47 protein-coding genes (1 of these 47 only partly in view) are annotated in these 51142 nt (G+C 61.5%); 19 read left to right on the plus strand and 28 right to left on the minus strand.

The genetic code is table 11. From position 1 onward, the window contains the following. Both HJB91_RS12445 and HJB91_RS12450 read right to left on the minus strand, forming a co-directional pair. Nucleotides 1-18 carry the 5' portion of a nitroreductase family protein gene (locus tag HJB91_RS12445; protein WP_210632804.1) on the minus strand. The gene continues 582 nt to the left of window position 1, outside the view, so the window shows 18 of its 600 coding nt (coding positions 1-18); it begins with the start codon at nt 16-18; its stop codon lies beyond the left edge, outside the window. Between the two features lie 36 nt (nt 19-54). Continuing rightward, nucleotides 55-339 (minus strand): DUF2218 domain-containing protein, encoded by a 285-nt coding sequence (locus HJB91_RS12450; protein WP_210632805.1) that lies wholly within the window; start codon nt 337-339, stop codon nt 55-57. Nucleotides 340-616: 277 nt separating this feature from the next. Here HJB91_RS12450 and HJB91_RS12455 point away from each other — a divergent pair, with 277 nt between their 5' ends. The 10 genes from HJB91_RS12455 to HJB91_RS12500 all read left to right on the plus strand — a co-directional run bounded on the left by HJB91_RS12455 (nt 617) and on the right by HJB91_RS12500 (nt 10673). Further along, complete coding sequence (locus HJB91_RS12455) at nt 617-1570, plus strand: glutathione S-transferase family protein (RefSeq protein ID WP_221154862.1); 954 nt, start codon at nt 617-619, stop codon at nt 1568-1570. A gap of 95 nt (nt 1571-1665) precedes the next feature. After that, nucleotides 1666-2508, plus strand: coding sequence for a fumarylacetoacetate hydrolase family protein (locus HJB91_RS12460; RefSeq protein WP_210632807.1), 843 nt, complete (start codon nt 1666-1668; stop codon nt 2506-2508). Between the two features lie 203 nt (nt 2509-2711). Beyond that, complete coding sequence (locus HJB91_RS12465; protein WP_210632808.1) at nt 2712-3989, plus strand: polyhydroxyalkanoate depolymerase; 1278 nt, start codon at nt 2712-2714, stop codon at nt 3987-3989. A 144-nt stretch (nt 3990-4133) separates the two neighbouring features. Beyond that, on the plus strand, nt 4134-4568 hold the full coding sequence (locus HJB91_RS12470) for a DUF2852 domain-containing protein (protein WP_064800136.1): 435 nt from the start codon (nt 4134-4136) through the stop codon (nt 4566-4568). 211 nt (nt 4569-4779) lie between these two features. After that, nucleotides 4780-5538 (plus strand): M48 family metallopeptidase, encoded by a 759-nt coding sequence (locus tag HJB91_RS12475; protein ID WP_221154864.1) that lies wholly within the window; start codon nt 4780-4782, stop codon nt 5536-5538. Nucleotides 5539-5613: 75 nt separating this feature from the next. Further along, the gene (locus tag HJB91_RS12480) at nt 5614-6282 is read left to right on the plus strand and encodes a phosphoribosylanthranilate isomerase (RefSeq protein ID WP_210632810.1); all 669 of its coding nucleotides are present in this window, start codon (nt 5614-5616) and stop codon (nt 6280-6282) included. Nucleotides 6283-6284: 2 nt separating this feature from the next. Beyond that, nucleotides 6285-7505 carry a tryptophan synthase subunit beta gene (gene trpB, locus HJB91_RS12485; protein ID WP_210632811.1) on the plus strand — a complete coding sequence of 407 codons (1221 nt, stop codon included), beginning with the start codon at nt 6285-6287 and terminating at the stop codon, nt 7503-7505. Between the two features lie 3 nt (nt 7506-7508). Continuing rightward, entirely contained in the window at nt 7509-8348 is an 840-nt protein-coding gene (gene trpA / locus HJB91_RS12490) for a tryptophan synthase subunit alpha (RefSeq protein ID WP_221122882.1), read from the plus strand. 39 nt (nt 8349-8387) lie between these two features. Next, complete coding sequence (accD, locus tag HJB91_RS12495) at nt 8388-9293, plus strand: acetyl-CoA carboxylase, carboxyltransferase subunit beta (protein WP_210632813.1); 906 nt, start codon at nt 8388-8390, stop codon at nt 9291-9293. Nucleotides 9294-9320: 27 nt separating this feature from the next. Beyond that, complete coding sequence (locus HJB91_RS12500) at nt 9321-10673, plus strand: folylpolyglutamate synthase/dihydrofolate synthase family protein (protein ID WP_221122881.1); 1353 nt, start codon at nt 9321-9323, stop codon at nt 10671-10673. Between the two features lie 58 nt (nt 10674-10731). On the opposite strand, the gene trxA is transcribed toward HJB91_RS12500, so the two are convergent. The 12 genes from trxA to HJB91_RS12560 all read right to left on the minus strand — a co-directional run bounded on the left by trxA (nt 10732) and on the right by HJB91_RS12560 (nt 28346). Continuing rightward, nucleotides 10732-11052 (minus strand): thioredoxin, encoded by a 321-nt coding sequence (gene trxA, locus HJB91_RS12505; RefSeq protein WP_004672616.1) that lies wholly within the window; start codon nt 11050-11052, stop codon nt 10732-10734. A 75-nt stretch (nt 11053-11127) separates the two neighbouring features. Then, complete coding sequence (addA, locus tag HJB91_RS12510) at nt 11128-14673, minus strand: double-strand break repair helicase AddA (protein ID WP_221122880.1); 3546 nt, start codon at nt 14671-14673, stop codon at nt 11128-11130. After that, nucleotides 14666-17860, minus strand: coding sequence for a double-strand break repair protein AddB (gene addB, locus HJB91_RS12515; RefSeq protein ID WP_210632816.1), 3195 nt, complete (start codon nt 17858-17860; stop codon nt 14666-14668). The genes addA and addB overlap by 8 nt, the downstream gene beginning before the upstream one ends. A gap of 4 nt (nt 17861-17864) precedes the next feature. Further along, nucleotides 17865-18596 carry a nucleotidyltransferase family protein gene (locus HJB91_RS12520; RefSeq protein WP_210632817.1) on the minus strand — a complete coding sequence of 244 codons (732 nt, stop codon included), beginning with the start codon at nt 18594-18596 and terminating at the stop codon, nt 17865-17867. Between the two features lie 13 nt (nt 18597-18609). After that, nucleotides 18610-20124: a tRNA (adenosine(37)-N6)-threonylcarbamoyltransferase complex ATPase subunit type 1 TsaE gene (gene tsaE, locus HJB91_RS12525; protein ID WP_210632818.1), complete on the minus strand. Its 1515-nt coding sequence runs from the start codon at nt 20122-20124 to the stop codon at nt 18610-18612. Continuing rightward, nucleotides 20121-22706 (minus strand): PAS domain-containing sensor histidine kinase, encoded by a 2586-nt coding sequence (locus HJB91_RS12530; protein ID WP_210632819.1) that lies wholly within the window; start codon nt 22704-22706, stop codon nt 20121-20123. Before HJB91_RS12530 ends, tsaE begins: the two co-directional genes overlap by 4 nt. A 203-nt stretch (nt 22707-22909) precedes the next feature. Further along, nucleotides 22910-24310 (minus strand): adenosylhomocysteinase, encoded by a 1401-nt coding sequence (gene ahcY, locus HJB91_RS12535; protein ID WP_088391285.1) that lies wholly within the window; start codon nt 24308-24310, stop codon nt 22910-22912. Between the two features lie 144 nt (nt 24311-24454). Then, the gene (locus tag HJB91_RS12540; protein ID WP_011423436.1) at nt 24455-24730 is read right to left on the minus strand and encodes an HPr family phosphocarrier protein; all 276 of its coding nucleotides are present in this window, start codon (nt 24728-24730) and stop codon (nt 24455-24457) included. Nucleotides 24731-24739: 9 nt separating this feature from the next. Beyond that, nucleotides 24740-25141 (minus strand): PTS sugar transporter subunit IIA, encoded by a 402-nt coding sequence (locus tag HJB91_RS12545; protein WP_011423437.1) that lies wholly within the window; start codon nt 25139-25141, stop codon nt 24740-24742. 151 nt (nt 25142-25292) lie between these two features. Beyond that, on the minus strand, nt 25293-25745 hold the full coding sequence (locus HJB91_RS12550) for an HPr kinase/phosphorylase (protein ID WP_221122879.1): 453 nt from the start codon (nt 25743-25745) through the stop codon (nt 25293-25295). Beyond that, the gene (locus tag HJB91_RS12555; RefSeq protein WP_210632821.1) at nt 25742-27532 is read right to left on the minus strand and encodes a sensor histidine kinase; all 1791 of its coding nucleotides are present in this window, start codon (nt 27530-27532) and stop codon (nt 25742-25744) included. Before HJB91_RS12555 ends, HJB91_RS12550 begins: the two co-directional genes overlap by 4 nt. Before the next feature lie 76 nt (nt 27533-27608). Then, a complete protein-coding gene (locus HJB91_RS12560; protein WP_210633055.1) occupies nt 27609-28346 on the minus strand; it encodes a response regulator transcription factor in 738 nt (245 codons plus the stop codon). 338 nt (nt 28347-28684) lie between these two features. On the opposite strand from HJB91_RS12560, the gene HJB91_RS12565 reads away from it, so the two are divergent. The 3 genes from HJB91_RS12565 (at nt 28685) to HJB91_RS12575 (ending at nt 31506) form a co-directional block, all read left to right on the plus strand. Further along, the gene (locus HJB91_RS12565) at nt 28685-30295 is read left to right on the plus strand and encodes a phosphoenolpyruvate carboxykinase (RefSeq protein WP_210632822.1); all 1611 of its coding nucleotides are present in this window, start codon (nt 28685-28687) and stop codon (nt 30293-30295) included. Between the two features lie 160 nt (nt 30296-30455). Beyond that, the gene (arfB, locus tag HJB91_RS12570) at nt 30456-30893 is read left to right on the plus strand and encodes an alternative ribosome rescue aminoacyl-tRNA hydrolase ArfB (RefSeq protein WP_210632823.1); all 438 of its coding nucleotides are present in this window, start codon (nt 30456-30458) and stop codon (nt 30891-30893) included. A gap of 1 nt (nt 30894) precedes the next feature. Then, nucleotides 30895-31506 carry an alpha-ketoglutarate-dependent dioxygenase AlkB gene (locus HJB91_RS12575; RefSeq protein ID WP_210632824.1) on the plus strand — a complete coding sequence of 204 codons (612 nt, stop codon included), beginning with the start codon at nt 30895-30897 and terminating at the stop codon, nt 31504-31506. Nucleotides 31507-31520: 14 nt separating this feature from the next. Here HJB91_RS12575 and coaA read toward each other — a convergent pair whose 3' ends face one another. From coaA to hisB, 9 genes are read right to left on the minus strand one after another with little or no spacing between them, the layout of a single operon-like run. After that, nucleotides 31521-32516, minus strand: coding sequence for a type I pantothenate kinase (gene coaA / locus HJB91_RS12580; RefSeq protein WP_210632825.1), 996 nt, complete (start codon nt 32514-32516; stop codon nt 31521-31523). Beyond that, the gene (locus tag HJB91_RS12585) at nt 32513-32836 is read right to left on the minus strand and encodes a phosphoribosyl-ATP diphosphatase (RefSeq protein WP_085776452.1); all 324 of its coding nucleotides are present in this window, start codon (nt 32834-32836) and stop codon (nt 32513-32515) included. Before HJB91_RS12585 ends, coaA begins: the two co-directional genes overlap by 4 nt. A 16-nt stretch (nt 32837-32852) precedes the next feature. Further along, entirely contained in the window at nt 32853-33641 is a 789-nt protein-coding gene (gene hisF, locus HJB91_RS12590; protein WP_184454375.1) for an imidazole glycerol phosphate synthase subunit HisF, read from the minus strand. After that, a complete protein-coding gene (gene hisA, locus HJB91_RS12595) occupies nt 33642-34388 on the minus strand; it encodes a 1-(5-phosphoribosyl)-5-[(5-phosphoribosylamino)methylideneamino]imidazole-4-carboxamide isomerase (RefSeq protein ID WP_210632826.1) in 747 nt (248 codons plus the stop codon). A 6-nt stretch (nt 34389-34394) separates the two neighbouring features. Then, the gene (locus HJB91_RS12600) at nt 34395-34952 is read right to left on the minus strand and encodes a hypothetical protein (protein WP_210632827.1); all 558 of its coding nucleotides are present in this window, start codon (nt 34950-34952) and stop codon (nt 34395-34397) included. Further along, nucleotides 34949-35131: a hypothetical protein gene (locus HJB91_RS12605; RefSeq protein ID WP_210632828.1), complete on the minus strand. Its 183-nt coding sequence runs from the start codon at nt 35129-35131 to the stop codon at nt 34949-34951. The genes HJB91_RS12600 and HJB91_RS12605 overlap by 4 nt, the downstream gene beginning before the upstream one ends. A 52-nt stretch (nt 35132-35183) precedes the next feature. Next, a complete protein-coding gene (gene hisH, locus HJB91_RS12610; protein WP_210632829.1) occupies nt 35184-35834 on the minus strand; it encodes an imidazole glycerol phosphate synthase subunit HisH in 651 nt (216 codons plus the stop codon). A 2-nt stretch (nt 35835-35836) separates the two neighbouring features. Then, a complete protein-coding gene (locus HJB91_RS12615) occupies nt 35837-36322 on the minus strand; it encodes a DUF2628 domain-containing protein (RefSeq protein WP_221122878.1) in 486 nt (161 codons plus the stop codon). 21 nt (nt 36323-36343) lie between these two features. Further along, entirely contained in the window at nt 36344-36952 is a 609-nt protein-coding gene (gene hisB / locus HJB91_RS12620) for an imidazoleglycerol-phosphate dehydratase HisB (RefSeq protein ID WP_210632831.1), read from the minus strand. Between the two features lie 175 nt (nt 36953-37127). Here hisB and hslV point away from each other — a divergent pair, with 175 nt between their 5' ends. The 5 genes from hslV (at nt 37128) to HJB91_RS12645 (ending at nt 43917) form a co-directional block, all read left to right on the plus strand. Next, nucleotides 37128-37655 carry an ATP-dependent protease subunit HslV gene (gene hslV, locus HJB91_RS12625; RefSeq protein WP_210632832.1) on the plus strand — a complete coding sequence of 176 codons (528 nt, stop codon included), beginning with the start codon at nt 37128-37130 and terminating at the stop codon, nt 37653-37655. Nucleotides 37656-37755: 100 nt separating this feature from the next. Then, nucleotides 37756-39063, plus strand: coding sequence for an ATP-dependent protease ATPase subunit HslU (gene hslU, locus HJB91_RS12630; RefSeq protein ID WP_210632833.1), 1308 nt, complete (start codon nt 37756-37758; stop codon nt 39061-39063). Nucleotides 39064-39251: 188 nt separating this feature from the next. After that, nucleotides 39252-40199, plus strand: a complete 948-nt coding sequence (locus HJB91_RS12635) for a DUF1402 family protein (RefSeq protein ID WP_210632834.1) — start codon at nt 39252-39254, stop codon at nt 40197-40199. A gap of 48 nt (nt 40200-40247) precedes the next feature. Continuing rightward, nucleotides 40248-41660 carry a cytochrome P450 gene (locus tag HJB91_RS12640; RefSeq protein ID WP_210632835.1) on the plus strand — a complete coding sequence of 471 codons (1413 nt, stop codon included), beginning with the start codon at nt 40248-40250 and terminating at the stop codon, nt 41658-41660. Nucleotides 41661-41745: 85 nt separating this feature from the next. After that, entirely contained in the window at nt 41746-43917 is a 2172-nt protein-coding gene (locus HJB91_RS12645; RefSeq protein ID WP_221154866.1) for a malate synthase G, read from the plus strand. A gap of 69 nt (nt 43918-43986) precedes the next feature. Here HJB91_RS12645 and HJB91_RS12650 read toward each other — a convergent pair whose 3' ends face one another. After that, nucleotides 43987-44670, minus strand: a complete 684-nt coding sequence (locus tag HJB91_RS12650; RefSeq protein ID WP_221154867.1) for a L,D-transpeptidase — start codon at nt 44668-44670, stop codon at nt 43987-43989. Between the two features lie 179 nt (nt 44671-44849). On the opposite strand from HJB91_RS12650, the gene HJB91_RS12655 reads away from it, so the two are divergent. Then, nucleotides 44850-45344: an MmcB family DNA repair protein gene (locus HJB91_RS12655; protein ID WP_221154868.1), complete on the plus strand. Its 495-nt coding sequence runs from the start codon at nt 44850-44852 to the stop codon at nt 45342-45344. A 12-nt stretch (nt 45345-45356) separates the two neighbouring features. On the opposite strand, the gene HJB91_RS12660 is transcribed toward HJB91_RS12655, so the two are convergent. The 4 genes from HJB91_RS12660 to HJB91_RS12675 all read right to left on the minus strand — a co-directional run bounded on the left by HJB91_RS12660 (nt 45357) and on the right by HJB91_RS12675 (nt 50762). After that, the gene (locus HJB91_RS12660) at nt 45357-45935 is read right to left on the minus strand and encodes an ActR/PrrA/RegA family redox response regulator transcription factor (protein ID WP_210632837.1); all 579 of its coding nucleotides are present in this window, start codon (nt 45933-45935) and stop codon (nt 45357-45359) included. A 67-nt stretch (nt 45936-46002) separates the two neighbouring features. Continuing rightward, the gene (locus tag HJB91_RS12665; protein WP_210632838.1) at nt 46003-47331 is read right to left on the minus strand and encodes an ActS/PrrB/RegB family redox-sensitive histidine kinase; all 1329 of its coding nucleotides are present in this window, start codon (nt 47329-47331) and stop codon (nt 46003-46005) included. Between the two features lie 21 nt (nt 47332-47352). After that, nucleotides 47353-49818: an ATP-dependent helicase HrpB gene (gene hrpB / locus HJB91_RS12670; RefSeq protein ID WP_221154873.1), complete on the minus strand. Its 2466-nt coding sequence runs from the start codon at nt 49816-49818 to the stop codon at nt 47353-47355. Continuing rightward, a complete protein-coding gene (locus tag HJB91_RS12675; RefSeq protein WP_221154875.1) occupies nt 49815-50762 on the minus strand; it encodes an ornithine cyclodeaminase family protein in 948 nt (315 codons plus the stop codon). The genes hrpB and HJB91_RS12675 overlap by 4 nt, the downstream gene beginning before the upstream one ends. Nucleotides 50763-51142 lie beyond the last annotated feature (380 nt).

Raw genomic sequence — 51142 nt, forward strand, 5'->3', positions numbered from 1 at the left:
GTTATTGCTCTGCGTCATGCTTGTTCCAGGGTTGGGACATAAAAATCGTTGAGGTCAATCGGTCCAGACGATGTCGAGTTCCTCGCGGAAGGCGAAACGCTTCAGATGAGCGTCGATCACGCTTTGCATCCCTGCCTGCTGGTCGGGATCGGCAACGGAAAGCGTCATGGTGAGCGCCGCATCGTCGGCGGCGAATATCACCTCGGCGCTATCGCTGAACGGCACCCGGCCCTTATGAGGATCGAAATCGACGCTGAACTTGTGGCTCCAGTGTTTGCAGAGCTGCTGCAGGTACCGGCTCGCATGTTCGGTGCGTACGACGGCCTTGGAGAGGTGCATGTCGAACTCCATCTCGTGTTGGACGACAGCATGTCGCACCAAAATGTGCAGCGGTTTTGCGATAACGACATGCGTAAAACAAGGACCTAAAGCGCGGGCCAAGCGAATCTGAAAGATCGTGACGCGCTTAGAGCCAAGTCATATTTCCTGCTTCGCCGGCTTGGCAAGCGCAGCATCGTCGCAGTTGCGTGGACGGACTGTCTCCATAAAAGCGGCCTTACGCGTGCGCCGAAGCAGGGTAATGGACTGCTTCAATCGATCGGTTGGAGAAGTGCGCATGCTGGTGAACGGAAAATGGACGGAAGACTGGCAGCCCGTTCAGGCGAAGGATGAAAAAGGCGGCTTCGTCAGGCAGGTTTCGAGTTTCCGCAATTGGGTGACGCCGGATGGCAGCGCCGGGCCGACAGGCGAGGGCGGTTTTGAAGCCAGCCTCGGCCGCTACCATCTCTACGTCGCCTATATCTGCCCCTGGGCCTCTCGCACCCTGGTCGGCCGTAAGCTCAAGGGCCTGGAAGAGGTCATTTCCGTCTCTGTCGTCGAACCGGTGCTGACGAAGCAGGGCTGGCGCTTCGGCGACTATCCAGGTGCAACGCCGGATCATGTCAATGGCATGAGCTACATGCATGAAATTTACACGAGGGCAGCGCCCGGGTTCACCGGCCGCGCCACCGTCCCGGTTCTCTGGGACAAGCAGAGGCAGACCATCGTCAACAATGAATCTGCCGATATCCTGCGCATGCTGAACAGCGGCTTCGGTGAACTGGCGAAAATTCCGATCGATCTTTATCCCATCGAAAGGCGCGCCGAGATCGACGCTTTCAACGAACGTATTTATCCCGCCCTCAACAACGGGGTCTATCGCGCCGGTTTTGCCACGACCCAGATCGCCTATGAGGAAGCCTTCGCCGATGTCTTCTCCTGCCTCGATTGGATCGAGCCGAAATTCGAAGGCAGGTCTTTCCTCTTCGCGGATCACCCCACGGAAAGCGATATCCGCCTTTTCGTGACGCTGGTGCGCTTCGACGTCGCCTATCACGGCATCTTCAAATGCAATCTGCGCCGGCTTTCGGACTATGCCAATCTGCGCACCTTCTGCCGGCGCATGCTGGATTGGCCGGGCATTGCCGACACGGTGAATCTCGACCACATCAAGCGCGGGTACTACTCGGTCGAAAGCCTGAACCCGGCGAAAATCGTTCCTGCCGGTCCGGATCTCTCCGAAATTTTCTAGTAACGCCGTACCGCTTCCGGGCAAAGCCGTAATGACACCGATGAATAATTCGTTCATAGGTGGCTGCAAATTCGTTTTCGATGAGGAGGCATTCCATGAAGCTGATGCGTGTTGGCGAAGCAGGTCGGGAAAAACCGGCGCTTCTCGATGCCGATGGCAAGATCCGCGATCTCTCGGCGCATGTCGCCGACATCGGCGGCGAGGCAATCTCGCCGGCCGGCCTTGCAAGGATCGCCGCGCTCGATCCGAAGAGCCTGCCGGAACTTGCCTCCGGCCGGATCGGAGCCTGCGTAGCCGGCACGGGCAAATTCATCTGTATTGGCCTCAATTTCTCCGACCATGCCGCCGAAACCGGCGCCACCGTGCCGCCCGAGCCGGTCATCTTCATGAAGGCGACCTCGGCGATCGTTGGCCCGAACGACACCGTGCTGATCCCGCGCGGTTCCGAAAAGACCGATTGGGAAGTCGAGCTCGGCGTCGTCATCGGCAAAACGGCGAAATATGTCAGTGAAGCCGAGGCGCTCGACTACGTCGCCGGCTACTGTGTGTCCCACGACGTGTCCGAACGCGCCTTCCAGACCGAGCGCGCCGGCCAGTGGACCAAGGGCAAGTCCTGCGACACTTTCGGCCCGATCGGCCCCTGGCTGGTCACCAAGGATGAGATCGCCGATCCCCAGAACCTCGGCATGTGGTTGAAGGTTAACGGCCAGACGATGCAGAACGGTTCGTCCAAGACCATGGTTTATGGCGTCGCCCACGTCGTTTCCTATCTCAGCCAGTTCATGTCGCTGCATCCGGGCGATGTCATCTCGACGGGGACACCGCCCGGCGTCGGCATGGGCATGAAGCCGCCGCGCTTCCTCAGGGACGGCGATGTCGTCGAGCTTGGCATCGAAGGGCTCGGCAGTCAGAAGCAGAGCTTCGTTGCGGATCGTTAACGACGCTACTTCAGCGGAACCTTAAGTTTTCCGTCTACGTGATGCCGGAGATCAACTCTCCGGCATTTCCTGTGCAGCTTCGGGACGTCCATGTTGCTGTGCAACAGAAACCTGTTAGTCTGCGTTACGTGCCAGCGTGCGGAAAGAGCTCGATGTCTATCAACCGACGTCATCTTTTCGATAGATGAAAGGCAGCGCCTTCTATGTTCTATCAGCTTTATGAATTGAATCATGCCGCTATGGCGCCGTTTCGCGCCGCAGCGGACATCATGCGATTTGCCTATGCCAATCCGCTGAATCCGTTCTCTCACACACCCTTCGGCCGGGCGATGGCGGCAAGCCTCGAAATGTTCGAGCGCACGACGCGTCGCTACGGAAAGCCGGAATTCGGGTTGAAGCAGACGACGATCGGCGCGCAGACGGTTTCCGTCCGCGAAGAGGTCGTCTGGTCGAGATCCTTCTGCAATCTCCTGCATTTCGCACGGAACGTTCCGCCCGGCCGGGCCAGCGATCCCCGTATCCTGATCGTCGCGCCGATGTCCGGCCACTATGCGACGCTCTTGCGCGGTACGGTCGAGGCGCTGCTGCCGAGCGCCGATGTCTACATCACAGATTGGATCGACGCCCGCATGGTGCCGATGACGGAAGGCAGGTTCGATTTCGACGATTATGTCGATTACGTCATCGAGATGCTGCATTTCCTCGGTCACGACACCCATGTCATCGCCGTCTGTCAACCCTCCGTTCCGGTGCTCGCTGCAGCGGCGGTAATGGAGGAAGCCAACGATCCGCTCTCGCCGTCCTCGATGACGCTGATGGGCGGCCCGATCGACACGCGCATCAACCCGACGGCGGTGAACAAGCTCGCCCAGGAGCGGTCGCTGCAGTGGTTTTCCGACAATGTCATCATGGACGTTCCTTGGCCGCAGCCGGGCTTCATGCGCCCTGTCTATCCGGGCTTCCTGCAGCTGTCGGGCTTCATGTCGATGAACCTCGATCGCCACCTCGTCGCCCACAAGGAATTCTTCATGCATCTCGTGAAGAACGACGGCGAGCCGGAAAAACATCGCGATTTCTACGACGAATATCTCGCCGTCATGGATCTGACCGCCGAATTCTATCTGCAGACGGTCGAGCAGGTCTTTATGAAGCATTCGCTGCCGAAGGGCGAGTTGATGCATCGCGGCAAGCGCGTCGACCCGGCCGCGATCCGCAACGTCGCGCTGCTGACCGTCGAGGGCGAGAATGACGACATTTCAGGCGTCGGCCAGACCAGGGCGGCCCAGACCATCTGTGTCAACATTCCTGAAGACATGCGCATGCACTATCTTCAGCCGGATGTCGGCCATTACGGCGTTTTCAACGGCTCGCGCTTCCGTCGCGAGATCGCGCCGCGCATCGTCGATTTCGTCCGCCAGCATTCCCGCGCCGCCGTCAAGCCGCGGGTGCCGCGTGTGATCAAGGGCGGACGGACAGCGTGATTCAGCGACGTCTGAATTAGCAACGCCGATTCAAGGCTTTGTCCGATTTCGCCGGCAATCGTCTTGAAGGCGGTTCTTGCGGTTACCACATCGATTTCCAGCGTTCGGCATCTTGCCGGGCGCCGAAAGCGAGGATACCGCACGATGAACCAGTCAGCATTGCTTCGACCGGATTGGACTCCGGCTACCATTGCCCTGATGATTCTCGGCTTCATGGTTTTCTGGCCTCTGGGTCTGGCCATGCTTGCCTATATCATCTTCGGCGATCGTCTGCGCGGCTTCAAGCGCGACGTCAATCAGGCGACCGATGGTTTCTTTGCCTCCTGCCGCCGTTCGCATGGCCGCCACCGCCCGCATTTCTCGACCGGCAATGTCGCCTTCGACGACTGGCGTAAGGCCGAGCTCGACCGGATCGAGGAAGAGCGCCGCAAGCTCGACGAAATGCGCGAGGAATTCGACGAATATCTGCGTGAACTCCGCCGCGCCAAGGACCAGGAAGAGTTCGACCGCTTCATGCGTGACCGCAAGAACGCCAAGCGCGACGACAACGGCCCGGTCGCGGAGTTCCAGACGCCGTGAAGGCCTAAAGCATGTCGCGCAAAAGTGTGAAGCGGTTTTGCGGCAACGACATGCGTAAACGAAGACCTAAAGCGCAAGGAGCGAAGCTGGAAGATCGCGACCACGCTTTAGGCAATGAAATGATGACCGGCATCTCGCGATGCCGGTTTTTCCATGTCCGCCTGCCCCGCAAATCGTTTAGATTCCGCGGCGAATCGTATAGAAAACCCCCATGTTTCCGCTTCTGAAGACACGGCCAAAGGCGCGAAAGCCAGCTCCGCCCGAAACGCGGACGCTCGATGTCGCCGGCCGGCTCATGCCGCTGACCATCAAGCAGCACGATCAGGCAACCCGGATCACGCTTCGCATCGAGCCGGGCGGGCGGGCCTTGAAGATGACGGTGCCGAGAGGTCTGGCGGCGCGTGAGGTGAACGCCTTCCTCGATCGGCACCAGGGATGGTTGCTCACCAAGCTTGCCAAGTTTTCGACCGATACCGGCTTACGCAACGGCGGCAAGATCCTCCTGCGCGGTGTTTCCCATCGCATCGAGCACACGGGCAGCCTGCGCGGCTTGACGGAGGTCGTCTCCGTGGATGGCAGTCCTGTGCTGCGCGTCAGCGGCATGCCCGAGCATGTCGGGCGGCGCATCGCGGCCTTCCTCAAGAAGGAGGCGCGCGCCGATCTTGAGAGGCTGGCGATGATGCATGCCGCGACAATCCGGGCGCCGATCCGCTCGATCTCGATGAAAGATACCCGCAGCCGATGGGGCTCCTGCTCGTCGGAGGGAAACTTGAGTTTCTCCTGGCGTATCGTCATGGCGCCGCCTTCGGTGATCGATTATCTCGCCGCCCATGAAGTCGCTCATCTCAAGGAGATGAATCACGGCCCCCGCTTCTGGGCGCTTTGCAGGACGCTTTGCCCCGGCATGGAGGAAGCGAAATCCTGGCTGAAGCGGCACGGCAGTCAGCTGCACGCCATCGATTTCGATTAGTCGCAAGCCCCGCTAAATACAGCTTTCCATGCAATTTGGCTCGACTCTTGCCGCATTTCGTGTCACTTCGCTGCCATGAAAACCGATATCAAGATCTGTGGCTTGAAGACGCCCGAAGCAATCGATCGTGCGCTGAAACGCGGCGCGACCCATATCGGTTTTATCTTCTTCGAAAAGAGCCCGCGTTATGTCGAGCCCGATGTGGCGGCAAAACTTGCCGAACCGGCGCGCGGCAAGGCGAAGATCGTCGCCGTCGTCGTTGATCCCACAAATGACGATCTCGACGAAATCGTGTCGCTGCTGAAGCCGGACATCCTCCAGCTCCATGGCAACGAGAGTCCCGAACATGTGCTGACCATCAAGGCGCTCTATGGTTTGCCTGTGATGAAAGTCTTTTCCGTGCGCACGGCCGACGATCTCAGGCGCGTCGAAGCCTATATCGGCATCGCCGACCGTTTTCTCTTCGATGCGAAAGCGCCGAAGGGTTCGGAACTGCCTGGCGGCAACGGGATTTCCTTCGACTGGAGCCTTCTCGGCTGGCTCGACGGCAGCATCGACTACATGCTGTCCGGCGGGCTGAACAAGGACAATGTCGCGGATGCGCTTGTGAAGACCAAGGCACGTGGTATCGACGTCTCCTCGGGTGTCGAAACCGAGCCCGGCGTAAAGAGCGTCGCGTTGATCGATGAATTTTTCGATGCGGTCGAAAAGGCGGATACGCCTGTCATGGCCTCAGGGAGTTGATAGTGAACGAAACGCCTAAACCGAATTCCTTCCGTTCCGGGCCAGATGAAGATGGCCGCTTCGGCATCTATGGGGGTCGTTTCGTTGCCGAAACGTTGATGCCTTTGATTCTCGATCTGCAGGACGAGTGGAACAAGGCGAAGAGCGATCCGGCCTTCCAGGCGGAACTGAAGCATCTTGGCGCCCACTATATCGGCCGGCCGAGCCCGCTCTATTTTGCCGAGCGGCTGACTGCCGAACTCGGCGGCGCGAAGATCTATTTCAAGCGCGAGGAACTGAACCACACCGGTTCGCACAAGATCAACAACTGCATCGGCCAGATCCTGCTCGCCAAACGCATGGGCAAGACCCGTATCATCGCCGAAACCGGCGCCGGCCAGCACGGCGTCGCTTCGGCCACCGTTGCCGCCCGCTTCGGGCTTCCCTGCGTCGTCTACATGGGCGCCACCGACGTCGAGCGTCAGGCACCGAACGTTTTCCGCATGAAGCTGCTCGGCGCCGAAGTCAAGCCGGTGACGGCAGGCAGCGGCACGCTGAAGGACGCGATGAACGAGGCGCTCCGCGACTGGGTCACCAATGTCGAGGATACCTATTATCTGATTGGCACGGCGGCCGGCCCGCACCCCTATCCGGAGATGGTCCGGGACTTCCAGTCGGTGATCGGCGCGGAGGCGAAAGAGCAGATGCTGGCCGCCGAAGGCCGCCTGCCGGACCTCGTCGTCGCTGCCGTCGGCGGTGGCTCGAATGCGATCGGCATCTTCCACCCCTTCCTCGATGACCCCTCCGTGAAGATCGTCGGCGTCGAAGCCGGCGGCAAGGGCCTCCAGGGCGACGAACATTGCGCTTCGATCACCGCCGGGTCTCCCGGCGTGCTGCACGGCAACCGCACCTACCTGCTGCAGGATGGCGACGGCCAGATCAAGGAAGGTCATTCGATTTCGGCTGGTCTCGATTATCCCGGCATCGGCCCCGAACATTCCTGGCTGAGCGATATCGGCCGCGTCGACTACGTGCCGATCATGGACCACGAGGCGCTCGAGGCGTTCCAGACCCTGACCCGCCTCGAAGGCATCATCCCGGCGCTCGAGGCGGCGCATGCGATTGCCGAGGTCATCAAGCGCGCACCGACAATGAACAAGGACGAGATCATCCTGATGAACCTCTCCGGCCGCGGCGACAAGGACATATTCACCGTCGGCAAGATTCTGGGAATGGGACTGTAAGACATGACCGCACGCATGGACAAACGCTTTGCCGCGCTCAAGGCCGAGGGCCGTCCGGCGCTTGTGACCTATTTCATGGGCGGTGATCCTGATTACGATACCTCTCTCGGCATCATGAAGGCACTGCCGGAAGCAGGTTCCGACATCATCGAGCTCGGCATGCCCTTTTCCGATCCGATGGCCGACGGCCCGGCCATCCAGCTGGCCGGCCAGCGGGCGCTGAAAGGCGGTCAGACGCTGAAGAAGACGCTGCAGCTGGCGGCAGACTTCCGCAAGAGCAACGACGCGACGCCGATCGTCATGATGGGCTATTACAATCCGATCTACATCTACGGCGTCGAGACGTTCCTGGACGATGCGCTGGCCGCCGGTATCGACGGCCTGATCGTCGTCGACCTGCCGCCGGAGATGGATGACGAACTCTGCATTCCGGCGATCCGCAAGGGGATCAACTTCATCCGCCTGGCGACGCCGACCACCGACGAAAAGCGCTTGCCCACCGTGTTGAAGAACACCTCCGGCTTCGTCTACTACGTCTCGATGAACGGCATCACCGGTTCGGCACTGCCCGATCCGGCGCTGGTTTCCGGCGCCGTCCAGCGTATCAAGCAGCATACGGAGCTGCCCGTCTGCGTCGGTTTTGGCGTCAAGACGGCGGAACATGCGAAGGTCATCGGCGGCTCGGCCGATGGCGTCGTCGTCGGTACCGCCATCGTCAACCAGGTCGCGACGAGCTTGACCAGCGATGGCAAGGCGACGGCGGACACGGTTCAGGCGGTCGCAACGCTGGTGCGCGGCCTTTCCTCGGGAACACGCTCGGCACGCCTTGTTGCTGCCGAATAGTTTTCCCACATTGGCGCTATTCAACCAGGAGAATTCGAGTTGAACTGGATCACCAACTACGTTCGCCCGCGGATCAATTCCATGCTGGGCCGTCGCGAAGTGCCGGAGAATCTCTGGATCAAGTGCCCGGAAACGGGCGAGATGGTCTTCCACAAGGACCTGGAAGGCAATAAGTGGGTGATCCCTGCTTCCGGCTATCACATGAAGATGCCGGCCAAGGCCCGGCTTGCCGACCTTTTCGACAATGGTGAATATGAATCGCTGCCGCAGCCGAAGGTCGCCCAGGACCCGCTGAAATTTCGCGATTCGAAGAAATACAGCGATCGTCTGCGTGACAGCCGCCTGAAGACCGAGCAGGAGGACACGATCCTCGCCGGCCTCGGAAAGGTGCAGGGTGTGAAACTCGTGGCCGTCGTGCACGAATTCAACTTCATCGGCGGTTCGCTCGGCATCGCCGCCGGCGAGGCGATCGTCAAGGCTTTCGAACGTGCGACGTCGGAAAAATGCCCGCTGGTGATGTTCCCGGCTTCCGGCGGTGCGCGCATGCAGGAAGGCATTCTCTCGCTGATGCAGCTGCCGCGCACGACCGTTGCCGTCGACTTGCTCAAGGAATCCGGCCAGCCCTACATTGTCGTGTTGACCAACCCGACAACAGGCGGCGTCACGGCCTCCTATGCCATGCTTGGCGATATTCACCTGGCCGAGCCCGGCGCCGAAATCGGCTTTGCCGGCAAGCGGGTGATCGAGCAGACGCTGCGTGAAAAGCTGCCGGAAGGCTTCCAGACCTCCGAATATCTGCTGGAACATGGTATGGTCGATATGGTTGTCAAACGTCATGACATTCCGGAAACGCTGGCGCGCATCCTGAAGATTCTGACGAAGAAGCCCGTCTCGGCAGCCAACGACGTGACTCGTGGAGCGATCGCCTTGGCGGCGAGCGCCTGATATCAGGCAAGCAGGCGGGATGCCGAATTGATACCCAGAGGCCAAACCGCGGTGAGTGAGGCAGCGCAGGAGATCGAAAAACTCATGGGATTGCATCCTAAGGGCTTCGATCTGTCTCTCGATCGCATCACCCGTCTTCTCGACCAACTCGGCAATCCGCACCGGAAACTGCCGCCGGTCATCCATGTCGCTGGCACCAACGGCAAGGGTTCGGTCACTGCCTTCAGCCGGGCTCTGCTGGAAGCGGGGGGTTACAGCGCCCACGTCCACACCTCGCCGCATCTCGTCAATTGGCACGAGCGCTATCGCATTGGTGTCGCGGGCGGGCGCGGGCAGCTTGTCGATGACGCCGTCTTCGCCGATGCTCTGCGACGGGTGGCCGAGGCCAATGCCGGGCAGCATATCACCGTCTTCGAAATCCTGACGGCGGTCACCTTCATTCTGTTTTCCGAACACCCGGCCGATGCCGCGATCATCGAAGTCGGTCTCGGCGGCCGTTTCGACGCCACCAATGTCATTTCCGATCCGGCTGTGTCCGTCATCATGCCGATCTCGCTGGATCACCAGCCTTATCTCGGCGACAGGGTGGAACTGATCGCGGCTGAAAAGGCTGGCATCATGAAGCCCGGACGGCCCGTCGTCATCGGCCATCAGGAATATGATGCGGCGCTCGACGTGCTGATGTCGACGGCCGAGCGACTGCATTGCCCGAGCGCCGTCTTCGGGCAGGATTTCATGGCGCATGAGGAATATGGACGGCTGGTCTATCAGGACGAGTACGGGCTTGCCGACCTGCCGCTGCCGCGCCTTCCCGGTCGCCATCAATATGCCAATGCCGCCGCCGCCATCCGCGCTGTCAAGGCCGCCGGCTTCCCCGTCACCGAGACGATGATGGAAAAGGCGATGAATTTCGTGGAATGGCCGGGCCGGCTGCAGCGCCTCAGCGAGGGCCGGCTGCTATCGCATGCGCCCGCCGGCGCCGAGATCTGGGTCGATGGCGGGCACAATCCCGGAGCGGGTGAGGTGATCGCCGAAGCCATGGCTAATTTCGAGGAGCGCCAGCCGCGGCCGCTTTTCCTGATCATCGGCATGATCAACACCAAGGACCCGATCGGGTATTTCAAGGCCTTTACAGGCTTGGTCGAGAAGGTGTTCTGCGTGCCGATCCGCGGCAGCGAGGCGATGATCGACCCGGTGATATTGTCGAACGCCGCCTATGATGCCGGTTTGGTCGCCGAACCGATGTCGACGGTCGGCGAGGCGCTGGAAGCGATAAAATCGGCCCTCGACCCGACGGCACTGCCGCCCCGCATCCTCGTCGGCGGCTCTCTCTATCTCGTCGGCGATGTGCTTGCCGACAACGGCACGCCTCCGAAATAAGCAAATGAAAAAGCCCGGTCGAAGCCGGGCTTTTCATGCAATATAAAGACGATATCGATCAGGCGGCGTTCGAAATCCAGTTCGAAAGAGCTGTCTTCGGCTTGGCGCCGACCGAAATATCGGCCACTTCGCCGCCCTTGAAGATGGCGAGCGTCGGAATGGAGCGCACGCCGAATTGGGCGGCGAGTTCCGGGTTTTCATCGATATTGAGTTTGGCGACCTTTACCTTGCCTTCCATCTCGACGGAGATTTCCTCGAGGCTCGGAGCGATCATCTTGCACGGACCGCACCATTCAGCCCAGAAATCGACGACGACGGGTTCTGCGGATTCCAGAACTTCCGACTGGAAGTTATTGATATCGACTTTCACGGTAGCCATAGGCTGCTCCTTTGACCGAAGAAGATGTTGAACCACATGTGATGGTGCGGCGCCAAATTTTCAATGTCCGGTATTTCACTTTGTCTTGAGTCCTGCAAGCGCCAAACCGAGCGCCTTTTCGCTCAGCGTATAAAGCGACGCATTCTCGGTATAGACGAGCATGCAGTCGATGCGTTTGCCGGGATAGAGCGGCGCCAGGATCTCACGATAGATCGCGAGCTGAGCCTTATGTGCGAAAGGGATCGCCTCCTCGGTCGAAGGCGGCACCCGATTGGTCTTGTAATCGAGAATGACAACGCGATCGGCAAGCACGGCGAGCCGGTCGATACGGCCCGAGACCGCATAGCGGCTGTCTTCGAGCGTCAATGTTCCCATGATCGAAACTTCCGGCTGGGCCTCTGCCCCGAGAACCGGCTGCAAAGCCTGTTCGTCCATGAGTTTCAGAACCGAATCGACGAGCCGGCGGCGTTCCGCTTCCGGCCAGAACCGCGCCGCCCGTTCGGCATAACGGCATGCGGCATCGGGTCGTTCTCGAAGCGGAATTTCTGGAAGCGCCTGCAGCATGCGATGGATCAGTCTGCCCTTTTCCAGTGAACGATCGCTGCGCTCCTTCTCCCCGAACAGCGGCGAAGCGACAAACAAGCTGCCCTCGTCTTCGTCGATGATCGTCCCGATACCGGACGGGCTGAGGGGGCGGGGCAGCTCAGCCTGTGGTGGCAATGGCCGCAATAGGCCTTCCGGCAACGCCTGCTGACGGTCGCGCGCCTCGTTGCGTTCGATACGCTCGAAGCGCCGCTCCACCCGCGGCACGCGCCATCGGATACCCGGCCATTCCCCGTCAGGGCCGGAGAAGGTGGCCGCCTCCACATGCGGATGGCCTTCGCTGAGCGCAGTGGAGATCATCGTGTGCCAGGTATCGTTATTGACACGAACGCCACGATAGCCGCAGACGACCAGCCGGTCGGCAGCCCGCGTCATGGCGACATAAAGCAGCCGGCGATACTCCTCTTCCGCCAGCATCTGGATCCGCGTTGCATCGTTTTGCGTCAGCGAATTGGCGAGGTCCGAGACGGGAACCCAGGCCGGCAGCGGCGGCTCGTCGGGGTCGGTTTCGATCAGGCGAAGTTTCGGCAGATGCGTATGCGTGAAGGGCTTGGAGCCGCCGTCGACGAGGAAGACGATTGGTGCTTCAAGACCCTTGGAGGCATGCACGGTCATGATCCTGACCTCGTTGCGCCCCTTGTCCTGCTCACGCTTCACCTCCGGCGCTTCAAGCTCCAGCATTGAGATGAAGGATTGCAGCCCGGGTAGGCCGGAGTTCTCGTGGTCGAGGGTGAAGGTCAGGAATTCGTCGAGAATATCGCTGACCTCGGTGCCGAGACGGGCAAGGAATTGCCGCCGCCCGCCATGGCTGCCCAGCACCCGCGCATAGAAATCATGGACCGACAGATGTCGCGACTGCCGCAGAAACAGCTCCAGCCTTTCGACGGCGGCACGGAAACGTTCGGTGCCGTCGGCCGCAAACCTCTTGAGATGGCTCCAGACGCTCTCGTTGTCGCCCCGCAGGCCGGCGATTGCAAAGATATCGTCCTCGGAAAGATCGAAAAGCGGGCTCTTCAGCACCGCAGCGAGCGAAAGGTCGTCCTCCGGCAGAAGCAGGAAACGGCCGAGCGCCAGCAGATCCTGGACGGCGATATGGCTGGTCAGCGTCAGTCGGTCGGCGCCGGCCACGGGAATGTCGCCGCGGCGCTTCAAGGCGCGGGTCAAGGCATTGACGAAGGCGTCGCGCTTGCGCACCAGAACGAGGATGTCGCCGGCTTCGATGAGCCGCTCCCTGCCTTTGTCGACGATCGTTTCACGGCCGACGAGGGTGCCGATCGCATGGGCGATCCGCCGCGCGAGGATTGCGGCCGGCGCACTTTCCGGCGTCGCATCGAAGGGCGCCGTCCAATCCTCTTCCTTCACCACCGCCTCAGGCGCGACCATCTCCCAGAGGTCGACGGCGCCAGGATGTCCGATCCGGCTGGATCGATGCACGACCGGTTCGCCGACCGCGCTCAGACCCCGCGCATTATCCGATATCCTGAAGATCTGGTCGACGGCCTCGAGTACGTCGGCGGTCGAGCGAAAGGAGAGCGGCAGCCGTACGGAGGAAAAGCTCTGCCCGCTGTCGGAGACCCGCCGCCGCGTCCGGTCGCTCTCTTCGGAAAAACGCTCGGGCCGCGCCCCCTGAAAGGAGTAGATCGACTGCTTCTCGTCGCCGACGGCAAAGAGCGTGCGTACGACTGGCCGGGCGCTCTCGCCGGAAAAGAAATCCTCGGCGAGCGACTGGATGACGCTCCATTGGATCGGGCTGGTATCCTGTGCCTCGTCGACGAGGATATGATCGATACCCCGGTCGAGCTTGTAATGGATCCAGGGACCCACGCCACTCTTTGTCAGCAGGTCGGCGGTGCGGGTGATCAGGTCTTCGAAATCCAGTTGGCTGCGCTGCTTCTTCAACTCCTCGTAGTCATGGTTCAGCCGACCGGCGAGCACCAGCGCGGCCTGCGTGGCGCCGAACATTCGCATCGTTTTCAACCGATCACGGCTTGCCGCGACATGCGCACGGGCGACGGCGATGGCGCGCGTCAGTTGCGGTGCTTCCGCAAGCATGGCCTTGACCAGGAACTGTGAATCCGATTTCGGCTCGCCCTTCGCCGTCAGGAAGATTTTCTCCAGCATTTCGGCGCGCCTGGCGTCATCGCGCTCCCGGCCGGCGAGCCTGAGGCCATAAGCAACCTCCTGCGCCTTGGCGCCGCCTTTCTGGTCGGCAAGCGACAGATAAAGCTCCAGCATGCCGCCCGAAAGCTCCGGCAACGGCCAATATTGCGCCGCGATCCGGCTTTCCGTATCGCCGGCGGCAAGCCCGAGCCTGTTGCGCAGCACCGCCTCCACGCCGCCGCGTCGCTCGGCAGCCGCGGTGAAGCGGCGAATGGCATTGCGGTTGGCGATGATGTCGGCGAGCAGGTTCTCCAGCCCGGATTCGTCGCCGAGATTGAGCACATAGGCGAAAGCCTTGGCAAGGGCGCTGCCTTCTTCCGGCGCGGTCGCCGTCAGCAGCGCCCGGCGTGCATCGGAAAGCAGCGCCGCCGCCGCGCGATCGTCGAGGACCGAAAAATGCCCGGCAACATTGGCCTCCAGCGGGAATTGGTGCAGCAGCGCTTCGCAAAAGGCATGGATCGTCTGGATCTTCAACCCGCCCGGCGTTTCCAGCGCCTTGGCAAACAGCCGGCGCGCCTCGGCGAGCTTCAGCGCATCGGGCGCCGTCCCCTCGATCTGCATGATCCGCCGGCCGAGCTCTTCGTCGTCGAGCACCACCCAGTCCGCCAGCCGTTCGAAGACGCGATTCGACATTTCAGAGGCCGCGGCCTTGGTATAGGTCAGGCAGAGAATGGCGGAAGGCCGCGCGCCGGCAAGCAGCAGACGAATGACGCGCTGGGTCAGGACATGCGTCTTGCCGGAACCGGCATTGGCCGAAACCCATGCCGAGCGCTGGGGGTCGGAGGCGATCGCCTGTTGAATCGTGGTCCAGCCGATCCAGGCGCCGGGATCGTCGTCATTCGGAAGAGCGTCACTCATCGCCGCCGCCTTCCTCAGTCTCAGCCGTGGACCATTCGGAGACGCGGGCGAGATGATCGTAGTCGCCGCCGAAATCAAACTGCTGCGCCGGGATGAGCCGCGAGGTAAAGCCCTTTTCGCCGGACTGCAGCAAACTGACGAACTTGATCAGCTGGTCGATCGATTCTCCGGCAAGGTCCATCGCCGATTTCGCCTTGTCGCTGCGGGCCGCGTTTTCGTTGTTCACCGTATCGACCTGGAAGCGACGTCCCGGTCGCAGGCGAACATAGAGCAGATCCTGCGGCACAAGACTGCCGGCATCGCGGAAGGCGCCGGCGCTCAAAGCCGCCGCTTCCAGGGCGAGCTGCGGATCGAGAAGCGCGCGTGCCTGTGTCGGTGAGGGATTGTAGCCGGTCTTGTAGTCGATGATATCGGCCGCCCCCGGTCCTGTAATATCGATCCGGTCCGCAACGCCGTTCAGCCGGATATTGATCGCCTCCAGCTCCACGCCGCCGCGTACTTCCGTCAGCGTCCTGCGGATGCCGGGACGTCGTCCGGCCTCCCATTCGAGGAAGGCACGGGCCACTTCGCGAAAGCGCGGCCGCCAGACGGCATCGATATGCGGTGGCAGCTTCTCCATGTCGAAAAGCTCGTTAAGGATCCGCTCCATCGCCGCTGCCGCCGCCGGCGTGCCGGCCACATGGGCCCCGCGGACGAACCGGTCGATGATCGTGTGATAGAGCGTTCCGCGTTCGGCCGCTCCCGGGTCGCGGTTGAACGCGTCCACCGGATCGAGCCGCAGGATGCGGCGGGCATAGATCGCATAGGGATCGCGGCGCAGCCGTCCGACCTCGCTGAAGGAATAGGACTTCGGCTGCAGCGCCAGCGGCGGTGTCGGCGAGGGCCGCTGCGCCGGTGCCTGGGCGTCTCCCCGATCGATCAGACCAGCCCATTGCAGGTACCGGTTACCGCGCTCCCTCAATGCCGCTTGAAAGGTCCCTCCGCCGAGCGCCAGCAGCCGCTGCAGCCAGCGTGAGGCGACGGTCGGCGTCGAACCTTGGCGCAGCGCTCTCGAATAGATCAGGTGGCGGGTGCCGTTCGCCATCTCGAAATCATGCGCTAGCTGCCCGATGCGCCGCTCCGGCGGTTCGAGCCCGATCTCCGTCTTCATCATACGTGGAATGAAGGGATTGTTCGCGCTCTGCCCTGGCCAGGAGCCTTCGTTCAACCCGCCGAGAATGAGCGTGTCGACGCTCTGCAGGCGGGCTTCGAGCGTGCCGAAGATGAAGAGGCGGGGATGGCTGAGCGCCCGCGGCTTCACCGCATGGCCGGCGGCAAGTGCTGCCATGATGTCGATCCATTGCGGTCCGTCGGCCTCCATCTGGCCGTCCGTGTCGATGACTTCGCTGAGGAGTGAGGCGAGGGCGTCCCCTGCCTCGTGTGCCCAGAGATCGGCAAGATTGCCGTGCGGATCTGCCGCGACCGCTTCGAGCGAACGGCCGGTCCGCTCCGCCCATTCCGACAGCGTGAAACTTGCTGTCTTGCCGCGCTCCTCCGGCCGGTGCCGGACCAGCGCGGAAGCAAGAGGCTCGGTTGCGCGGGTGACCCGGCGCGCAAGTTCGGATGCGGTCTCGACGGCCTCGGCTGGCAGCGTCTTGCGCCATTGCGGCGCGTGTCGGTCGAGGACCTGTTCGCCGAGCTGCTGGCTCAGGAGCAATTCAAGTGCGTTGATATCCACCTCCGCCACCCCGCCGCGCAGCGCCAGCAGTTCGAGCGCTTCGGTCGCGGAAATCAAGGCGTCGCGTTCGAGGCCGAAGCGGGCCAGCGGATGTTTGAGCAGCGAAACGATCGCCACCGGATCACCCGGCCGAAGCGCCGCCTCCAGCAGCAGCTGTAGCAGCGTGCCCTGCGGGGTCGCCGAAAGCGGTGTGCCGGCCGAATCGTCGGCGAGAATCCCGAAGCGGGAGAGCTCGGCCATCACCCGACGGGCGAGATTGCGGTCTGGCGTAATCAGCGCAGCCCGGCTTTCGCCATCCTGTCCCTGCCTTTCCAGTGCAAGCCTGAGCGCGATGGCAATCGCGGTTGCTTCCTCGCGCTCATTGGCGGCTTCGATCAGCGAAACATCGCCGAAGGCCGAAGTCAGCGCTCCCTCGGGTAGCGAGCTCTTCCAGGCCCCCCAGTCGCTGGTCGCCTCTGCCGGGGCGAGCGCGCGCGACAGGATTTCGGCGCGCCGGTTAAGATCGGCCTCTGGTCTCCCCAGGAGGCTGACGTCGGCTCGTGTCAGCCTCAGCCTTTTCAGCAGCAAGGACAGGCCATATTGCGGATGGCTCCGGCTGGCCGGATTGGCATGCTGGCCTGGCGCCGGTTCCGGCGCCACCATTTGCCAATGCCTGTCGGGCATGGACAGATCGAGGCCGGGAAGGACGATCACGCCTTCGGGCAGATTGGCAACGGCGGCGATGAGATCGGCCGTGGCAGGAACCGAACCCGTCGAACCGGCAATGATAATCGGCCCGGCCGGCTTCGCCGCCGAAATCCTGGCTGCTTCGGCCCGCAGAATTGCGTTCCTGTGCCGCGCCGGCGAGGACTTGCCGAGCTCGGAAAGCCGCTCCGGCCAAAAGGCGCTGGCGATCTGGAGGAACTCCGCCGTCAGCTGCCACCAGGCGGCGTAGTCGCCAGTGTCGAGTTTCGACAGTTCCGACCAGTCAAGATCCTCGGTTTCGATGGAATCGATCAGCTCCGCGAGGTTGCGGGCGAGCCAGATCGCATCTGCCGGGCTGGCCGGCGCAACGAGCGGCGAGTCGGAATGGATATGGCGGACGATCTCCGGCAGCTTGTTTCGCCAGGCAAGGATCAGCCGCGCCAGTTCCAGGAGCCGGGCGGTATTCGACAGCGGCTGGGCGAGATCGATCGTCGCCGGCAGCGCCTCTTCGAAATATCCGCTGTCATCATCGGTTTCGCCGAGAGGACGGATCACCGGCAGGATCGCCGAGCGGCCGCCGAGCAGGTCGACGAATTCTGAGCGCAGCACGCGCACGGCGCGCCGGGTCGGCAGGTAGATCGTCACCCTGGCGAGCGACAGCGGATCATCGGACTCATGCCGAAAGAGCGGCGTCAGGCGTCCGTCGCAAAGCGTCGTCGCCAGCGTTTTCAGGAAGGGCAGGCCCGCCGGGATCGTCAGGATGCGTGGCTGGTGCCGGTCCGCCATGAGCTCACGCGAACGCCCGCAGTCGGCGGATTGTTTCCTCCGCTTCGCCGATCGCCTCTGGCGTTCCCACAGTCAGCCAATGGCCGTCGAGCACGATGCCGAACAGACGTCGGCGCGCGATCGCCTTGTCGAAATAGATATTGAGGTTGAAGGCATCCTTCGGCGCATCATCAAACAGCGTCGGGTTCATGGCGATCGCCCCGGCATAGACGACGGGATTGGACGGATCGTCGCGATACCGCGTCAGCCGGCCATCTGCAGCGAGGCTGAAATCATTCTTGCCGTTGTGACCGGTTGTATCTTCGATCCTGACGCAAAGCAGCGCCATGTCCATTTGCTCTGCATCGAAGAATCCAGCTAAGCGCTGCAGGTTCGTCGGCCGTCCCGGCTGTTCTCCGATCCAGAAGAGATCGGCATTCATGACGAAGATGTCGTCGCGTTCAAGCAGCGTCAGGCCCTTCGCCAGTCCTCCGCCGGAATTCATCAGTCCGTCCCGCTCGTCCGATATGATGATGTCGAGGCCGCGATATTTGCCGAGATGGTCGAGCATCTGCTCGGCATGATGATGAACGTTGACGACGGCCCGCTCGACGCCGGCCGAAACCAGCGCGTCCAGCGAATAGTCGATCATCGGCTTGCCGTCGATCTTCACCAGCGGCTTCGGAATCGTATCGGTGATCGGGCGCATGCGGGTCCCGAGACCCGCGGCCAGAACCATGGCTTGTCTGATGGTCATCTTGATCCGGAACTTATGATTCGCTCTGGCCTATTCCAGCCCTTGTGCACCAATCGCGCAAGGGGGCAAGCGCCTCGTGCTCGAGCGCGACATTCAGATAGGCAAGTGTGCGCGGCATATGTTTGAGATAGCCGGGCTTGCCGTCCCGCTGCAGCAGCCGCACCCAGAGACCGGCAAGCTTGCAATTGCGCTGCGCCGACATGATCGCCCATGCTTTCAGGAATCCGGCTTCGTCGAAGCCGCCCTGTGTGCGGCGAAGCGCCAGATAATCGTCCATCAGCTGCCGGAAAAGCTGCGGTTCGATCGTGACGCGCGCGTCCTGGACGAGCGAGGCAAGATCATAGGCTGTGGGCCCGATCATGGCGTCCTGGAAGTCGATGAGTCCGATCTTTTTGATGCCCGGCTCCTGCGGCCGCCAGATGATGTTCGGCGAGTGGAAATCGCGCAGCAGCAGGTTCTTTTCGGCCGTGGCAAGTTCATCGATCAGGGCGTCCCAGATCGCCAGATATTCCTTGCGTTCGGTATCCGAGGGGGCGGTGCCGCGCTTCCAGGCTATGTGCCAGTCGAGCACAAGCTGCACTTCCATCTTCATCGCCGTGCGATCGAAGTCCGGTATGTGATGCGTGTGCGTGGCGGAAACCGGTATGTCTGGCGGAAATTGCATGGAATGAAGATGGGCAAGACAGGCGACGCTTTGCCGGTAACGCTCGATGATCGGCCGCCCCTCGTCATCGAGCACGCCTTCGGTGCCGAGATCCTCGATCAAGAGGATCCCCTGCTGATAATCGACCTTATAGATCTCCGGCGCCGCAAAACCCCGTTCGCGCAGCGCATCGGCAATCGCAACGAAGGGATAGGCGTTCTGTGCCAGATGCGCGACTTTGGGATAAGGTTTGCCGTCATGGACCGGCGGTCCCTCGGGATGCGGCCGCCAGTCCATCAGGATGATGCGGCGCTCGGCGTTCTCGCGATAGATCGCCTCGTAAGCGCGAAGCGAGGCATCACCGGTCAGGAAGCGGCGTTTGGCATTGGAATAGCCGGCGTCTTCGAGGAAATTGCGGATCGCCAGGACGCGCCGGATGCGCAAAGCCTGTGCGCCGGCGGCGCTAATCGTCGCCCGGCGGCCGTTGCCTTCATGCGTCAGCGTCAACGTGATGCATTCGCCAGGCAACTCGCTCGCGGCCATCTCCGGCCATTCGACGAGACAGATGCCGTTCTGCAGGGCCTCGTCGAAGCCGAGCTCCGTCAATTCGCCGGGGTCACCGAGCCGATAGAGATCGAAGTGCGAAACCGGGATACGCAGATCGTAGGATTGCACCAGTGTGAAGGTGGGGCTCGGAACTTCGAGCCCATCGTCATCGGCAATGGCACGCAGGATCGCACGGGCAAGCGAGGATTTGCCGGCGCCGAGATCGCCCGACAGGGCAAGGCAATCTCCGGCCTTCAGGCCAAGCGCCAGGTCTTCGCCGAGGCGAACCGTGGCCGCTTCGTCTTTCAGGAACAGCGAGATCGTATCATCGGTCGTCATTCGGCGGCGGCGGAATGCGGTATGTTGACCGATGGGATACGGCAGACGACCGTCGTGCCTTTGCCCGGCTCGCTGTCGATCGTCACGTCGCCATGATGAAGGCTGACAAAGCTGTCGACGATCGAGAGACCGAGGCCGGCGCCGCCGCGTTTGCCGCTTTTAGCCCCCGTCGCGAACCGGTCGAACACGGTCGCGATCATGTCGGGCGAAATGCCGGGGCCGCGATCGCGGACGGAGAAGACGAAATCCGTGCCTTCGCGATGGCATTCCAGCGAGATCGACGTGCCCTCGGGCGAGAAATTCGCCGCATTGGCAAGAAGCTTCAGAAGGATCTGCTTCAGCCGCTGCGGATCGGCGACGATCGAGCCGAGATAGGCGGAGGCGGTGATTTCAAGCGCGACGCCGCTTTCGTGCAGCCGGTCGGCGATCTGCATCGAGACGTCGTCGAGCAGGTCGTTGAGATCAATCTCGGCATAGTTGAGCCGCATGATGCCGGCATCGACCGTCGCAAGGTCGAGGATATCGTTGACGAGCGTCAGCAGAACCGAGGACGAGGTCGAAATGTGGTCGACATATTCGGCCTGCCGTTCATTCAGCGGCCCGACGCCCTGCGTGCGCAGCAGATCGGTAAAGCCGATGATATTGGTCAGCGGTGAGCGAAGTTCATAGGAAACATGCTGAACGAAGTCGTTTTTCAATTCGTCGGCTTTGCGCAACGCCTCGTTCTTCTCGGTCAAAGCCCGCTCGGCCCGCACGCTGTCGGTCATGTTGACGAAGGTCAGCATGGTCTGCGCGTTCGGCAGCGGGATGACGGCGTAATCGAGCACGAGGCCGGAGAAGAGTTCCAGCGTCCCCTGGCTCGAGCGGCGTTCGTCATCGAAGCTGGTGATCAGTTCCGCGAAGGTCTTCCAGCCGTCCGGCCGGTCGTAGGACGGCGCGCAGGCCTCGCCCAGCGCGCGGATATGAGTGCCGGGCTTGGCTTCGGTTTCCGTAATGCCCCAGAGCGCCCGGAAGGCCGGATTCGACAGGCGGATACGTCCATCCGGTCCGAATACCGCCACCCCTTCGGAAAGGTGATCGATCGTCTCGCCCTGTACCTTGACCAATGTGTTGTAGCGCGTTTCGAGATCGACCTGCTCGGTCAGATTTTCGAATACCCAGGTGGCGCCGCCCTGCGGATGGGCGGTGGCGAAGACGCGCAGCGTCTGGCCGTTGGGCAGGTGCCAGAGATCCGATTGCGTGTCGAGCGCGCGATAGACGGAAAGGGCCGCTTCCTTCCAGCTTTTCCAGTTGAGCTGGTCCGGCAGCTTCTTGGCCGCGCGCAGCCGCTCGAGCAGCTCGCTATTATCAGGCCGGCTTTCGAGGAAGGCGATATCGAGTTCCCAGAGCGCGACGAAGGCCTGGTTGTAGAATTGCAGCCGGCGCTCGCCGTCGAAGATGGCGACGGGTGTGGCGAGATGGTCAAGTGTTTCGGCGTGGCTCTTCAGCGTCCGTTCCAGCTCGGCGCGCACGGCCTCTATATCAGACACGTCAATCGCAATCCCGGCCGAGCCACCCGGGACCTTGACGTCGACGACGTCGAAGAATGTCCGATTGCCGCGCACAACGGTCGAGATCGTGTCGTGGAAAGGCGATTCCGGCGTCGTAACCGCGCGAATGCGTTCGCGCGCCACGGTCGTCAGCATCTCGCGGCCTTCGTTGATCGCCTGCTGCGGCGAGCGTGCCTCGACCGCGTCGCCATAAGCTTGGTTGACCCAGGTGAGGCGGCCCGCCGGGTCGCGCTGCCAGGCCGGCATGTCGATCGCGTCGAGCATGGTCTGGAAGGCCGAGATCGAGGTCATCAGCCGGTCGCGCTCGATCCTGAGTTCGGCAAGCTCGGCGCGCAGATTGTTGAGCGCCACGAAGCGGACGAAGGCGCGTCCGCCGGAAACCCGGCCCTGCGCCTCGAGGATTTCATCGCGGATGGTTTCGACCACCATATCGAAGCTCTGCGCGCCGTCGCGCAGCCGGTCGATCGCCTTTTCCAGATCGGCGGCCGAATGCGACTTCAGCCAGAGGCCGAAGGCCAGGAATTCGCCGTCCTGCGGCGCGCCGGTCTCGGGCGGAAGCTGGCCGAGAAGCTCGGGGCGCGTATTGCCGTCCCAGATGACGATCCGCCGGTTCTTGTCGGCGATCAGCGCCTGATATTGCGAAATGCGCTGCTGGGCATCGGAAAGCGCCGAGCGGATTTCGCGGCTCTCGTTTTCCAGATTGCCGCGCTGGCGTACGAGCCAGAGCGTTGAAAGCAGGGCCGCCGAGATGACGCCGATGACGACGGAAACGCCGACGACCTGCGAGGAGGTGAAGAGGTGAGCCGAGGCGGCCACCTGCCGCTCGGTCTGTGCCAGAACCGGCCGCGCCAGCGCGGCAAGCGCCGTGCCGGCCGCGCACGTTTTCAGGAGGCGCGCCAATGATCCATGCTCTTGCTTTGCGGCCTCGTGTGCCGTTGCAGATTTATATTCTCGGCCCGCCGAGAGCGGGCGGCGACCGGCGCGAGCGCCGTCATCCGCCTGACCGGGCAGGCTGTTTTTCACTTCCGACATCCGCGGTATGTCTCCGTCCTTCAATGTGCCGCATTACGACAAGACATCCCATTTTCGGAGCGGTCGGACGGGGTCCGGCGTCCCGAATCAAGTCTTAAAACAATACTTCGGAAGGGAATCGGCGGGAAGAGAGCGGCCAAAAAATAAGCCGCGGCATTTGTCAATGCCGCGGCTTCTACATCTTGTGGATATTGATGGTGCCATCAATATCTGTAGTGGTCGGACTTGAACGGACCCTGAGGCTTCACGCCGATATAGGCGGCCTGCTCTTCGCTGAGCTGGGTCAGCTTCACGCCGAGCTTGTCGAGGTGAAGGCGTGCGACCTTCTCATCGAGATGCTTCGGCAGGATGTACACCTTGTTCTCGTACTGGCCGGGCTTTGTGAAGAGCTCGATTTGCGCCAGCGTCTGGTTGGTGAAGGAAGCCGACATCACGAAGGATGGATGGCCGGTCGCATTGCCGAGGTTGAGCAGACGGCCTTCGGAGAGAAGGATGATGCGGTTGCCCTTGGGGAACTCAATTAGGTCGACCTGCGGCTTGACGTTGGTCCACTTGAGGTTACGCAGCGCGGCGACTTCGATTTCGTTGTCGAAATGGCCGATATTGCCGACGATCGCCATGTCCTTCATCTGCCGCATGTGGTCGATGCGGATGACGTCCTTGTTGCCTGTCGTGGTGATGAAGATATCGGCCGACGAAACGACGTCTTCGAGCAGCACGACTTCATAACCGTCCATGGCGGCCTGCAGAGCGCAGATCGGATCGGCTTCCGTAACCTTGACGCGGGCGCCGGCGCCGGAGAGCGACGCAGCGGAACCCTTGCCGACGTCACCGTAACCGCAGACGACGGCAACCTTGCCGGCCATCATCACGTCGGTGCCGCGGCGGATGCCGTCGACCAGCGATTCCTTGCAGCCGTATTTGTTGTCGAACTTCGACTTGGTGACGGAGTCGTTGACGTTGATCGCCGGGAAGGGCAGCAGGCCCTTCTGGCTGAGCTGGTAGAGGCGGTTGACGCCGGTCGTGGTTTCCTCGGTGACGCCCTTGATGGCATCGCGCTGCTTGGTGAACCAGCCCGGGGAAGCGGCAAGGCGCTTTTTGATCTGGGCGAAGAGGATTTCCTCTTCTTCGGAATGCGGGTTGGAGAGCACGTCCTCGCCGGCTTCGGCGCGGGCGCCGAGCAGGATGTACATGGTGGCGTCGCCGCCGTCATCGAGGATCATGTTGGAAAGGCCGCCATCGGCCCACTGGAAGATCTTGTCGGTATAGACCCAATAGTCTTCGAGCGACTCGCCCTTGATGGCGAAAACCGGAACGCCGGCGGCGGCGATCGCGGCTGCGGCATGGTCCTGCGTCGAGAAGATGTTGCACGAGGCCCAGCGGACTTCGGCGCCGAGCGCAACCAGGGTTTCGATCAGCACGGCCGTCTGGATGGTCATGTGCAGCGAACCGGTGATGCGTGCGCCCTTCAGCGGCTTTGCGTCGCCGAACTCGGCGCGGCACGACATCAGCCCCGGCATTTCGGTTTCGGCGATCGTAATTTCCTTGCGGCCGAAATCCGCAAGCCCGATATCGGCGACGACATAATCTTTTTCAGTGCTCATAGAGGTCTCCAGGCTGAAAAACGTCTCAAAAATTGGCGCAGGCGCAAGCAAGCGCACGGCATATCAGCCGTTTAGCAGGCTTCGCCTGGGATGGCAATAAGGATATAAAGAAGTCTTTATATGTTTATATGAACTCGGCCGAGCTCACATTTCTTCGCCGAACTTGTTCTGGATCAGCTGATCCAGGGCCTCCAAGGCTTCCTGAGCCTGGCTGCCGCTTGCCGAGACGACGACGCTGGACCCGGGGCTTGCGGCAAGCATCATGAGGCCCATGATTGAGGTGCCGCCGACCGTCATTCCATCTTTGGAAACGGTGATGGCCGCATCGAAATTCTCGACCATCTGCACGAATTTGGCGGAAGCGCGAGCGTGAAGGCCGCGCTTGTTGATGATAAGGAGTTCCCGGGAAAGCGATGTCATGAAGCGCCGTTATTTTCCGCTGAGCACGCGGCTCGCGACATTGATATATTTCCGCCCGGCTTCGGAAGCCTCCACCAGCGCCTTCTCCATGTTGTTCTCGCCGCGGACGCCGGCGAGCTTGATCAGCATCGGCAAGTTCATGCCGGCAATGACTTCGGTGTGGCCGCTACTCATGACCGAGATGGCGAGGTTAGATGGTGTGCCACCGAACATGTCGGTCAAGATGACGACGCCATGACCGTCATCGGCGCCGGATACGGCTTGCAGAATGTCCTGCCGTCTCTGGTCCATATCGTCTTCGGGGCCAATACAGACCGTCTCGATAAATTTCTGAGGACCGACGACGTGCTCGACAGCATGACGAAACTCTTCAGCCAGCTTGCCATGAGTGACAAGCACAAGTCCGATCATGATATTACTGCTCCCATATACGCAAACGGTGGCTGAGATATCGCAATGCAGCAATTTCGTCCACCGGTGGCGGCACATCTTGGCTATGAAAAGCCGAAGTGCAAGATAAAAATGCAAACATATAAGGCGGATTGATCAATCCGGAAGCCTTTCAGGATCCGATGTCAGGCGCTTTCGCCATCAGGATCGCCAGCGGTGAGGCAACATTTGTGAGCAACCGCAATGCGGGAAGCGAAAAACCAGGGGCAAGACTGACGATTTCGCCCTCCGCAGGGACGCGGTTTTCACCGGAAGCGCTGCCCGGAAGCACGGCATAGTGCATGGTTGCCGGGGACACGTGATCCTGCCGGACGATGCCGGTGCCGCGAAGTTCGATGAGCCCGGCGATCGACGGCGGGCAGGTGGCAATCACCGACCCGGCTTTTTTCGATAGGAGGACCTGGTCGTCGGCGACCAGCGCCGTAAAAAGACCCAGCCGGCGGGCTTCGGTCATGCAGGTGAATGCCAGCATCGACTTTCCCCAGCCGGAGGGCCCGCTGAACAGCAGCCCCGTCCTGCCCACGACAATCGCCGTCGCATGGATGGTGGGAGCCGGCTCGCTCATGCGGCGGCATCGAGCGGAAGGGCGAGGATGAAGCGCGCGCCGAGCACGCGCCCGTTCTCGCCATCGGTGATGTTCTCCGCCCTCAGCGAACCGCCGTGGGCTTCGGCGATCTGGCGGCTGATCGAAAGGCCGAGGCCGGAATTCTGGCCGAAACCTTCCGATTCCGGACGGTCCGTGTAGAAACGCTCGAAGATGCGGTCGATATTTTCCGCCTGAATGCCGGGGCCGTTGTCTTCGATGGTGGTGACGCAGCGTGACCGTGTGCGTACCAGCCGCACGGTGATCTTGCCGCCCTTCTCGGGCACGAAGGAGCGGGCATTCTCGATCAGATTGGTGACGATCTGGCCGATGCGCAGATCGTGGCCGTTGACGACGAAACGGGTTTTGATGTTCGGCTTGCGTTCCACCGTATACTCGATCTCCACCTGCTTCTTGCTTCCCCTGATCTGGCGGGACACGTCGATCAGGTCGCGCAGCAGCACCTCCATGTCGACAGAGCCGGCATCGACGCGTGCGAGTTCGGCATCGAGCCGCGAGGCGTCTGATATATCGCTGATCAGGCGGTCGAGGCGGCGGACATCGTGCTGGATGACATCAAGCAGCCGTTTCTTGGAATCCTCCGACCTGGCGAGCGGCAGTGTTTCAACGGCGCTGCGCAGTGAGGTCAGCGGGTTCTTGAGCTCGTGGCTGACATCGGCGGCAAAGCTCTCGATCGCGTCGATGCGGTCATAGAGCGCCGTCGTCATCTCGCGTAAGGCGATGGAGAGGTTGCCGATTTCGTCCTGGCGGGCGGAAAAGTCCGGAATTTGCTCACGTGTCTTGGCGCCGCGGCGAACGCGGATGGCGGCGGCCGAAAGACGGCGCAGCGGATTGGCGATCGTCGACGAGAGCACCAGCGACAGCAGTACGTTGACGAGCGTCGCCACACCGAAAACCCGCATGATCGCCAGCCGTTCGGCATGAACGATGTTGTCGATGTCGCCGGCTTGCGTCGACAACAGCAGCACGCCGAGCACGGCACGGAAGCGCTGGATCGGAACGGCGACGGAAACGATGAGCTCGCCTTTCTCGGTGGTGCGCACGACTGCGCCGCGCACGCCGGTCAGCGCGTTCATCACCTCGGGATAGATCGAGCCGTCGCCGCCCGGTGCTTCCTTGTAGAGCGGCAGATTGCCCGGCTGCAGCGCCTTGTTGAACAACGTCGCAAACCAATCGCTCCAGGTCTGCTTCTCTTCTTCGACCGGCGGCAGGTCGAAGCGCAGCACCTGGCCGCGCGAATAGAGGTGGCGCGAATCGAGCAGCAGATTGGCGTCGGCATCGAAGATGCGCGCGCGTGTGCGTGTTGGCGAGATCAGTCGGCGCAGGACCGGCGCGACCTTTTCCGGATCAATCGGAAATTCCAGATCCTCGTCGTTCGGCACCGGGGTGATGCTCTGGCCTGCCTGCAGTTCGAGCAGCTTTTGCGGATCGATGGTGATCGAGTTCGTATCGACTGACGCGGAGGCCGAAACGGCGCCGGCAATGATTTCACCCTGCGTCAACAGGCTTTCGGCGCGGGCGTCGATCAAGCCTTCGCGAAACTGGTTGAGATAGAGAATGCCGCCGACGAGCACCACAAGCGCGACGAGGTTGAAGAACAGGATGCGCCGCGTCAGGCTCGAAAACACCGCATTGCCGAAGATGCGGCGGATCAGCGTGAAGGGATGCGACCAACGGCGGCCTCGGACGCGACGGGTGCTCACGCCCTCCGCATCGTCCAAATCCCTTTCCTGCACCAACTGTGCCAATGACAGGCCCTTTCGAAAGGTTGGGCCGGATAAACCGGCCGGCAACCTTCAACATTTCCAGCTGTGCCGCTCGGGCTCAGGCTGCTTCGCGGAAGCGGTATCCCACTCCGTAGAGTGTTTCAATCATATCAAAGTCGGTATCGACCATCTTGAATTTCTTGCGCAGCCGCTTGATGTGGCTGTCGATGGTCCGGTCGTCGACATAGACCTGTTCATCATAGGCTGCATCCATCAGCGCGTCGCGGCTTTTCACGACGCCGGGGCGCTGCGCCAGCGAATGCAGAATCAGGAACTCGGTCACCGTCAGCGTCACGGCCTCACCCTTCCAGGTGCAGGTATGGCGCTCCTGGTCCATGACGAGCTGCCCGCGCTCCAGCGAGCGGGCCTGCTGCACCGCGCCGGCCTTCGGCGCACCGCTGGGGCTCGTGCCGCCGGCGGCTGCGGCTTCGCGGCTCGAGGCCCGACGCAGGACGGCGCGGACGCGTTCCACCAGCAGGCGCTGCGAGAAAGGCTTGGTGATGAAATCGTCCGCCCCCATCTTCAGGCCGAACAGTTCGTCGATCTCCTCATCCTTGGAAGTGAGGAAAATGACCGGAATATCCGATTTCTGCCGCAGGCGGCGCAACAGTTCCATGCCGTCCATGCGCGGCATCTTGATATCGAAGATCGCCAGCTGTGGCGGTCGCGCCAGAAGGCCGTCGAGCGCGGAGGCACCGTCCGTATAAGTCTCGACCTTATATCCTTCGGCCTCCAGTGCGATCGACACCGAGGTGAGGATGTTGCGGTCGTCGTCAACGAGCGCGATTGTCGCCATAGCATTGGTCTCCGTCATCAGTGCGCAATCTCCCGGATTTTGGTCGTCCCCAGGCGGTCTCAATGACCGGATGCGCTTATGGAGGATAAAGGTGGAACAAATTGTGGCAAAGATAAAGGGGAAGATTGTTGTAAAATTCCCCGGCATCTCAAAGTTGTAGGTGGAAATGTTTCAACGCGGCTCTTCAAACGATTTAAAAAGAATGAAACAAATTTAAATCGATTAATTATTTGATATTACTATATTTTCTCAATTTTTGTCTCTTGTCTTTTAAAATTTCTCCCCGTATTTTCCCGCTTGGTTTTAACGGCAACGAGCCTGAGCAAAGGGAACTAGCCATGGAAAAGTTCGGAGTTCATAACCCGGCAACGGAGCTTGCAACGGTTGGATTGGGCGGCGCAGCCAGCGTCCGCTATAACTTTTCCGCCGCAGCGCTCTATGAAGAAGCGATCCGCCGGGGTGAAGCCGAACTGACTGCTCAGGGCGCGCTTCGGGCCCTCACCGGTCAGCATACGGGCCGTTCGCCGCGCGACAAATTCGTCGTTCGCGACACCAATACCGATGGTCAAATCTGGTGGGACAACAACAAGCCCCTCTCGCCGGAGCATTTTGCCCTGCTGCGCGACGATATGCTGGCGCATGCAGCGGGCAAGGATCTGTTCGCTCAGGATCTCGTCGGCGGCGCCGAGGAAGGCCACGCCCTGCCGACCCGCGTCATCACCGAATTCGCCTGGCATTCGCTGTTCATCCGCAATCTGCTGATCCGCCCCGAGGAGGCGGCGCTGCCGACCTTCGTGCCGAAGCTGACGATCATCGATCTGCCGAGCTTCAAGGCCGATCCGGCCCGCCACGGCTGCCGTTCGGAAACGGTGATCGCCTGCGATCTCACCAACGGTCTCGTTCTCATCGGCGGCACCTCCTATGCCGGCGAAATGAAGAAGTCGGTCTTCACCGTGCTCAACTACCTGCTGCCGGCCAAGGGTGCCATGCCGATGCACTGCTCGGCAAATGTCGGTCCGGACGGTGACGCGGCTGTCTTCTTCGGTCTTTCCGGCACCGGCAAGACGACGCTTTCGGCCGATCCGGCCCGCACGCTGATCGGTGACGACGAACACGGCTGGAGCGAAAACGGCATCTTCAACTTCGAAGGCGGCTGCTACGCCAAGACCATCCGCCTTTCGGCTGAGGCCGAACCGGAAATCTACGCAACGACGCAGCGCTTCGGCACCGTGCTCGAAAACGTTGTCCTCAACGAACGGCGTGAACCCGATTTCGATGACGGTTCGCTGACTGAAAATACCCGTTGCGCCTACCCGATGCATTTCATCCCGAATGCCTCGGAAACCGGCCGGGCCGGGCATCCGAAGACGATCATCATGCTGACGGCCGATGCCTTCGGCGTCATGCCGCCGATCGCGCGCCTGACGCCCGATCAGGCGATGTATCACTTCCTCTCCGGGTACACCGCCAAGGTGGCCGGCACCGAAAAGGGTGTCGTCGAGCCGGAAGCGACCTTCTCCACCTGCTTCGGCGCGCCCTTCATGCCGCGTCATCCGGCCGAATACGGCAACCTGCTCAAGGAGCTGATCAGCCGCCACGGCGTCGAGTGCTGGCTCGTCAACACCGGCTGGACCGGCGGCGCCTACGGCACCGGAAAGCGCATGCCGATCAAGGCGACGCGTGCCCTTCTCGCTGCCGCCCTCAGCGGCAAACTCGGCCAGCTCGAATTCCGCACAGACACGAACTTCGGCTTTGCCGTGCCGGTTTCCGTCGATGGCGTCGACGGTGGCATTCTCGATCCGCGCTCGACCTGGGCCGATAAGGCAGCCTACGACGCGCAGGCCGAAAAGCTGGTCTCGATGTTCATTGCCAACTTCGCCAAGTTCGAAGGTCACGTCGACGGCGGCGTTCGCGATGCGGCCCCGGGCGTAAAGGTGGCCGCCGAATAAGAAGCGCATGCAATTCCAGCAAAAGTGTGCAGCGGTTTTGCGCGCGGAATTGCGCTAGACAAAATCTCTGATTCACGTGAAACCCGGTATTGCAGGATTGCCGGGTTTTCTCGTTGAGGGCCAATTTTCAATTGGCGGCCGATATGAGATAGAACGCCGCATGGCCAGTGACGCGCTCTACATCGATGACAGGATCACCATCGCGGGATGGGAACTGACGGAACAATTCGTTCTGGCGGGCGGCCCCGGTGGGCAGAACGTCAACAAGGTTTCGACCGCGGTCCAGCTGTTCTTCAACATCGCCAATTCGCCTTCCCTCAATGATCGCGTCAAGGCCAACGCGATCAAGCTCTCCGGTCGGCGCATGTCGAAGGAGGGCGTGCTGATGATCGAGGCGAGCCGCTTTCGCAGCCAGGACCGCAACCGCGAGGATGCCCGCGAGCGGCTGAAGGAACTGATTCTGGAGGCAGCCAAGCCGCCGCCGCCGCCGCGCAAGAAGACCAAGCCGACCAAAGGTTCGGTCGAACGCCGCCTGAAGGAAAAATCCGGCCGCTCGGAAGTCAAAAAAATGCGCGGCCGGCCCGGCGGCGGTGAATGACATGCCCGAGCTCCTGAACGGCATCCGGTATCTGCCCGGCTATCTTGACCGGGCGCGCCAGGAGGAATTGGTCGAGGTGATCCGTGCCGTGGTCACCGAGGCGCCGCTCTATGTGCCCGTCATGCCCGGCACCGGCAAACCGATGTCGGTCAGGATGACCAATTGCGGGCCGCTCGGCTGGGTGACGGACAAGGAGCGGGGCTATCGTTATCAGCCGACGCATCCGGCAACCGGCGGGCCCTGGCCTTATATGCCGCAGCAATTGCTCGATATCTGGAATGACGTTTCGGGTTATGAGAAGCCGCCGGAGGCTTGCCTCGTCAATTTCTATTCCGACGACGCCCGCATGGGCCTGCATCAGGATAAGGACGAGAGGGATTTGCAGGCGCCGGTCGTCTCGATCTCGCTCGGCAACAGCTGCCTCTTCCGGGTCGGCGGCCTCAACCGCAATGATCGCACGCTGTCCTTCAAGCTTGCGAGCGGCGATCTGGTCGTGCTGGGCGGTGAGGGGAGGCTTTGTTATCATGGCGTCGACCGAATCTACCCCGCGACATCGACGCTGTTGAAGAACGGCGGCCGCATCAATCTGACGCTGCGCCGCGTTCGTTCGTGAAAATTGATCGCCTGCTATAGTTTTCTGAGTGCGACCTGTTCGATCAGATGATCCTTGCCCTTTTTCAGGATGAGATCGGCGCGCGGCCGCGTCGGCAGGATGTTCTGGCGCAGGTTCTTCAAGTTGATGTTCCTCCAGAGATCTTCGGCGATTTCAAGCGCTTCCGCATCGGTGATCGAGGCGTAGCGATGGAAATAGGAGTTGGGATCGCGGAAGGCGGTTTCACGCAGCCGCATGAAGCGCGTCACATACCAGTTGTGGATCTGGTCTTCCGCGGCATCGATGTAGATCGAGAAGTCGAAGAAGTCGGATACCATCGGCACGATCTTGCCGTCGGCCGGCAGGTCGCGCGATTGCAGCACGTTGATGCCTTCGAAGATCAGAATGTCGGGACGGTCGACGATCTTGTATTCGTCCGGCAGCACGTCATAGACGAGATGCGAATAACACGGCGCCTTCACATCGGGCCGCCCGGCCTTGATCGCCGAGAGGAAGCGCAGGATCGCGCCCGTATCATAGCTTTCCGGGAAACCCTTGCGCTGCATCAGCTTTTCCCGCTGCAGCACCGCGTTCGGGTGGAGGAAGCCGTCTGTCGTGATGAGATCGACCTTCGGGCTGGAAGGCCAGCGCCCCAGGAGCTCCTTCAGGATACGGGCTGTGGTCGATTTTCCCACAGCGACCGAGCCGGCGATGCCGATGACGAAAGGCGTTTTCGTGACATCCGACATGCTGAGGAAGCGGTTGCGCTGGTCGAACAGCATCTGCGAGGATTCGACATGCGACGAAAGCAGGCGCGACAGCGAGAGGTAGATGCGCCGGACCTCGTCGAGATCGATCGGGTCGCCCATTGAACGCAGCCGCTTGACCTCGTCGCCGGTCAGCGTCAGCGGCGTGTCGGCGCGGAATTTCGCCCATTGCCCGGAAGAGAAGAAATGGTAGGGCGAATAGGATTCAGACTGGAAGTGATCCAATATCTCCGGCACCCCGATAATCTCAGTCGCGATACTCATGAACTCTGCCGGCTGGCCTTTTCCTTGAGACCGGACTGCGCGGTTCTGCGCTCGAGTTCGGCCATGACATTCTCTAGCGGTATTTCAGCAATCTTCAATACGACCAATAGGTGATAGAGCAGGTCGGCCGCCTCATAGGTCAGATTGTCGCGATCGCCTGTCACCGCCGCCATCACCGCTTCGATGGCCTCCTCGCCGAGCTTCTTCGCCGCCTTCGGCTGGCCGGCGGCCACGAGTTTGGCTGTCCAGGACTGCTCCGGTGAGGCTTTCGATCGCTCTTCGACGATGCGTTCGAGGTCGGAAAGGGAAAATCCGCTCATTGTCTGCTCTCAGGGTTCAGTCGAGACGCATGTCGATGCCGCACTTCGACATATAGTGTTTTGCCTCGCCGACAGTATAGGTGCCGAAGTGGAAGATCGATGCGGCCAGCACGGCATTGGCATGGCCTTCCTTCACCCCGGCGACGAGATCGTCGAGGTCGCCGACACCGCCGGACGCAATGACCGGCACACGCACCGCATCGGCGATCGTCCGCGTCAGCTCCAGGTCGTAGCCGACCTTGGTGCCGTCGCGGTCCATGGAGGTGACCAGCAGTTCGCCGGCCCCGCGCGCCACCATCTTCTGCGCGAATTCGACGGCATCGATGCCGGTCGCGTTGCGGCCTCCATGCGTATAGATTTCCCAGGCGCTGAGATTGTCGCCGCCGACCGCTTGCGTGCGCCTGCGCTTGGCGTCGATCGAGACGACGATGCACTGGTCACCGAACTTGTCGGCCGCCTCGGCGACGAAATCAGGATTGCTGACAGCTGCCGAGTTGATCGACACCTTGTCGGCGCCGCACAGCAAGAGCTTGCGGATGTCGGCGATGGTTCTGACCCCGCCTCCGACCGTCAGCGGCATGAAACATTGATCGGCCGTGCGCGACACGACATCGAAAATCGTTTCGCGATTGTCCGAGGACGCGGTGATGTCGAGGAAACAGAGCTCGTCGGCGCCGGCCGCGTCATAGGCCTTCGCCGCTTCGACCGGATCGCCGGCATCAACGAGATTGAGAAAATTGACGCCCTTGACGACGCGGCCGTCCTTGACGTCGAGGCAGGGAATGACACGAGCCTTGAGGGTCATTTACGCAGTCTCCTTGGCCCTGTTGGCCTTGATCAGCGCCAGCGCTTCCTTGGGGTCGATGCGACCGTCGTAAAGCGCCCGGCCGGAAATCGCTCCTTCCAGCTTCTGCGCGTCGGGCTGCAGCATGCGCTTGATATCGTCCATGGAGGCCAGGCCGCCCGAAGCGATGACGGGAATGGAGACGGCATCGGCGAGTTCCAGCGTCGAGCTCCAGTTGATGCCGGTCAGGATGCCGTCGCGGTCGATATCAGTGTAGATGATCGCGGCAACGCCGGCGCCCTCGAATTTCCTGGCAAGCTCGATAATGCCGAGTTCGGAAGCTTCAGCCCAACCCTCGACCGCCACCTTGCCGCCCTTGGCATCGATGCCGACGGCGACGCGGTTGGGAAACTTCCGGCAGGCCTCGATGACCAGCTGAGGATTTCTGACGGCGACGGTGCCGAGGATGACCCGCCGCAACCCCCGCGACAGCCAGGCTTCGATGTGGTCGAGCGTGCGGATGCCGCCACCGAGCTGCACCGGATTTTTCGTCGCCTTCAGGATCGTCTCGACGGCGTCGCCATTGGCCGAATGCCCCGCGAAGGCGCCATCGAGATCGACCACATGCAACCATTCGAAGCCCTGGTCTTCGAAGGATTTCGCCTGGGCGGCCGGATCGGTGTTGTAAACCGTCGCCTGCTGCATGTCGCCGAGCTTCAGGCGAACGCATTGGCCGCCCTTCAGATCGATCGCGGGAAAAAGAATCATGTCGTCTTACGTCCGTAGAGTGATCGCCGCCATCAGCGCATTCCACGCATCTACGATATCCGAGCGGAAAAAGACAGCGGCAATGGCGGCCGCGCTCAAAAGCAGCAGAAGCAGCAGGATGACGATGAAGCCGGCACGCACCTGGCGCCAGAAACCGAGGCGCTTCTTCACCGATTTCTCGATCTCGCGCACCCGCCGCAGGGCGTCGCTGTTGACGGCGGCGAGCCGGATATCTGGCTCCATCGCCTCCACATAGGTCTCGGCATAGCTCGAAAGAATCTGCGAGGCGCGATCGCGCAGAGTGTTGCGCAGGTCGGTGGAGAGATAGTTGCTGGAAACTGCGGCAAGCTCGGCCTCATTGGGCGAACGACCGGCATTCCGCTTGCGATAGCTGACGACGAAATCGCGCTTCTGCCGCTCGTAAAGGGCGTAGGCAAGCAGGCCGATCAGATCGTCTTCGCCTTCGATATAGAATTCCAGCACGGCTTCGGTGATATCCCCGGCGTTGATCCCATTGGCGCGCAGCTGCGAATTCTCGTTGCCGGCAAGGAATTCGTGGATCATCGGTCCAGCCTTTCTTTCAATGCCTTGGCCGCGTTGGAAAGCGCTCTTTTATGGAGGGCTTCGTCGACACGACGAATGATCGTCCCGTCGGGAAGCCGGATGTCCGAGAAGGGAGGCAGACCCTCCCTGGAGGGCCGCAGCATATAGAACACCTTGCCTGATTTTTGCGAAGCCGGCATCGAGCGCACTCCTGTTCCTCCCTTTCCATAAAGAGGAAATAAGGCGCAGGTATTACGGATTCCAGCGCAGGAAATTGGCGATCAGGGCGAGGCCGAGCTTCTGGCTCTTTTCCGGGTGAAACTGGGCGCCCACCATGTTGTCGCGCCCGACGAGGGCGGTCATCGGCCCGCCGTAATCGACGGTCGCAATGACATCCTCGGGGTTTTTGGCGGCAAGATGGTAGGAATGCACGAAATAGGCGTGCAACCCCTGCGTCCCGGTGGGAATGCCGTCGAACAGCGGATGTTCGCGCTTCAGGTCGAGCGTGTTCCAGCCGATTTGCGGAATCTTCAACGAGGGATCGTCAGGCGTCATCTCGATGACGTCGCCTGGGATCCAGCCGAAGCCGTGTGTTACGGTTTTCTCGAGGCCACGCGACGACATGAGCTGCATGCCGACACAGATGCCGAGGAAAGGCCGCGCCTTATTCTCGACAGCCTCGATCAGCACCTCGCTCATTCCGGGCACGGCATCCAGGCCGCGCCGGCAATCGGCGTATGCGCCGACGCCCGGCAACACGATACGATCGGCCGCAGCAACGTCCTCCGCCTTATCGGTGAGATCGATATGGGCATCGATGCCCGCCTCGCGCGCGGCCCGCTCGAAAGCCTTGGTCGCCGAACGAAGGTTGCCGGAACCGTAGTCGATAATCGCGACGCGCATCGTCAGCGTCCTCCATCAAAACCAAAGAGACCAAGAGATGTCGCTTGGCCACGCAGCCTGTTTGCACCGGACTTGTTCTGCCAATCCGGTGCGACCGTATCGTCACTGCCCGCAGGCACCGTCTTGTCCGCAAAATAGACCTGCTCGGCAATATCGAGCTTATCGGCTGCAATGAGGGCGTCCTCGTTCCAGCCCTTGGCGGCAAGATTGCGGATGCGACAGTTCTGGCCTTCGAGAGCGACCAGTATATTCACGCCCAGCATGATCGCCGCACCCGCCGGCCCCAGACCGGGTTCGTCCATCAGTGCGCCGCCGATTCCCTGCAAGAGAAAAGCCGCAGCCGCATGCAGCCATAGCCGGTGCACCAGAAGCCAAGCCCATGGAAACAGGAGGCCGAGCCAGGTGAAACCGTCGCGAATCGTGCGCACCTCATCGGTCGCTACACTCGCCCCGCCTGGCGGTGTCAGGAAAATATAGCTGGAGGTCATTGTCGCCGCTCCCTGAGGGGCTCAGACGAGCGTGCCCTTCGTCGAGGGAACACGGCCCGCCTGTCTCGGATCGATCTCTGTCGCCGTGCGCAATGCGCGGGCGACCGCCTTGAAGCATGTCTCGGCAATATGGTGGTTGTTGGCGCCATAATGGTTGAGAATATGCAAGGTGATGCCGGCGTTCTGGGCGAGCGCCTGGAAGAATTCGCGCACGAGTTCCGTGTCGAAGGTGCCGATCTTCGGCGCGCTGAAGGCGACATTCCAGACGAGGAACGGGCGACCCGAAAGATCGACCGCCGCCTTGGTCATCGTCTCGTCCATGGCGAGATCGATCGAAGCATAGCGTGTGATGCCTCGCCGATCGCCGAGCGCTTTCGAGATCGCCTGGCCGATCGCAATGCCGGTATCTTCGACCGTATGATGATCGTCGATATGCAGGTCGCCCTTGGCTTCGATGTCCATGTCGATGAGCGAATGCCGCGAAAGTTGGTCGAGCATATGGTCGAAGAAGCCGACGCCGGTCGAAATCTTCGATTTGCCGGTGCCGTCCAGGTTGACGGAAACGGAAATCGACGTCTCGTTGGTCTTGCGGGCAACGCTGCCCGTTCGGCTTGCTTCGGTCTCGGCCATGTGGCCCTCCATCGGAATAAGGCCGTTCCTTATCAGGCGCATCGGCAAATATCCAGAAGCCGCGGAGGAGAAAAGCCCCCATTTGCAATCGGCTCAGGCCTGCTTACATAGGGTTCAACAAGGACCGGCATGCGGTCTCGCGTAAAGGCCCGCCTCATGGGCAGACAGGTGTTTTATGACAACAATCATTACAGTTCGAAAAGGCGGCAAGGTGGTGATGGCGGGCGATGGCCAGGTGAGCCTCGGCCAGACCGTCATGAAGGGCAATGCCCGCAAGGTGCGGCGCATCGGCAAGGGCGAAGTCATCGCCGGTTTCGCCGGCGCCACGGCTGACGCCTTCACCCTGCTCGAAAGGCTTGAAAAGAAGCTGGAACAATATCCCGGTCAGCTGATGCGCGCCGCCGTCGAACTCGCCAAGGACTGGCGTACCGACAAATACCTGCGTAATCTCGAAGCCATGATGCTCGTCGCCGACAAGTCGATCACGCTGGCAATCACCGGCAACGGCGATGTTCTGGAGCCCGAACACGGCACGACGGCGATCGGTTCTGGTGGCAATTTTGCCTTCGCCGCCGCCCGTGCACTGATGGATAGCGACAAGTCGGCCGAAGAGGTCGCCCGGCGCGCCCTCGAGATCGCCGCCGACATCTGCGTCTACACCAACCACAATATTGTGGTGGAATCGCTGGATGTCGAAGGCTGAATACCAGGCCTTTCGGCTGCCGCCGCGGCTGACCTGCCGCGGCGAAACAACGAATTGCGGCCGGGCCGATGGCTCCGGACCGCCAGGAGAATGATACGCAATGACGACCTTTTCCCCCCGCGAGATCGTTTCCGAGCTCGATCGCTACATTATCGGCCAGCATGATGCCAAACGCGCCGTCGCGATCGCGCTGCGCAACCGCTGGCGTCGCCAGCAGCTCGACCCGAGCCTGCGCGACGAGGTCATGCCGAAAAACATCCTGATGATCGGCCCAACCGGTGTCGGTAAGACGGAGATCTCCCGGCGTCTGGCAAAACTCGCCGGCGCCCCTTTCATCAAGGTCGAAGCCACCAAGTTCACCGAAGTCGGTTATGTCGGCCGTGATGTCGAGCAGATCATCCGCGATCTGGTCGAGGTCGGCATCGGCCTAGTGCGCGAGAAGAAGCGGGCCGAGGTGCAGGCCAAGGCCCATGTCAGCGCCGAGGAGCGTGTGCTCGATGCGCTGGTCGGCACCACCGCTTCGCCCGCCACCCGCGAAAGTTTCCGCAAGAAGCTCAGGGACGGCGAGCTCGATGACAAGGAAATCGATATCGAGGTGGCCGATGCCGGTTCTGGCATGGGCGGCTTCGAAATACCCGGCATGCCGGGCGGCAATATCGGCGTGCTCAACCTGTCGGAAATGTTCGGCAAGGCGATGGGCGGACGCACCAAGAAGGTGCGCACGACGGTCAAGGCCTCCTATACCGATCTGATCCGCGATGAATCCGACAAGCTGATCGACAACGAGGTGATCCAGCGCGAGGCCGTCCGTTCCACCGAGAACGACGGCATCGTCTTCCTTGACGAGATCGACAAGATCGCCGCCCGCGACGGCGGCATGGGCGCCGGCGTTTCACGCGAAGGTGTCCAGCGCGACCTGCTGCCGCTCGTCGAAGGCACGACGGTTTCGACCAAATACGGCCCTGTGAAGACGGACCATATCCTCTTCATCGCCTCCGGCGCCTTCCATGTCTCCAAACCCTCGGATCTTCTGCCGGAGCTGCAGGGCCGCCTGCCGATCCGCGTCGAGCTGCGTCCGCTGAACAAGGAAGACTTCCGCCGGATCCTGACGGAGACCGAAGCAAGCCTCATCCGCCAGTATCGAGCGCTGATGGAAACCGAAAATCTGAACCTCGATTTCACCGAGGACGCGATCGACGCGCTGGCCGATGTCGCCGTTCACTTGAACTCCTCGGTCGAGAATATCGGCGCACGCCGGTTGCAGACGGTGATGGAGCGGGTGTTGGACGATATTTCCTACAATGCGCCCGATCGGGCCGGGGCAGCCATCACGATCGATGCAGCCTATGTGCGAGAACATGTCGGCGATCTCGCGCAGAATACCGATCTGTCCCGCTTCATTCTGTGATATCGCCGCACCGGTGCATGGCTTTACCGATGTGAATGCCGCATTCTGTTGACCTCGACTATCGACAGCGGGCCTTTTCCTTTTTAGTGAAGGCCCGTTTTGTTTTCCGCTACGGCATTATTCGGCCAAGATTCTGGTCCAGTCAGCCGCATCGCGAACAGGACGATGAACGGACGGGATAGCGGATCGTGCGACGCCTTTTGACAAGCCTTTTGATTGCCGTTGCCCTGGTGAATTCGAAGCCGGCTTTCGCCATGCAGACGGTGCCGGCGGGCAATCGCCATGCCGAGCAGCCCGATATTCCCGGAGCGTCCGTCCGCCGCACCAAGGGCACCAAGAGCAGCTTCGATCTGAAATATGAGAAGGTCCATGAGCTTCTCGCGACCGATCACGAACTGATGGCAAAGATCCGCAAGGTCTCCAGCGCTTATGGCATCAATCCCATCCATGTCATCGGCGCGATCGTCGGTGAACATACCTATAATGTCGACGCCTATGACCGGCTGCAGGCCTATTACGTCAAGGCCGCCTCCTACGCCGGTGAAAGTTTCCGTTTCGCCTATGACGGCGAGAGCGTCGACGATTTCGTCGCTCGGCCCCAATTTGCCGGGTGCAAGGGCAAGAGTGATTCCTACACGCTCTGGTCCTGCCGGGAAGATGTCTGGGAAAGCGATTTCCGCGGCAAGACCGTCGGCGGCGAGAGCTTCCCCAACAATCGCTTCAGTGCGGTCTTCTTTCAGCCCTTTTACGCCGGCCAGACCTTCGGCCTTGGCCAGGTCAATCCCCTGACGGCGCTGATGCTTTCCGATCTCGTCAGCCGCGTCTCCGGCTATCCGAAGCTGAACGAGAAGAATGCCGGCGCCGTCTACAGGGCAATCATGGATCCCGACATCTCGCTCGCTTTCGTCGCCGCCTCGATCCGCAGATCGATCGACGATTACAAAGAGATTGCCGGCATGGACATCTCCGGCAATCCCGGCCTGACGGCGACGCTTTACAATGTCGGCAATTCCCGTCAGCGTGCCGCGGCGCTGGCCGCGAAAAACCGCTCTTCCGGCGCGACCGTTTGGCCCGAAGAGAATTATTACGGCTGGCTGATCAACGACAAGCTGGACGAACTCAAGGGCCTGCTCTAGCTTCAAGCTTGCCGGGAAGGCGTCGCTCTTCCCCGAAAGGCTTTGACGATGGACATGCGTCCGGATCCCTTCGTTCCGCCGGCACCGCTGCCGCGCACCGTGCCGCCGAGCCGGCTTGATATCATCCGCATCATTCTGCGCAACCCGCTCGAACTCTGGGGCGAGCCCTCCTACACGCTGCCCTGGATCAAGACGAGCTTCTTCGGGCAACACACCCTGATCGTCAACGATCCCGGCTTGATCAAGCACATACTGGTCGACAATGCCGCCAATTACCGCATGTCCGACATTCGCCAGCTGGTGCTGCGGCCAATCCTGCGTGACGGGTTGTTGACGGCGGAAGGCCAGGTCTGGAAGCGATCGAGAAAGGCGGTCGCGCCGGTCTTCACGCCGCGCCACGCCAAAGGTTTTGCCGGCCAGATGCTGCGGCAATCGGAAGATTTTGTCCGCAAATACGCGAACGTCGATGCGGATGGCCAGGACTTCGACATTGCCACCGATATGACTGATCTGACCTTTGCGATTCTTGCCGAGACGCTCTTTTCCGGCGAAATCATTTCGTCGAGCGGCCATTTCGCCGACGACGTCAACCAGCTTCTCCACCGCATGGGCCGCGTCGACCCGATGGACCTGCTGCGCGCGCCCTCCTGGGTGCCGCGTCTCACCCGCATTGGCGGCCAGAAGGTGCTCGAGAAATTCAGGGCGATCGTTCGCGACACCATGGATATGCGTCTGGCGAAGATGAAGGCCGATCGCGCCGCCGCACCGGAAGATTTTCTGACGCTGCTCCTGGAACAGGCCGGTCCGGATGGCCTCACCAAGGAGGAGATCGAGGACAATATCCTGACTTTCATCGGAGCCGGTCACGAGACGACCGCGCGTGCGCTTGCCTGGACGCTCTATTGTGTCGCCAACAGCCCGCATATTCGCGAGGCGATGGAGACGGAGATCGATGCCGTCCTAGCGACTGGAGCCGAACCTGTGGAATGGCTGGATCTGATGCCAGTGACACGGGCGGCCTTCGAAGAGGCTCTCAGGCTCTATCCGCCCGCACCTTCCATCAACCGCGCCGCGATCGCTGATGATCTCTGGATAAACGCCAAGGGCGAAAGGATCGAAATACCGGCCGACATCACCGTGCTCATCATGCCCTGGACGCTGCATCGCCACGAACTTTATTGGGAAAAGCCGCGCGCCTATATGCCGGAGCGCTTCCTGCCGGAAAACCGCGGCAGCATCGGCCGGTTCCAGTTTCTGCCGTTCGGCGCCGGCCCGCGCGTCTGCATCGGCGCGACCTTCGCGCTGCAGGAGGCGGTGATCGCACTGGCGGTCATGATGCACCGTTTCCGTTTCGATCAGACGGCAGCCACCAATCCCTGGCCGGTGCAGAAGCTGACGACTCAGCCGCAGAACGGGCTTCCCATGCGCGTGACGTCGCGCATAATTTCCCGAACGGCATAAATCTTTCGAACCATTGCAGAATTGACTGTGAATGAAAGGCGGGCAAAGTGGCAGCATTCACAGGCGTTGCCAAGGAGAATATCGCATGAGCCGCATTGATAAGAACGGTCTTGCCATCGAAACCGTCCTTCACGATTTCCTGATGCAGGAGGTTCTGCCGGGTCTGGCGATCGATGTGGACAGATTCTTTGCCGATTTTTCGGCAATCGTCCACGATCTCGCCGCACGCAATCGCGCACTGCTGGCCAAACGCGACGAGCTGCAGACGAAGATTGATGACTGGTATCGCCAGCATGGCGCCCCGTCGGATATGGACGAATATCAGTCCTTTCTCCGCAGCATCGGCTACCTCCTGCCGGAAGGGTCAGACTTCCAGGTCTCAACCGGAAACGTCGATCCCGAGATCGCCTCCATCGCCGGTCCGCAGCTCGTCGTTCCCGTGATGAATGCCCGCTACGCCCTGAACGCCGCAAACGCTCGCTGGGGCTCGCTCTATGATGCGCTCTATGGCACCGACGCCATTCCCGAGAGCGACGGCGCCGAGAAGGGCAAGGGCTATAATCCGAAGCGCGGCGAAAAGGTCATCGCCTGGGTGCGAGATTTCCTCGATACGGCGGCGCCGCTACAGGACAGCAGCTGGAAGGATGTCGGCAGCTTCGCCGTTAAGGACGGAGCGCTCGTTATCAGATCGGTCGACGGCGAGCAGACAATGCTCGGAGACGGCGGGCATTTTGCCGGCTATCGCGGCGATGCCGCGGCGCCGAGCCATGTTCTCCTGAAGAACAACGGCATTCATATCGATATCGTCATCGATCCGACAACGGCGATCGGTAAGGCCGATCCGGCCCATATTTCCGATGTCTGGCTGGAATCGGCGATCACCACGATCATGGACTGCGAGGATTCGATTGCCGCCGTCGACGCCGAGGATAAGGTCATCGTCTATCGCAACTGGCTCGGCCTGATGAAGGGCGATCTGCAGGAAGAGGTGGCAAAGGGCGGAACGACCTTCGTTCGCAAGCTCAACCCGGATCTGGACTATACCGGCCCGGATGGCACTTCGTTCGAAGTACATCGCCGTTCGTTGATGCTGGTGCGCAATGTCGGCCACCTCATGACCAATCCCGCGATCCTCGACAAGGACGGCAACGAAGTGCCTGAGGGCATCATGGATGCCGTCATCACTGCTCTGATCGCGCTTTACGATATCGGTCCCGCCGGCCGGAAGAAGAATTCCCGCACCGGCTCCATATATGTGGTGAAGCCGAAGATGCATGGGCCAGAAGAGGTCGCCTTCGCCGTCGAGATTTTCTCTCGGGTTGAAGACGCGCTCGGCATGGCGCGCAACACCATCAAGATGGGCATCATGGACGAGGAGCGGCGCACGACGGTCAACCTCAAGGAGTGCATTCGTGCCGCCCGCGAGCGCGTCGTCTTCATCAATACCGGTTTCCTCGACCGCACCGGCGATGAGATCCACACCTCGATGGAAGCCGGTCCGATGATTCGCAAGGGCGATATGCGCCAGGCAGCGTGGATATCGGCCTATGAGAACTGGAACGTTGATATCGGCCTGGAATGCGGCCTTTCCGGCCATGCGCAGATCGGCAAGGGCATGTGGGCGATGCCGGACCTGATGGCGGCGATGCTGGAACAGAAGATCGCCCATCCCAAGGCCGGCGCCAATACCGCCTGGGTGCCTTCGCCGACGGCTGCAACCCTGCATGCCACCCACTATCACCGCGTCAACGTCGCCAAGGTCCAGCAGGGGCTGAAGGACCGTGCTCGCGCCAGACTTTCCGACATTCTCTCCGTGCCGGTTGCGGTGCGGCCGAACTGGACGCCGGAGGAAATCCAGCGAGAGCTCGACAACAATGCTCAGGGTATCCTCGGCTATGTCGTGCGCTGGATCGATCAGGGCGTCGGCTGCTCGAAAGTGCCCGACATCAACAATATCGGCCTGATGGAGGATCGCGCGACCTTGCGCATTTCGGCCCAGCACATGGCAAATTGGCTGCATCACCAAGTCGTCACCGAAGCTCAAATCGTCGAAACGATGAAACGCATGGCTGCCATCGTCGACCGACAGAACGAATCCGATCCGGCCTACCGCCCAATGGCCGGCAATTTCGATGATTCGATTGCCTTCCAGGCCGCCCTCGATCTCGTCCTGAAGGGCAGGGAGCAACCGAACGGCTATACGGAACCGGTGCTTCACCGCCGCCGTCTCGAGCTCAAGGCGAAGCAATCGGCGTGACCGAGAATACGAAAAGGCCGCCGGGACGACAGTCCGGCGGCCTTTTTTACACCGAATTCGGTATCTACCTTACTGGATGACGATGACCTTGGAGGTCCCCTTGCCGGGGCGGACGCGGCTGTAGAGGTCGATGACGTCCTGGTTCATCAGGCGAATGCAGCCCGAGGAAGCGGCGGTGCCGATCGAAGCCCATTCCGGCGTGCCGTGCAGGCGGAACAGGGTGTCCTTGCCGTCGTCGTTGAAGAGATACATGGCGCGCGCGCCGAGAGGATTGCTGAGACCGGGGCCCATGCCCTCCTCGACGTATTTGGCGACGTCGGGGCGGCGTTCAGCCATTTCCTTCGGCGGGTGCCAGGTCGGCCATTCCTGCTTCCAGGCGACATAGGCGGTGCCGGCCCATGCGAAGCCCTGCTTGCCGACGCCGATGCCGTAGCGCATCGCCTTGCCGTTCGGCAGGATGTAATAGAGGAAACGCTCGCGCGTGTTGACGATGATGGTGCCGGGACGCTCCGTGGTCTGGTAGCTGACGACCTGGCGGCGGAACTGCGGCTTGACCCTGTCGATCGGGATCGCCGGCAGAGAGTATCCGGCATCCTTCGTCACGCCATAGGCGTCGTTGAAGATTTGAGCTGTCTGTACCGTCGGGCCTGTGCCCTTGTCGTCGACGGATGCGCTTTCGGAATTAGTGGAGCAGCCGGCCAGTGCGAGCGTCGTCAGCAGGCCAAATACAGGGAATGCATTGCGGATGCGCATAGATAACTCTTGAAGTTTTTGGGCGAGGAGAACAGTCTTTCGACCATCGCTGATTATGGTTTATTTTCGATTAACTTGCGCTTTGCAAGGCTACTGTGGCGCGACGAATTCGTCTGCTGCGCAAATTAAAAGCGCATGGTTTTTTTGCAACAACACACACGGCTCTGCGACGGTTATCCATGACGATTTTGAGCGTTTACAATAACAATCCGTTAATCGATGGCCGGCAATCGGACAGGGCCATGATGGTGCGGCGCGGGACGCAGATATTGCTGCATGAAATGCGCCATGCCGTGCTACCCGAACTGCCGCTCGCCAGCGGCCGCCGCGCCGATCTGATCACGCTTTCGGAAAAGGGCGAAGTCTGGATTATCGAAATCAAGACATCGATCGAGGATTTCCGGGTGGATCGCAAATGGCCGGAATACAGACTGCATTGCGACCGCCTGTTCTTTGCGACACATGAAGGTGTGCCGCTCGACATCTTTCCGGAGGAATGCGGGCTCTTCCTCTCGGATGGCTATGGCGCCCACATGATTCGCGAGGCGCCGGAACACCGCATGGCACCAGCCACGCGCAAGTCCGTCACGCTCAGTTTCTCGCGCGCCGCCGCGCAAAGGCTGATGATGGCCGAATGGGCGAACGGAAAACCGTTCACCGTGGATGATGCCTGACGAAGGTTTCGTCTATTTCGGCGCGCGTTTGGCAAGGATGCGCTGCAGCGTTCGCCGATGCATGTTGAGCCGGCGTGCCGTTTCCGAGACATTGCGCTCGCACATTTCATAGACCCGCTGGATGTGTTCCCAGCGCACCCGATCGGCCGACATCGGATTCTCGGGAAGTTCCGCTTTTTCACCCGGCCGTTGCGTCAGCGCCGAAAAGACATCGTCGGCATCCGCGGGCTTGGCCAGATAATCGACGGCTCCAAGTTTTACGGCCGTCACCGCTGTTGCGATATTGCCGTAGCCGGTCAGCACGATGATCCGGGTATCGTCGCGCCGCTGGCGGATCGCTTCGATGACGTCAAGCCCGTTGCCGTCGCCGAGGCGAAGGTCGACCACCGCATATTTCGGCGGCCTGCTTTTCGATTTCGCAACACCTTCCGCCACTGAGTCGGCCGTCTCCACCTCGAAGCCGCGCGTCTCCATCGCCCGTGCAAGACGGCGCAGGAACGGCCCGTCATCGTCGACGATCAGCAAGCTGGCGTCAGGCCCGATATGGTTTTCGTCCGATGCGGCGAAATTTCCGTGAGTCTGTTCTGTCATCGTCTCGGGTCCCGGCGGTTGCGCCTGATCCTGGTCAACCGTTCTCATTCTACTTATGCCCACAAACTCATTTTGTCGAATTTGCGTCGATCAGCATTCGCGGCCATTCGATGCGGATGCGCGCGCCGGCTCTTTCCGGCTCGCGGTTCTCGAAAACCAGCGATGCGCCCGAGCGCTCCAGCAGCGTCTTGGCGATGAAAAGTCCGAGCCCGAGGCCGCCGGCCGTATCTTCCTTCTGCCGCCTGGTCACATAGGGCTCGCCGATTCGCGTTAGGATGTCAGGCGAATAACCATTGCCGTCGTCCTCGATGACGATCAGCACTTTGTCGTGATCGTGTTCGACGGTGATGGTCACCTTCTCCCTGGCATAATCGACGGCATTTTCGATGAGGTTTCCGAGCCCGTACATGATGCCGGCATTGCGGTCGGTGACCGGCTCGTTCTTGCGCGGGCTTTTTTCGATGAGCTCGAGCGTGATGCCGAATTCCCGGTGCGGCGCGACGACCTCTTCGATCATCGAGGAAAGCGGTAGCCGGCGCATATGCGCCTCGCCTTCGGAGGAGAGCGTCGTCAGCCGCCGCAGAATATCACGGCAGCGTTCGCTCTGGCTCCGCAGCAGCATGACATCCTCGCGGAAGCGATCATCGTCCTTGAGCTCGCGTTCCATTTCCTTGGCGACGACGCTGATCGTGGCAAGCGGCGTGCCGAGTTCATGAGCGGCGGCCGCAGCCAGGCCGTCAAGCTGCGAAAGATGCTTTTCCCGCTGCAGCACCAGTTCAGTCGCGGCCAGCGCATCGGCAAGCTGGCTTGCTTCCATCGAGACGCGATAGGCATAGAAGGCGGCAAAGGCCATCGTCGAGGCGATCGAGCACCAGACGCCGAACTGCATGACGTTATGGACATTGATCTCGACCCCGTCGAACCAGGGCAGCGGGAAAGGCGAAAAGGCAAGCACGGTAATGCAGGCCATCGCAAAGCCGATCAGCGCCGTGCTGTAGCGGATCGGCTGTGAGGCAAAGGAGATGATAACAGGCACGCAGACGAGTGCGGCGAAGGGATTGGCGAGGCCCCCGGTGATGAAGAGCAGCGCGCAGAGCTGCAGGAGGTCGAAGCCGAGCAGCGCGAAGGCGGCGGGCGGCTCCAGCCGGTGCGTCGGCGGATAGCGGATCGTCAGGTAGAAATTCACCCAGGCAAGCGCAGCGATCAGCGAAGAGCTGGCGATCAGCGGCAAGGGAAATTTCAGCCAGAAGGCGACGATGAACACTGTCAGCGCCTGGCCGCCGACCGCAAGCCAGCGCAGCCGCACCAGCGTCTGCAGCCGCAGCCTGCGGCTGCTGTGCCGGTCTTCCAGCGTATGGCTTTGCGTCTTGTCGATCACGCCGGGCTTGTCGATCATGCCGGGGCTCCTTGATGGCTCTCATGTACCACGTGGTTTTGCCCGTGTCGTCGGCAACGCCTCTTCAGGCCGCTCCGGCCAGGGATGGCGGGGATAGCGCCCGCGCATCTCTGCGCGTACGTCCTTCCACGAGCCCGCCCAGAAGCCGGGCAGGTCGCGCGTCGTCTGGATCGGCCGGTGCGCCGGCGACGTCAGCTCCAGGAGCAGCGGCAGGCGGCCTCCGGCGACCGCTGGATGTTGTTTGAGCCCGAACAACTCCTGCACCCGGATCGTCAAGACCGGCTCCTCACCCTCATATTGGATAGGATGTCTTTGACCGGTCGGCGCCTCGAAATGCGTCGGCGCAAGCCGGCTAAGATCGCGCTGCAGCTCGTGCGGCACCAGCGACATCAGCCCGTTCGAAAGCCCTGCCGCAGAAATCTCGGAGAGGCTTCGGGCGTCTTCCTGGAAGGGAGCAAACCATTCCTCCAGCCGGGAAAGCAGAGCATCGTCGCTGACATCGGGCCAGGGATCACCGATCGTCCGATAAAGGAAACCGATCCGTTCGCGAAGCTGCAGGGCTTCCTTCGAGAAGGCGAGCTGATCGAGCCCCAGTTCGCGCACGCCCTCCATCAGCGCCTGAGTGACGGCGGCCCCGGAGGGACGCGGCAACGGCGTCTCTTCGAAGACGATCGAGCCGAGCCGGGTTGCCCGCCGCGCTCGCACCTGCCGGCTTTGGCGGTCGAAGAATGTCTGGTCATCGGTTCTGATCTCGCCAGGCAGTTCGGCCTCGATATCCGCACGCGTCACTTCGGCCGCCGCCAGAATCCGCCCCTGTGCCGCACGCCCGGTGAGATCGGCGATGACGAGCATCTGGCTGCCGGCGAGCCTCTCGGTTTCCGGCAGTTCCGCTCCCCGCCCGTTCGCCATGACGAATCGCCCGCGCCCGCCGCGCTGAAGCGCGATCCGATCCGGGAAAGCATGCAGCAGCAGCTGACCCGCCAATACAGGTGCGGCCGTGGTGACGGTATCGAGGCCCGCGGCCAGCCGCCCCGCCAGCCGCCGTGAGGCGTCGGCTCTTTCGCCGCGCTCGGCCTTGAAGCGCCGCAGCCGGTCCTCAATGTCGACGCTCGGTCCGCCAAGCCCCTGTTCGGTCAGGAGCAGGGCAATCATCGCCGCCTCCCGGGCATGGCCCGACTCGCCTGATGAAACGACCATGGCGGCAAGCCGCGGCGGCAGAGCGAGATTGCGCATCATCTTGCCGCGGACGGTCAACGCGCCATCCTTGTCGAGCGCTCCCAACTGGCCGAGCAGCGCCCGTGCCTCCTTAAGCGTCGTTTCCGGCGGCTGATCGACGAAGGCAAGAGATGCCGGATCCTGGACGCCCCAATGGGCGAGATCGAGCACCAGGCCGGCGAGATCGCTGGAGAGGATCTGCGGCGGCGTGAAAGCCGGCAGTGCCGCCGTCTGCCCCTGGTGCCAAAGCCGAATGGCGATGCCAGGCTCCGTTCGTCCCGCGCGGCCGGCCCGCTGATCGGCGGAGGCCCGCGACACCCGCACCGTCTCGAGCCGTGTAATCCCGGTCGAGGCTTCGAAGACCGGCAGACGCTGCAATCCGCTGTCGATCACGATTCGGACGCCGTCGATGGTGATCGAGGTTTCGGCGATCGAGGTGGCGAGGACGATCTTACGCGTCCCCTTCGGCGCTGGCCGGATCGCTGCATCCTGCTCCTTCTGACTGAGATTGCCATAGAGAGGCGCAATCAAGGTTTCAGGGCCGAATCGCCCCTGCAGGCGCTCCACGGTGCGCGTGATTTCCGCCTGGCCGGGCAGGAAGGCGAGGATAGAGCCGTCCTCGTCGGCATGTGCCTCGATAATCGCCCGCGTGACGGCATCCTCGATGCGCTCGCCGCCAGGCCGGTCTTGATAGCGGATATCGATCGGAAAGCTGCGCCCCAGGCTCTCGATGACAGGCGGATGATCGAGCAAGGCGGCCACACGCTCCACGTCGAGCGTCGCCGACATCACCAGGATGCGCAGATCCTCGCGGAGCGCTGATTGCACGTCGAGCGCCAGCGCCAGCCCGAAATCGGCATCGAGCGACCGCTCATGGAATTCGTCGAAAAGCACGGTCGAGACGCTGGTCAGTTCTGGATCGTCGAGGATCATTCGGGCGAAAACCCCTTCGGTCACCACCTCGACCCGGGTCGCCGCCGATATCCTGCTGTCGAGGCGCATGCGGTAGCCGATCGTCTCGCCCACCTGCTCGCCGATGAGTGACGCCATCCGGCTTGCTGCGGCTCGCGCCGCCAGCCGCCGCGGTTCGAGCAGGATGATCTTGCCGTCGCCGCGCCAGGCCTGATCGAGCAGGTAGAGCGGCACCAGCGTCGTCTTGCCGGCGCCTGGCGGAGCGGAAAGAACGGCGCGTCTCTGCTCGGTCAGCGCCGCCGCGACGGCGGGCAGGACATGCGAAACCGGAAGCTCCGGCAATGATGCACTGATCGTCACTTGCGGCCCGCCACCGTCTGATAGGCAAGGATGGCGCCGGCGAGATCCTCGAGTGCTGCGCCGACCGACTTGAACAGCGTGATTTCCTCGTCATGGCTCCGCCCTCCATGGGCGCCGCTCACGAGTTCCGCAAGCTCCGATTGGATGTCGTTCATGTCCAACAGGCCGCTTTTCATCGGCTGAACGATGTCGCCGGCCTCGCTGGTGGCGCCCGCGCGGGTATCGACATGGACCGAAGCGCGGCGAATGGCTTCGTCGTCACTTTCGCGCATGCTTGGTTTGAACGCGCCGACGAGGTCGAGATGTGCGCCGGGCTTCAACCATTCCCCCGATATGAGCGGTGCGCTGGAAAGCGTGGCGCAGGAAATGATGTCGGCGGTCCGCGCCGCCGCTTCCCTATCGGCCACCGCCTCGGCATCGAGGCCCAGCGCCCGCGCTTCCGCCGCGATCTTCTCCGCCGCTTGCGCGTTGCGTCCCCAGATCCTGTATCTCTGGATGGGCCGCGTCACGCCGTGGGCGAGCATCAGGTTGAGCGACAGCCGCCCGGTTCCGCAGACGAGCATTTCCTCCGCATTCGTGCGGGCGAGATAACGGGCGGCGAGCGCCGATGCCGCCGCTGTCCGCCGCGCCGTCAGTTCGGCGCCGTCGATCACGGCCAGCATCTCGCCGGTTGCGCCCGAGGAAAGAAGATAGGTTCCTGAGATTGCCGGCAGGCTTCGCCGCGCATTGCCGGGAAAGACCGAAACCACCTTCACCCCGGCATAACGACCGGGAACCCAGGCCGGCATCAGAAGCAGCGTTGCACTCTCTTCCCCGGGCACGTCCATCTCGTGGTGATGACGCACCGGCATCACGCATTCGCTCGCAAACATGGCGGCGATCGCTTCGATCAGCTCACGCCAAGGCAGGGCTGCGCGCGTCTGTTCTTCGTTGAGGACAAGCATTTTTCACTCCGGCGGATCGTTTTCTCCCCGGCAAACTAGCGATTGCCGTGCGTGGGAGGCAAGCGCCCTGGAATTTCATCTGGCGGCTTCCCATATAAGTCATGGCTTCGCCGTCGAAGCGATTTATCGAGGTTCGGCGAAAACGAATCCCAGAACTGCCAGATCCGGCAGTAAATTTGCGCGATTTCGAACGGCAAGCCAAAAACCTTTTACGAATCAGCCTGTTACAAAAATGTCAAAAAACTTTTGGAATGGCAGTTGACTTAGAAAAGGGGAAGGTTCTATAAGCCCACTCACTGAACGAGGGCGGCGGCGCTGCTGGCGACGAAGTCTTTCGTTCTAAAGAAACTCAAGCGGATTGGCGATTGCTGGTTTGTGTT

It is taken from the genome of Rhizobium sp. NLR10b, from assembly GCF_019685435.1.
GTDB lineage: Bacteria > Pseudomonadota > Alphaproteobacteria > Rhizobiales > Rhizobiaceae > Rhizobium.

Bases quoted from the DNA above. Each gene is read 5' to 3' on its own strand.
- HJB91_RS12450 (WP_210632805.1), bottom strand. From the start codon at position 339: ATGCACCTCTCCAAGGCCGTCGTACGCACCGAACATGCGAGCCGGTAC.
- HJB91_RS12455 (WP_221154862.1), top strand. From the start codon at position 617: ATGCTGGTGAACGGAAAATGGACGGAAGACTGGCAGCCCGTTCAGGCG.
- HJB91_RS12460 (WP_210632807.1), top strand. From the start codon at position 1,666: ATGAAGCTGATGCGTGTTGGCGAAGCAGGTCGGGAAAAACCGGCGCTT.
- HJB91_RS12465 (WP_210632808.1), top strand. From the start codon at position 2,712: ATGTTCTATCAGCTTTATGAATTGAATCATGCCGCTATGGCGCCGTTT.
- HJB91_RS12470 (WP_064800136.1), top strand. From the start codon at position 4,134: ATGAACCAGTCAGCATTGCTTCGACCGGATTGGACTCCGGCTACCATT.
- HJB91_RS12475 (WP_221154864.1), top strand. From the start codon at position 4,780: ATGTTTCCGCTTCTGAAGACACGGCCAAAGGCGCGAAAGCCAGCTCCG.
- HJB91_RS12480 (WP_210632810.1), top strand. From the start codon at position 5,614: ATGAAAACCGATATCAAGATCTGTGGCTTGAAGACGCCCGAAGCAATC.
- trpA (WP_221122882.1), top strand. From the start codon at position 7,509: ATGACCGCACGCATGGACAAACGCTTTGCCGCGCTCAAGGCCGAGGGC.
- trxA (WP_004672616.1), bottom strand. From the start codon at position 11,052: ATGGCTACCGTGAAAGTCGATATCAATAACTTCCAGTCGGAAGTTCTG.
- addA (WP_221122880.1), bottom strand. From the start codon at position 14,673: ATGAGTGACGCTCTTCCGAATGACGACGATCCCGGCGCCTGGATCGGC.
- addB (WP_210632816.1), bottom strand. From the start codon at position 17,860: ATGGCGGACCGGCACCAGCCACGCATCCTGACGATCCCGGCGGGCCTG.
- HJB91_RS12520 (WP_210632817.1), bottom strand. From the start codon at position 18,596: ATGACCATCAGACAAGCCATGGTTCTGGCCGCGGGTCTCGGGACCCGC.
- tsaE (WP_210632818.1), bottom strand. From the start codon at position 20,124: ATGACGACCGATGATACGATCTCGCTGTTCCTGAAAGACGAAGCGGCC.
- HJB91_RS12530 (WP_210632819.1), bottom strand. From the start codon at position 22,706: ATGTCGGAAGTGAAAAACAGCCTGCCCGGTCAGGCGGATGACGGCGCT.
- ahcY (WP_088391285.1), bottom strand. From the start codon at position 24,310: ATGAGCACTGAAAAAGATTATGTCGTCGCCGATATCGGGCTTGCGGAT.
- HJB91_RS12540 (WP_011423436.1), bottom strand. From the start codon at position 24,730: ATGACATCGCTTTCCCGGGAACTCCTTATCATCAACAAGCGCGGCCTT.
- HJB91_RS12545 (WP_011423437.1), bottom strand. From the start codon at position 25,141: ATGATCGGACTTGTGCTTGTCACTCATGGCAAGCTGGCTGAAGAGTTT.
- HJB91_RS12550 (WP_221122879.1), bottom strand. From the start codon at position 25,745: ATGAGCGAGCCGGCTCCCACCATCCATGCGACGGCGATTGTCGTGGGC.
- HJB91_RS12560 (WP_210633055.1), bottom strand. From the start codon at position 28,346: ATGGCGACAATCGCGCTCGTTGACGACGACCGCAACATCCTCACCTCG.
- HJB91_RS12565 (WP_210632822.1), top strand. From the start codon at position 28,685: ATGGAAAAGTTCGGAGTTCATAACCCGGCAACGGAGCTTGCAACGGTT.
- arfB (WP_210632823.1), top strand. From the start codon at position 30,456: ATGGCCAGTGACGCGCTCTACATCGATGACAGGATCACCATCGCGGGA.
- HJB91_RS12575 (WP_210632824.1), top strand. From the start codon at position 30,895: ATGCCCGAGCTCCTGAACGGCATCCGGTATCTGCCCGGCTATCTTGAC.
- coaA (WP_210632825.1), bottom strand. From the start codon at position 32,516: ATGAGTATCGCGACTGAGATTATCGGGGTGCCGGAGATATTGGATCAC.
- HJB91_RS12585 (WP_085776452.1), bottom strand. From the start codon at position 32,836: ATGAGCGGATTTTCCCTTTCCGACCTCGAACGCATCGTCGAAGAGCGA.
- hisF (WP_184454375.1), bottom strand. From the start codon at position 33,641: ATGACCCTCAAGGCTCGTGTCATTCCCTGCCTCGACGTCAAGGACGGC.
- hisA (WP_210632826.1), bottom strand. From the start codon at position 34,388: ATGATTCTTTTTCCCGCGATCGATCTGAAGGGCGGCCAATGCGTTCGC.
- HJB91_RS12600 (WP_210632827.1), bottom strand. From the start codon at position 34,952: ATGATCCACGAATTCCTTGCCGGCAACGAGAATTCGCAGCTGCGCGCC.
- HJB91_RS12605 (WP_210632828.1), bottom strand. From the start codon at position 35,131: ATGCCGGCTTCGCAAAAATCAGGCAAGGTGTTCTATATGCTGCGGCCC.
- hisH (WP_210632829.1), bottom strand. From the start codon at position 35,834: ATGCGCGTCGCGATTATCGACTACGGTTCCGGCAACCTTCGTTCGGCG.
- HJB91_RS12615 (WP_221122878.1), bottom strand. From the start codon at position 36,322: ATGACCTCCAGCTATATTTTCCTGACACCGCCAGGCGGGGCGAGTGTA.
- hisB (WP_210632831.1), bottom strand. From the start codon at position 36,952: ATGGCCGAGACCGAAGCAAGCCGAACGGGCAGCGTTGCCCGCAAGACC.
- hslV (WP_210632832.1), top strand. From the start codon at position 37,128: ATGACAACAATCATTACAGTTCGAAAAGGCGGCAAGGTGGTGATGGCG.
- hslU (WP_210632833.1), top strand. From the start codon at position 37,756: ATGACGACCTTTTCCCCCCGCGAGATCGTTTCCGAGCTCGATCGCTAC.
- HJB91_RS12640 (WP_210632835.1), top strand. From the start codon at position 40,248: ATGGACATGCGTCCGGATCCCTTCGTTCCGCCGGCACCGCTGCCGCGC.
- HJB91_RS12645 (WP_221154866.1), top strand. From the start codon at position 41,746: ATGAGCCGCATTGATAAGAACGGTCTTGCCATCGAAACCGTCCTTCAC.
- HJB91_RS12650 (WP_221154867.1), bottom strand. From the start codon at position 44,670: ATGCGCATCCGCAATGCATTCCCTGTATTTGGCCTGCTGACGACGCTC.
- HJB91_RS12655 (WP_221154868.1), top strand. From the start codon at position 44,850: ATGACGATTTTGAGCGTTTACAATAACAATCCGTTAATCGATGGCCGG.
- HJB91_RS12660 (WP_210632837.1), bottom strand. From the start codon at position 45,935: ATGACAGAACAGACTCACGGAAATTTCGCCGCATCGGACGAAAACCAT.
- HJB91_RS12665 (WP_210632838.1), bottom strand. From the start codon at position 47,331: ATGATCGACAAGCCCGGCGTGATCGACAAGACGCAAAGCCATACGCTG.
- HJB91_RS12675 (WP_221154875.1), bottom strand. From the start codon at position 50,762: ATGCTTGTCCTCAACGAAGAACAGACGCGCGCAGCCCTGCCTTGGCGT.